This window comes from Aliagarivorans taiwanensis DSM 22990 (assembly GCF_000429505.1).
In the GTDB taxonomy this organism is placed as follows: domain Bacteria; phylum Pseudomonadota; class Gammaproteobacteria; order Enterobacterales; family Celerinatantimonadaceae; genus Aliagarivorans; species Aliagarivorans taiwanensis.
Window position 1 is genome coordinate 56,844 of record NZ_AUBZ01000010.1, and the last position, 56,463, is coordinate 113,306.

At 54.9% G+C, this 56,463-nt stretch carries 55 protein-coding genes (1 of these 55 cut by a window edge); 27 read left to right on the forward strand and 28 right to left on the reverse strand.

What is annotated here, in order from left to right:
• Window positions 1-2,034, forward strand: the 3' portion of a protein-coding gene (gene arcB / locus G462_RS0108355; protein ID WP_026958601.1) for an aerobic respiration two-component sensor histidine kinase ArcB. The gene continues 336 nt to the left of window position 1, outside the view; the window shows 2,034 of its 2,370 coding nt (coding positions 337-2,370); the start codon falls outside the window, past its left edge; it ends in the stop codon at window positions 2,032-2,034.
• Here the strand turns inward: arcB and G462_RS0108360 are convergent.
• Together G462_RS0108360 and G462_RS0108365 are read right to left on the reverse strand one after the other, a co-directional pair.
• Window positions 2,011-2,916 carry a LysO family transporter gene (locus G462_RS0108360; RefSeq protein ID WP_026958602.1) on the reverse strand — a complete coding sequence of 302 codons (906 nt, stop codon included), beginning with the start codon at window positions 2,914-2,916 and terminating at the stop codon, window positions 2,011-2,013. The two genes, arcB and G462_RS0108360, sit on opposite strands and share 24 nt — an antisense overlap.
• A gap of 123 nt (window positions 2,917-3,039) precedes the next feature.
• Window positions 3,040-3,831, reverse strand: a complete 792-nt coding sequence (locus G462_RS0108365) for a sterol desaturase family protein (protein WP_026958603.1) — start codon at window positions 3,829-3,831, stop codon at window positions 3,040-3,042.
• A 79-nt stretch (window positions 3,832-3,910) separates the two neighbouring features.
• Here G462_RS0108365 and G462_RS0108370 point away from each other — a divergent pair, with 79 nt between their 5' ends.
• Window positions 3,911-4,345 carry a GAF domain-containing protein gene (locus G462_RS0108370; RefSeq protein WP_026958604.1) on the forward strand — a complete coding sequence of 145 codons (435 nt, stop codon included), beginning with the start codon at window positions 3,911-3,913 and terminating at the stop codon, window positions 4,343-4,345.
• Between the two features lie 24 nt (window positions 4,346-4,369).
• A complete protein-coding gene (locus G462_RS0108375; protein WP_035477248.1) occupies window positions 4,370-5,557 on the forward strand; it encodes a cyclic di-GMP phosphodiesterase in 1,188 nt (395 codons plus the stop codon).
• Between the two features lie 71 nt (window positions 5,558-5,628).
• Here G462_RS0108375 and G462_RS0108380 read toward each other — a convergent pair whose 3' ends face one another.
• The 4 genes from G462_RS0108380 to G462_RS0108395 form a co-directional block, all read right to left on the reverse strand.
• A complete protein-coding gene (locus G462_RS0108380; protein ID WP_026958606.1) occupies window positions 5,629-6,090 on the reverse strand; it encodes a copper chaperone PCu(A)C in 462 nt (153 codons plus the stop codon).
• A gap of 22 nt (window positions 6,091-6,112) precedes the next feature.
• The gene (locus G462_RS0108385; RefSeq protein WP_169720153.1) at window positions 6,113-6,706 is read right to left on the reverse strand and encodes an SCO family protein; all 594 of its coding nucleotides are present in this window, start codon (window positions 6,704-6,706) and stop codon (window positions 6,113-6,115) included.
• A gap of 17 nt (window positions 6,707-6,723) precedes the next feature.
• A complete protein-coding gene (locus G462_RS0108390) occupies window positions 6,724-7,176 on the reverse strand; it encodes a hypothetical protein (RefSeq protein ID WP_157378582.1) in 453 nt (150 codons plus the stop codon).
• A 154-nt stretch (window positions 7,177-7,330) separates the two neighbouring features.
• On the reverse strand, window positions 7,331-7,924 hold the full coding sequence (locus G462_RS0108395) for an acetate uptake transporter (protein WP_026958609.1): 594 nt from the start codon (window positions 7,922-7,924) through the stop codon (window positions 7,331-7,333).
• Window positions 7,925-8,274: 350 nt separating this feature from the next.
• Between G462_RS0108395 and G462_RS22150 the strand changes: the two genes are divergently transcribed.
• A complete protein-coding gene (locus G462_RS22150) occupies window positions 8,275-8,574 on the forward strand; it encodes a 5-carboxymethyl-2-hydroxymuconate Delta-isomerase (RefSeq protein ID WP_051326620.1) in 300 nt (99 codons plus the stop codon).
• Here G462_RS22150 and G462_RS0108410 read toward each other — a convergent pair.
• From G462_RS0108410 to G462_RS0108435, 6 genes are all read right to left on the reverse strand, one after another.
• Complete coding sequence (locus G462_RS0108410) at window positions 8,571-9,542, reverse strand: carboxylesterase family protein (RefSeq protein WP_026958610.1); 972 nt, start codon at window positions 9,540-9,542, stop codon at window positions 8,571-8,573. The genes G462_RS22150 and G462_RS0108410 overlap by 4 nt on opposite strands.
• Window positions 9,543-9,595: 53 nt before the next feature.
• Complete coding sequence (locus tag G462_RS0108415; protein WP_026958611.1) at window positions 9,596-10,315, reverse strand: MaoC family dehydratase; 720 nt, start codon at window positions 10,313-10,315, stop codon at window positions 9,596-9,598.
• A gap of 171 nt (window positions 10,316-10,486) precedes the next feature.
• Entirely contained in the window at window positions 10,487-11,389 is a 903-nt protein-coding gene (locus G462_RS0108420; protein ID WP_157378583.1) for a DUF7281 domain-containing protein, read from the reverse strand.
• Between the two features lies 1 nt (window position 11,390).
• Window positions 11,391-12,602, reverse strand: coding sequence for a hypothetical protein (locus G462_RS0108425; protein WP_026958613.1), 1,212 nt, complete (start codon window positions 12,600-12,602; stop codon window positions 11,391-11,393).
• The gene (locus G462_RS0108430) at window positions 12,599-13,246 is read right to left on the reverse strand and encodes a hypothetical protein (RefSeq protein WP_026958614.1); all 648 of its coding nucleotides are present in this window, start codon (window positions 13,244-13,246) and stop codon (window positions 12,599-12,601) included. Before G462_RS0108430 ends, G462_RS0108425 begins: the two co-directional genes overlap by 4 nt.
• On the reverse strand, window positions 13,246-16,944 hold the full coding sequence (locus G462_RS0108435; RefSeq protein WP_026958615.1) for an ATP-binding protein: 3,699 nt from the start codon (window positions 16,942-16,944) through the stop codon (window positions 13,246-13,248). Before G462_RS0108435 ends, G462_RS0108430 begins: the two co-directional genes overlap by 1 nt.
• A 294-nt stretch (window positions 16,945-17,238) precedes the next feature.
• Between G462_RS0108435 and G462_RS0108440 the strand changes: the two genes are divergently transcribed.
• A complete protein-coding gene (locus tag G462_RS0108440) occupies window positions 17,239-17,901 on the forward strand; it encodes a 7-cyano-7-deazaguanine/7-aminomethyl-7-deazaguanine transporter (protein WP_026958616.1) in 663 nt (220 codons plus the stop codon).
• Window positions 17,902-18,003: 102 nt separating this feature from the next.
• The gene (locus G462_RS0108445; RefSeq protein WP_026958617.1) at window positions 18,004-18,591 is read left to right on the forward strand and encodes a hypothetical protein; all 588 of its coding nucleotides are present in this window, start codon (window positions 18,004-18,006) and stop codon (window positions 18,589-18,591) included.
• Window positions 18,592-18,649: 58 nt separating this feature from the next.
• Here the strand turns inward: G462_RS0108445 and G462_RS0108450 are convergent, their stop codons facing one another.
• Window positions 18,650-19,090: a DUF2059 domain-containing protein gene (locus G462_RS0108450; protein ID WP_026958618.1), complete on the reverse strand. Its 441-nt coding sequence runs from the start codon at window positions 19,088-19,090 to the stop codon at window positions 18,650-18,652.
• A 98-nt stretch (window positions 19,091-19,188) separates the two neighbouring features.
• Here G462_RS0108450 and G462_RS0108455 point away from each other — a divergent pair, with 98 nt between their 5' ends.
• Entirely contained in the window at window positions 19,189-19,620 is a 432-nt protein-coding gene (locus G462_RS0108455) for a DUF3859 domain-containing protein (protein ID WP_026958619.1), read from the forward strand.
• 15 nt (window positions 19,621-19,635) lie between these two features.
• Here the strand turns inward: G462_RS0108455 and G462_RS0108460 are convergent, their stop codons facing one another.
• The 5 genes from G462_RS0108460 to ygfZ form a co-directional block, all read right to left on the reverse strand.
• Window positions 19,636-20,049, reverse strand: coding sequence for a VOC family protein (locus G462_RS0108460; RefSeq protein WP_026958620.1), 414 nt, complete (start codon window positions 20,047-20,049; stop codon window positions 19,636-19,638).
• Between the two features lie 82 nt (window positions 20,050-20,131).
• Window positions 20,132-20,791 (reverse strand): hypothetical protein, encoded by a 660-nt coding sequence (locus G462_RS0108465; RefSeq protein ID WP_026958621.1) that lies wholly within the window; start codon window positions 20,789-20,791, stop codon window positions 20,132-20,134.
• Between the two features lie 91 nt (window positions 20,792-20,882).
• Window positions 20,883-21,287 (reverse strand): NUDIX hydrolase, encoded by a 405-nt coding sequence (locus G462_RS0108470; protein WP_026958622.1) that lies wholly within the window; start codon window positions 21,285-21,287, stop codon window positions 20,883-20,885.
• 41 nt (window positions 21,288-21,328) lie between these two features.
• Complete coding sequence (locus G462_RS22155; protein WP_035477252.1) at window positions 21,329-21,574, reverse strand: hypothetical protein; 246 nt, start codon at window positions 21,572-21,574, stop codon at window positions 21,329-21,331.
• A gap of 247 nt (window positions 21,575-21,821) precedes the next feature.
• The gene (ygfZ, locus tag G462_RS0108480) at window positions 21,822-22,769 is read right to left on the reverse strand and encodes a tRNA-modifying protein YgfZ (RefSeq protein WP_026958623.1); all 948 of its coding nucleotides are present in this window, start codon (window positions 22,767-22,769) and stop codon (window positions 21,822-21,824) included.
• Between the two features lie 315 nt (window positions 22,770-23,084).
• Between ygfZ and G462_RS0108485 the strand changes: the two genes are divergently transcribed.
• Both G462_RS0108485 and G462_RS0108490 read left to right on the forward strand, forming a co-directional pair.
• Window positions 23,085-23,330, forward strand: a complete 246-nt coding sequence (locus G462_RS0108485) for an FAD assembly factor SdhE (RefSeq protein WP_026958624.1) — start codon at window positions 23,085-23,087, stop codon at window positions 23,328-23,330.
• Entirely contained in the window at window positions 23,302-23,700 is a 399-nt protein-coding gene (locus G462_RS0108490) for a protein YgfX (RefSeq protein ID WP_157378584.1), read from the forward strand. Before G462_RS0108485 ends, G462_RS0108490 begins: the two co-directional genes overlap by 29 nt.
• On the opposite strand, the gene nadB is transcribed toward G462_RS0108490, so the two are convergent.
• Window positions 23,697-25,307: an L-aspartate oxidase gene (gene nadB / locus G462_RS0108495; RefSeq protein ID WP_035477255.1), complete on the reverse strand. Its 1,611-nt coding sequence runs from the start codon at window positions 25,305-25,307 to the stop codon at window positions 23,697-23,699. The two genes, G462_RS0108490 and nadB, sit on opposite strands and share 4 nt — an antisense overlap.
• A 196-nt stretch (window positions 25,308-25,503) precedes the next feature.
• Here nadB and rpoE point away from each other — a divergent pair, with 196 nt between their 5' ends.
• The 12 genes from rpoE to G462_RS0108555 all read left to right on the forward strand — a co-directional run bounded on the left by rpoE (window position 25,504) and on the right by G462_RS0108555 (window position 34,808).
• Entirely contained in the window at window positions 25,504-26,082 is a 579-nt protein-coding gene (rpoE, locus tag G462_RS0108500; protein WP_026958627.1) for an RNA polymerase sigma factor RpoE, read from the forward strand.
• Between the two features lie 22 nt (window positions 26,083-26,104).
• Window positions 26,105-26,638, forward strand: coding sequence for a sigma-E factor negative regulatory protein (locus G462_RS0108505; protein ID WP_026958628.1), 534 nt, complete (start codon window positions 26,105-26,107; stop codon window positions 26,636-26,638).
• A gap of 7 nt (window positions 26,639-26,645) precedes the next feature.
• Window positions 26,646-27,701 (forward strand): MucB/RseB C-terminal domain-containing protein, encoded by a 1,056-nt coding sequence (locus G462_RS0108510; RefSeq protein WP_026958629.1) that lies wholly within the window; start codon window positions 26,646-26,648, stop codon window positions 27,699-27,701.
• A 12-nt stretch (window positions 27,702-27,713) separates the two neighbouring features.
• The gene (locus G462_RS0108515) at window positions 27,714-28,190 is read left to right on the forward strand and encodes a SoxR reducing system RseC family protein (protein ID WP_026958630.1); all 477 of its coding nucleotides are present in this window, start codon (window positions 27,714-27,716) and stop codon (window positions 28,188-28,190) included.
• A 146-nt stretch (window positions 28,191-28,336) separates the two neighbouring features.
• Window positions 28,337-30,130, forward strand: coding sequence for a translation elongation factor 4 (lepA, locus tag G462_RS0108520; protein ID WP_026958631.1), 1,794 nt, complete (start codon window positions 28,337-28,339; stop codon window positions 30,128-30,130).
• A 9-nt stretch (window positions 30,131-30,139) separates the two neighbouring features.
• Window positions 30,140-31,054, forward strand: coding sequence for a signal peptidase I (gene lepB, locus G462_RS0108525; protein ID WP_026958632.1), 915 nt, complete (start codon window positions 30,140-30,142; stop codon window positions 31,052-31,054).
• 11 nt (window positions 31,055-31,065) lie between these two features.
• Window positions 31,066-31,737 carry a ribonuclease III gene (rnc, locus tag G462_RS0108530; protein ID WP_026958633.1) on the forward strand — a complete coding sequence of 224 codons (672 nt, stop codon included), beginning with the start codon at window positions 31,066-31,068 and terminating at the stop codon, window positions 31,735-31,737.
• On the forward strand, window positions 31,737-32,636 hold the full coding sequence (gene era, locus G462_RS0108535; RefSeq protein WP_026958634.1) for a GTPase Era: 900 nt from the start codon (window positions 31,737-31,739) through the stop codon (window positions 32,634-32,636). Before rnc ends, era begins: the two co-directional genes overlap by 1 nt.
• A gap of 3 nt (window positions 32,637-32,639) precedes the next feature.
• A complete protein-coding gene (recO, locus tag G462_RS0108540; RefSeq protein ID WP_026958635.1) occupies window positions 32,640-33,347 on the forward strand; it encodes a DNA repair protein RecO in 708 nt (235 codons plus the stop codon).
• A gap of 21 nt (window positions 33,348-33,368) precedes the next feature.
• Window positions 33,369-34,109, forward strand: a complete 741-nt coding sequence (gene pdxJ / locus G462_RS0108545; protein ID WP_026958636.1) for a pyridoxine 5'-phosphate synthase — start codon at window positions 33,369-33,371, stop codon at window positions 34,107-34,109.
• Between the two features lie 13 nt (window positions 34,110-34,122).
• A complete protein-coding gene (gene acpS, locus G462_RS0108550) occupies window positions 34,123-34,521 on the forward strand; it encodes a holo-ACP synthase (RefSeq protein ID WP_026958637.1) in 399 nt (132 codons plus the stop codon).
• Window positions 34,518-34,808 carry a hypothetical protein gene (locus G462_RS0108555; protein WP_026958638.1) on the forward strand — a complete coding sequence of 97 codons (291 nt, stop codon included), beginning with the start codon at window positions 34,518-34,520 and terminating at the stop codon, window positions 34,806-34,808. Before acpS ends, G462_RS0108555 begins: the two co-directional genes overlap by 4 nt.
• An 81-nt stretch (window positions 34,809-34,889) precedes the next feature.
• Here G462_RS0108555 and G462_RS0108560 read toward each other — a convergent pair whose 3' ends face one another.
• On the reverse strand, window positions 34,890-35,771 hold the full coding sequence (locus G462_RS0108560) for a DUF368 domain-containing protein (RefSeq protein ID WP_211234197.1): 882 nt from the start codon (window positions 35,769-35,771) through the stop codon (window positions 34,890-34,892).
• A 368-nt stretch (window positions 35,772-36,139) separates the two neighbouring features.
• A complete protein-coding gene (locus G462_RS0108565; protein ID WP_026958640.1) occupies window positions 36,140-38,023 on the reverse strand; it encodes a putative ATP-dependent zinc protease in 1,884 nt (627 codons plus the stop codon).
• Window positions 38,024-38,274: 251 nt separating this feature from the next.
• Here G462_RS0108565 and G462_RS0108570 point away from each other — a divergent pair, with 251 nt between their 5' ends.
• From G462_RS0108570 to G462_RS25040, 3 genes are read left to right on the forward strand one after another with little or no spacing between them, the layout of a single operon-like run.
• Window positions 38,275-39,621, forward strand: coding sequence for an efflux RND transporter periplasmic adaptor subunit (locus tag G462_RS0108570; protein ID WP_026958641.1), 1,347 nt, complete (start codon window positions 38,275-38,277; stop codon window positions 39,619-39,621).
• 2 nt (window positions 39,622-39,623) lie between these two features.
• Window positions 39,624-42,866 (forward strand): efflux RND transporter permease subunit, encoded by a 3,243-nt coding sequence (locus G462_RS22160; RefSeq protein WP_051326621.1) that lies wholly within the window; start codon window positions 39,624-39,626, stop codon window positions 42,864-42,866.
• A 3-nt stretch (window positions 42,867-42,869) separates the two neighbouring features.
• Window positions 42,870-43,475: a TetR family transcriptional regulator gene (locus G462_RS25040; RefSeq protein ID WP_051326622.1), complete on the forward strand. Its 606-nt coding sequence runs from the start codon at window positions 42,870-42,872 to the stop codon at window positions 43,473-43,475.
• Between the two features lie 84 nt (window positions 43,476-43,559).
• On the opposite strand, the gene G462_RS0108585 is transcribed toward G462_RS25040, so the two are convergent.
• Together G462_RS0108585 and G462_RS0108590 are read right to left on the reverse strand one after the other, a co-directional pair.
• Complete coding sequence (locus G462_RS0108585; protein ID WP_026958642.1) at window positions 43,560-44,393, reverse strand: PEP-CTERM sorting domain-containing protein; 834 nt, start codon at window positions 44,391-44,393, stop codon at window positions 43,560-43,562.
• Window positions 44,394-44,803: 410 nt separating this feature from the next.
• Window positions 44,804-45,691 (reverse strand): sulfite exporter TauE/SafE family protein, encoded by an 888-nt coding sequence (locus tag G462_RS0108590; RefSeq protein WP_026958643.1) that lies wholly within the window; start codon window positions 45,689-45,691, stop codon window positions 44,804-44,806.
• Between the two features lie 177 nt (window positions 45,692-45,868).
• Here G462_RS0108590 and G462_RS22170 point away from each other — a divergent pair, with 177 nt between their 5' ends.
• Window positions 45,869-47,353, forward strand: coding sequence for a sigma-54 interaction domain-containing protein (locus G462_RS22170; RefSeq protein ID WP_051326623.1), 1,485 nt, complete (start codon window positions 45,869-45,871; stop codon window positions 47,351-47,353).
• A 30-nt stretch (window positions 47,354-47,383) separates the two neighbouring features.
• Here G462_RS22170 and nfo read toward each other — a convergent pair whose 3' ends face one another.
• The 3 genes from nfo to G462_RS0108610 all read right to left on the reverse strand — a co-directional run bounded on the left by nfo (window position 47,384) and on the right by G462_RS0108610 (window position 51,988).
• Window positions 47,384-48,229, reverse strand: a complete 846-nt coding sequence (gene nfo / locus G462_RS0108600; RefSeq protein WP_026958644.1) for a deoxyribonuclease IV — start codon at window positions 48,227-48,229, stop codon at window positions 47,384-47,386.
• A 130-nt stretch (window positions 48,230-48,359) separates the two neighbouring features.
• Window positions 48,360-49,553, reverse strand: a complete 1,194-nt coding sequence (manA, locus tag G462_RS0108605; protein ID WP_026958645.1) for a mannose-6-phosphate isomerase, class I — start codon at window positions 49,551-49,553, stop codon at window positions 48,360-48,362.
• An 11-nt stretch (window positions 49,554-49,564) separates the two neighbouring features.
• A complete protein-coding gene (locus tag G462_RS0108610; protein WP_026958646.1) occupies window positions 49,565-51,988 on the reverse strand; it encodes a beta-mannosidase in 2,424 nt (807 codons plus the stop codon).
• A 385-nt stretch (window positions 51,989-52,373) separates the two neighbouring features.
• Here G462_RS0108610 and G462_RS0108615 point away from each other — a divergent pair, with 385 nt between their 5' ends.
• The gene (locus tag G462_RS0108615) at window positions 52,374-52,628 is read left to right on the forward strand and encodes a type II toxin-antitoxin system Phd/YefM family antitoxin (protein ID WP_026958647.1); all 255 of its coding nucleotides are present in this window, start codon (window positions 52,374-52,376) and stop codon (window positions 52,626-52,628) included.
• Complete coding sequence (locus G462_RS0108620) at window positions 52,621-52,887, forward strand: Txe/YoeB family addiction module toxin (protein WP_026958648.1); 267 nt, start codon at window positions 52,621-52,623, stop codon at window positions 52,885-52,887. Before G462_RS0108615 ends, G462_RS0108620 begins: the two co-directional genes overlap by 8 nt.
• Before the next feature lie 131 nt (window positions 52,888-53,018).
• Here the strand turns inward: G462_RS0108620 and G462_RS22175 are convergent, their stop codons facing one another.
• Both G462_RS22175 and uxaC read right to left on the reverse strand, forming a co-directional pair.
• Entirely contained in the window at window positions 53,019-54,926 is a 1,908-nt protein-coding gene (locus tag G462_RS22175) for a heparinase II/III domain-containing protein (RefSeq protein WP_211234196.1), read from the reverse strand.
• A gap of 99 nt (window positions 54,927-55,025) precedes the next feature.
• Window positions 55,026-56,456, reverse strand: coding sequence for a glucuronate isomerase (gene uxaC / locus G462_RS0108630; RefSeq protein ID WP_026958649.1), 1,431 nt, complete (start codon window positions 56,454-56,456; stop codon window positions 55,026-55,028).
• Window positions 56,457-56,463 lie beyond the last annotated feature (7 nt).

Below are 56,463 nucleotides of genomic sequence, written 5' to 3' on the forward strand. Positions count from 1 at the left end.
GACCAACTCAACCGCGAGATCGAAGAGCGTGAGCGCGCCGAGTCGGAACGGAGTCAGGCGATCTTTAAGCTCGAGCGCGAGGTGAAACAGCGTCAGATCGCCCAAGCCGAGTCCGATGAGCGCTACGCCCTGCTGCGCAGCTTTATCGACAGCTCCCCCGATCTGGTGTACTACCGCAACGAAGAGGGGCGTTTCTACGGCTGTAACCGCGCCCACGAAGAGCTAACCGGCCATAGCGAGAAAGAGCTGATTGGCCTCACCCCCTACGATGTTTATCCCGACGAAGTGGCACAGCGGATCATCGAAACCGACCGGCAGGTGTTTGAAAGCGATGACCTGGTGACCTATGAGCAGTGGCTGGAATACCCCGATGGTCGCAAGGCCTACTTCGAGCTGCGTAAGGTGCCGTTTTATGCGCACACCGGTAAGCGCTTGGGGCTGCTTGGTTTTGGCCGGGACATCACCGAACGCATGCAGCACCAAGCCAGCGTGGAGAAGGCCAACCGCGATAAGACCCAGTTTATCTCTACCCTCAGCCACGAGCTGCGTACCCCGCTTAATGGTGTTGTGGGGCTGAGCCAAATGCTGCTGGATACCCCGCTGGATAAAGAGCAGCGCAAGCAGGTGAACACCATCTTGCTCAGCGCGACCTCGCTGGGGAACATCTTTAACGACATCATCGACTTGGATAAGCTGGATCGCCGCCGCTTTGCAGTGGCCTTAGCGCCGATGGACTTCCAAGCATTGCTGACCGATATCGAAACCCTGACCCGCCTGCAGGTAGCCTCCAAGTCGTTGGCATTTAGCATGGAGCAACACGGCCCGGTGCCCACGGTGATCAATGGCGATGCAACTCGCTTGCGGCAGGTGCTATGGAACCTGTGCCACAACGCGGTGAAGTTCACCGAGTCTGGCAAGATTGAGGTGGTGGTGCGCGCCTTTGAAAGCGAGCACGATAACTGCGTAGACCTGCGCATCGAGGTGCATGACACCGGCCCCGGGATCCCCGAAGAGGAGCAAGAGCAGATCTTCGCCATGTACTATCAGGCCAAAGGCAGCAAGCAGGCCACCGGTACCGGCATCGGTCTGGCCATCTCGCGTCAGTTGGTGCAAGCCATGGGCGGCGATTTAGAGGTGGAGAGTGAACCGGGCAAGGGCAGCTGCTTTACCATCAGTTTGGAGGTGGAACTAGACAGCCTGCCTGAACAGGCTGAGCAGATTGAGCATCCGCCGTTGGAGATCCTGCTGGTGGAAGACGTGGAGCTAAACGTTACCATCGCCAAAGCGCTGCTGGAGAAGCTTGGGCACACGGTGGCGGTGGCGATGACCGGCACCGAGGCCTTGGATAACTTCAACCCCGATGACTTCGACCTGTACCTGCTGGATATACAGCTGCCAGATATGACTGGCTTTGATGTGGCGAAGCGACTTCGCGAGCGCTTCCCCGCTTCACACCTGCCGCCATTGGTGGCCCTGACTGCTAACGTGATCCGCGAGCGGGCCGATTTTGATGAGGCGGGCATCATCGATATCGTCAACAAGCCGATTAACTACAACGCGATGGTTGGCTGTTTGAACAAGATTTTCTATATCGGTGAGCAGGAGCAGCAGCCCGAGCGCCAGGCGGCGGCCAAGAAACTACCGTCCCATGTGGTGCTAAGCCGCAGCTCGAAACCGGTGCTCGACTATGACTTAATCGCGCAGTTTGTTGAGAACCTTGGTCCCGAGATCTTTATCGACAGCGTGGAGCTGTTCGCGGAGGTGATGCCGGACTACCTGAAGATCCTCGAATCGAACCTGACCGCTCAGGATCAGGAAGGCATTGCCAGTGAGGCGCATAAGATCAAGGGTGCTGCCGGTTCGGTGGGCTTGGCGCGTTTACAGCGCTTGGCCAACAAGATCCAAAGCCCCGAGCTGCCCGCCTGGGAAGACAACGTGGAGGATTGGATCCATCAGCTGGTGCACGACTTCCCGGGCGACCTTGAGCTGCTCAGAGAAGAGGTAGCTCGGCTAGACCAAGCCGAGCCAGAATAGTACCAGCAGTGGGCAGAGCAGGCTGAGGATGAAGCCGCTGGCGATGGCAACCGGCACGATCTGGTTGCCGCCGGCGCGTTGCAGCATCGGCAGTGAGAAGTCCATGGCGGTGGCCCCGGCATAGCCGATAATGGCTGCTGGGCTGCGTGTCATCAGTACGGGGATCAGCAGCAAGGTAAGTAGCTCCCGGCCCATATCCACCATAAAGGCGGTACTGCCCAGAACCGGGTTCAAGCCGTCGCCAATCAGCGCCCCCGACAGCGAGTACCAGCCATAGCCGCTGGTCATCGCCAGGCCTGCCGCCCACGGCAGCTCAAAATACCAGGCCGCCGCTAGACCCACCGGCATTGAGCTCACCACCACGGTAAGGGCGATCAGCAAGCCTCGACGATTTAGCAGTAGCTGGCGCAGGCTGATTCCGGCAGCGCGCAGGTCGATACCAATGGCAAACACCAACGCTACCAGCGCCCATTCGGCAATAGCAGACTGGGCGGGGAGCGCTTGGCCATGCAGTAAACCCAGTAGCAGGCCGACGCCCACAGTGGCAATCAGTCGCAGCGGCTCTGCCAGTGAGGCGCCTTTCGATTGACCGGCGATTTCGCTGTGAGGACTTGGCATCGCCAGATAGCGGCCAATCAGATACAAGCAGCCTAAGTTCGCGATAAGCAATGCGCCGACCAAGAACAGGGTTTGTTGCAGCATCGCCAGTAGGTTACTGCCTAAGTCTTCGACCAAGGCCAGGCCAAAGCCCATCAGGAACAGAATCAGGTAGAGCATGGCGCTGCTAAAGCGGCGCAGTACCAACTGTAGGGAACGAGAGTGAATGCGAATACAGTAGCCGGCGAACAAGGCGCCTAAGATCAATAACAGTCCGGTGTACATGGTTTCCCGTTGGTTTGCAGCCAGTTAGGTTATACAGAGAAGGGTTAATTACGAGCGCGGCTATTATACCCGAGCTTGCTCAAAAGCAGGGCTTTGAGTTCCGCTCCGAGGCGCAGTATGCGCTTAGCGCTTGCGAAACGGTAGCAGCAACAGGCCGAGTAAGCGCTGATTATCGCGGCTATCCGGCCAGTTCTTCAGACCAAATTGAATGCCTTGCTGGCCCTCTAGCGGCGCATGACAGTAGCTGGCAAACAAGCGATCCCAACATGACAGGCTAAAGCCGAAGTTGCGGTGGTGCTCATCCGGGCGCTGTGAATGGTGGATGCGGTGCATATCTGGGGTCACCACCAGATAACGCAGCCAGCGCTCCAAGCGCTCGGGCAAGGCCAGATTGGCGTGGTTAAACATCGCCATACCATTGAGCAGCATTTCAAACACCACCACTGCCAAAGCCGGAGCACCTAATAACGCAATAGCCGCCAGTTTCAGCAGCTGCGACAGCACGATCTCGATGGGGTGGAAGCGCAGTGCCAAGCTCACATCGAAGTCTTGGTCAACATGATGGACTCGGTGCAAACGCCACAGCCAAGGGATGCGATGGAACAGCCGATGCTGCCAGTAGATCAGGGCATCCAACAGCAGTATACAGACCACGCCCCAAACCAGCGGATGGAGCGACAGCCAGTTGCCCAGCCCCCATCCCTGTGCGTGCAGATACCAAGCCAGACCAACGCCAGATAAGGGAAGCAGTAAGCGGGTCAGGACCTGCCCCAAGGCCAGGATCGCAAAATTGGCCGGCCAGCGCTGGCTACGCGGAATAGCCCGATTGTGCTTTGGCCAGCATGCTTCCAGCAGCAGCAAGCTCACGCACAGACCGAGGAAAATAGTAATCCGAACAATAGTGATAGCATCCATACTGTGAGTATACGAGGATCGCGAAATCCCTGAAAATAGTTTACCTTTTTGATTGAACTAACAATTACTTGACCTTGCCATGGATTGGGACAACTGGTTAAAACAGCATACGCAGCAACTGGGTATGGAGATGGGCATTATCAGCCAAGTGGATGGCGACCATTACTTGGTGTTGCACGTCTACTCAGAGCTAGGCTTTGTTGAAGTAGGCGACCGCTATGAGCTCACCAACACCTATTGTCAGGCGGTGGTTGAGCAACAGCAGATGATTGCCATCGACCACGTGGCCAAGCTCAGCGACTGGAGCCTGCACCCTTGCTACCAAGCCTTGCAATTAGAGAGCTATATCGCCACCCCGATATGGTATCAACAGCGGGTTTTCGGTACGCTGAACTTTTCCTCCCTCAGCCCTAAAAAGGGAGGCTTCAGTGCCTTAGAGAAACTGAAAGTACATGAGCTGGCCCAAGAGATTGAAGCCAGTGGACTCACGGCGCAGGGAATGCGAACCATCTAAAACGCACGGAGTGCACAAATACGAATGACGAATAGTGGTGTAAAGCTAACCGTGGTTCCCGTTAACCAGCTACAGGTGGGCATGCTTGTGGTCGGCATTGCGGAGCAATCCGGTAAAGCCTCGTTGTCCCAGTCTGGTCGCATCTCCAGCACCCAGCAGATTGCCTTACTGCAAAAAAAAGGTATTCGGAAAGTCAAAGTTCAACTCGATGCTCCCCACCAGTTTTCTAGCGAGCATGAAGAGCTGGAAGAGAAGAAGCTACCTGAATCCCCCCCGCAGCCAGAACCGGCTACCGAAGGCACTAAAGTTAAGGCCATCTTCAACGAAGCAAAATCGCTGCAAGGGAAGTACTTTGAGCAGCTACGCCAAGGGGAGCCCATCGATATCCGGCCGATGGAGAAGGCCGCTGGCGCGTTAATCGATTCATTGGATAACAACAGCGATGCCCTGTTGTGCCTGGCCAAGATCCGCGCCAAAGACCGTTATCTGATGGAGCACTCGCTGAATGTTGGGATGCTATTAGCGTATTTTGGCCGCTCGTTGGGGATGGATAAGCAGGTACAGCGCCAGTTGTTGATTGGCGGCATGCTTCACGACATCGGCAAGATCATGACCCCCGACGAGGTACTGCATAAAGCTGGTCGCCTAGATGATGCTGAGCTGACGATCATGCGTGAGCACGTGGTCCACTCCAGAGAGATCTTAAGTAAACAGCGCGGCTTCAGTGAGATTATGATTGAGGTGGCCAGCAACCACCATGAACGCTTGGATGGCAGCGGTTACCCCTTGGGCCTCAAAGGCAATCAACTGAGCGTTTACTCGCGTATGGCGCTTATTGTGGACTGCTACGATGCCTTAACCGCTGACCGTGTCTATAAAAGTGGTATGACGCCAACCGAGGCATTTCGGACCTTACTCGGTGGCGCTGGTGCCCAATGTGACAAGGTGTTGCTGGAGAAGTTTATCCGCTGCATTGGTGTGTATCCGGTAGGGACCATGGTGAAGCTTAAATCGGATCATTTGGCGGTGGTGGTACAGCGTAACGAGATGAAGCCGCTGCGACCCAAGGTTAAGCAGGTGTTCGACTTGGCCACGGATGCGCAGTGCCCCTTCAAGCTGATCGATCTAAATGGCTTTGAGGAAGAGGAGATTATCCAGGCTGTGTCAGCGCGGGACTATGGCTTGGTGATTGATGATTTTATGGAGCGTTAGTTATCGATTACCAAGGCGAGAGGCAAGCTCTCGCCTTGGTAATGCTTATTGCTTGTCGTATTGCTTAGCGTTTAGTGCTGATGCTTATGATGTTGCATGCCCGCTGCCACTTTCTTGATTGGCGCACTAATCTGTTGGCTTGAGCCATCGCTAAACTGCAGTTCCAACTCCAGGCTGTCTCCTTCCACTAGAGGCTTTTTCAAACCGAACAACATCACATGTAAGCCACCGGGTTTGAGCATCACGGCGCTATTGGCTGGAAGCTCAATCGTATCGACTTGGCGCATCATCATAATATCGCCCTCTTGCACCATGGTGTGCAGCTCTACCTTGCTGGCTTGTTGGTTGGTTGCACCGACCAAGCTGAGCGAAGACGCCGCATCATTTTTAATATGCATAAAGGCGGCGGAGGTCGTCACGCCCGGAGGGGTAGCGCGCACATAGGGATGAGCAATAATGATTTCGGCGAAGGCGGGAATGCTGAGCAGGCCAAGCTGGCTAAGCAACAGCGAGATGAATAACGTCCGTGTCATAGGTATCTCCGGTGAAAAATGTTTAGTTGTCTATGTGAGCGATGATCGCATCAACCAAGGGCTGAGGATCCAAGGTATGGGGAATGCGCTCCAGCAGGTGACCCTGTCCGTCAAGCAGGTAGAAAAACGAGTTGTGGTCCACGCTGTATTCCATCGCTGAGTCAGGCGTGTCGACATACTTGTAATACACCCCCAGCTGCTGGCTCAAGCCCAGTAGCTGGCCCTCATGTGGGGTGAGACCGACGATGTTGGGATGAAAATAGCCTGCGTACACAGTACTTTTCTCTGGGGTGTCCCGTTTGGGATCTAAAGTGATAAACAGGCCTTGTACGGCAGCGAGCTGCTGAGGGCTCAAGGCGTTAAAGGCCCCTGATAGCATCGCCAGAGACGTGGGGCAGACATCCGGGCAATGGGTAAAGCCAAAGTAGGCGATATACAGGGCTTGCGCGGGTTGAAGGCCACTAAAGCGGCCGTCGCTGCTGGTGATGTTGAGTAGCTCAGCGGGCACCTGAATGGGCGCTGTTGAAGCGGGCGCAGCAGCTATTGGTGCTGGCTCATCGGGGGCAAAAAAGCGAAAGCTGGCGAAGCCCAGCGCGAAACTTATCAGGATCGTCACGATCCACTGCCACGTCTTCATTGACTGTTTACCTCAAAGCCTAATTGAATGGGATGTTGTGGATCGTTGGATTCAATGCGTACCAACCAGCGCATCTCTCCCGATGTGCAGTAAGGCAGTAACACTTCACTGTGATAGCGGCCATGTTCATCGGCCTGCAGGGTTTGATTGATCTCGCCCATAAACATATCGATGCCGGCGATGGTCATGGTGATCTCTGGCGCAAACTCGCTGCTGGTTTGGATATCTATCGGATGCAGTTGCATAGAGGCCAACTCGCGCCCTGGCAGCGATACCTGCCATTGCTGCTGCTCGACCAGCCAGCTGCAACTGCCCTGAGCATCCAGCTCACAAGCGTGATAAACCTGCGCCAGCGATGAGCGAACAAACTGCTGAGCGAGGAAACCGCTCGCCAGACCCAATACGGCCACTGCAGCTGCACAAAGCAGTAATTTGGGGGATAAAGTCACAGCAAGTACTTAAGTATTTAACGACTTGGCAACTAATTTACAGCGCTTTGATTACCCGGGCAAGGAGTGCGAACTGGAAAGGTGAAGCGCAACAGAATCATACTGTTGCAGTGGCAGGCAAGGGCAAGCTGATGCGCTTGCCCAAGGTGAGCAATTAAGCTGCTGCAGCCAGTTTTAGTTCTGGCTTTTTACGGTCGATAGGCAGGATCACGCGGCCGTATTCGTTGTTCAGTACCTGTGCCATACCGAAGTAGATGGCAGACAGGCCACAGAAGATACCTTCCCAACCAGCAATGGTGCCGATCAGCTCGCTGCCGGTGAAATCACGGATCGCCAACAGGAAGAACAGGATGGTCAGGCTGCCGAATACTACTTGCTTGGCAACGGGGTAGCGCAGTGAGCCAACAAACATAAAGGCGGTGAACAGTCCCCACATTGCCAGGTACCAGCCCATGTAAGCATGCGGGCTAGCTTCCGCCAGACCCATCTTCGGCATGACCAACAGGCCAACAAAGGTCAGCCAGAACAGGCCGTACGAGGTAAACGCAGTAGTGCCGAAGGTATCGCCACGCTTAAAGCACATGATGCCGACAATTACCTGTGCCAAGCCACCGTAGAACAGACCCATCGATAAGATCATGGCATCGATTGGGAAGAATCCCGCGTTGTGGATGTTGAGCAGTACGGTGGTCATACCGAAGCCCATCAGGCCCAGCGGTGCTGGGTTGGCAGTGGTTTGGCTTGTCATGTAACAGTGATCCTAAATATGCTAAGTAAGGACTCCGTAGGCAGGGCGCAGTTATCCTTATCGCAGGCGCCAAAACTGTGATCCATGTCTACTTTGGAGCGAAATCGCGCGGATATTACCCGAAAGCATTGTCCACCACAATGCCTAAAATTTGACTAGTTGAAATTATTCCAACCTGGATAAGTTAATGATCAGATATTGCGCAGGGAAAATCATTGAGGACAAGGAGGCGCTTGCCGTAACTAGTGGACTAATTACAAAAGCGTTGACGCTGTCATCAATGATTTTAACCAGCAAGAATGATCAGTTACTTATGTAGATTGGTATTAGTTCGAAAAGGAGAGCAAGCCATGCCCCATTGCCTGATTGAATATGCCGGTGAATTGGAAGAAACGCTGGATGTTCAAGCGCTGGTTCAAGCGGTCTATCGCTGTGCCAAAGACAGCCAGCTGTTTGCTGAAGGAACAGTAAAAATCAGGGTTAGCTGCTTTGCCTACTACCAAGCCGATTTTGCTGACCCAAGCTTTGTGCATCTGCGCATCCACTTGTTCCCAGGGCGCAGTGCAGAGCAAGCGTCTAAGGTCCAGCAACTCTCGGTAGAGCTACTGGATATCGATACCAGCTGTTACAGTAAGCGGATCCTCGATTAATCGAGCTTATCGAGCAAGGCCAGGCGGGCGAGCACTAACTGTTTCAGCTCGCCCTGTTCGCGGATAAAGCGCAGTACACCAATACTGCAGCTGAACATATCTTCCCCCATCGCCGCCAGTGGCAGCTCCATCATCTGACCTTCTTGGTCCTGACAGTGCAGCTCCAAGCGTCCACCTTGATGGATGGTGACAAAATCGCCTTCACTGCCATAGCGCCCTTGATACTCGTGCATCTCAGCGACTACCGGCTCGCTATCTGCAACCGAGGATTGCTGCTGCTCCAGCAGCCATGCCCAAAAGGCGGGAGAGTCATAGACTGGCTCCCAGGAAGGGTGGGCAATCTGCGGGTATTGGATGTAGTTGAGGGGGGCCTCTCTTGGCAACTGTCCCAGGGTGTCAAACAGCTCCTGAGAGAATTTGGCGGGCACCACATCGTCGAGCAGGCCATGAGCTAGGTAAATGGGCAGATCATTGAGGCGTTTGTAAAGGGTGCTGCAGATCGGCCGGGCGTCCAACTGCATCGACCAAGGAGCCAGCAAGTTGGGATCGCCACCGGCAATGGGAGCGAGGGCAGCGAAGCGCTGTGGGGAACGCAATGCCCAGTTAAGTGCGCCAAAGCCGCCCATACTCAGGCCCGTGAGGTAGACCCGTTTAGGATTGATTGGGTGACGCGCCATTAGCTTGTCTAACAAACTCTCTAGCTCATCCAGCTCCCAACCCATGCGTCCTTCCGGTACGTGTGGGGTAAGGGTGAACGCGGCCAGCTGATGGCGCTGCTGATAGCGCAGTGGCCCAAAGTCTTCAAGGTGGCTGATATCGCCGCCAATCTCGCCACGGCCATGCAGAAATACCACCATGGGCCAACCGTCGGCCGGTTGATAGCCTAAGGGCTCAGACAATAGGTAGCGATAGGATTGGGCACCAAGGTGCAGGTGCTGAGAAGAGTGAAGCTGAAATTCTGCAGGCATGGGCATTTCTCCAACACGCCTGCATCATTCACTGTTTGGGCTTGAGGCAGGCCTTAGAAATAGAGTCTGATTACAGATTCAGTCACACATGCCGGGCGACGGCAACCCTCGATCTCCACTTTCATCTCTTTTACTAGCTCCAGACCACGTTTTATGGGGGTCACGCTAAGTAATTTTGTGCGCGCTCGCACGTTGTTCCCGACTTTAAGTGGATAAGGGAAACGCACCTGATTCAGCCCATAGTTCACCACCATTTTAGCGTTGGGGTGCTGTGGCTGCTCAGGATTGACGCTGTCGCTCAGGTAAGGGATGAGCGATAGGGTTAGGAAGCCATGGGCAATGGTGGTCTTAAAGGGGGATTCGCTGGCGGCACGCTCAGGATCGGTGTGTACCCACTGATGATCCATGGTGACGTTGGCAAATTCGTTGATGCGCGCCTGGTCCAGGTGCAGCCATTCGCCCACGTGGATCTCTTCGCCCACCTGTGGCAACAGCGTGTCGTACTCCGCTTGCGCGTCTGCGCTCAATTCAATAGCGGGCTTCGCAGGCTCTACTGCGATTGCTGTTTCGGCATCGCTGCCGTTCACTGCGCTGGTGGCTTGGCCATTGCTCACCAAGCTCTCGCGAACCTGACTCGCCAGTTGAGTCTGATTCGCCTTATTCAGGAATTCCATCCAGTAGTCACGCAGTGATGGTGAAAGCCAGTCCTTTAGCTCCAGAGGATTGTTCGCCAAGATTTCGCGCTTGGTCTTGATAAAATCGACTACTTTCATCGTTTAACCCATATGGATACAGTGGCGGCGCATTCTAAAGGAAAGATCCGACCAGTTAAATAGCCTAGCACTATTTAATCGTGCAAAAAAACGTCAGCGATAAGTGGGATTTATCTCACACTATTGCAATTAGCTCCAGCGTAAACAACCGATTAGCGCTTTGTATGCGGGTTATTCTGCTTGATCTTGTTGCCGCTTTTCGAGGAAAAGCGGAATTTGCAGCTTGATCATAAGCTGTTGAATTACGCTGGTTTTATTATGCAGGCATCGTGCCCATTGCTCTGGCCATCCAACTAAACGTTGGCTGGCGTGCTCTTTTCCACCTAAGCGTTTGATTTGCTTTTGGTAGTCTTCGCGGCGCTTGATTGTTTGGGCTTGCTTGATGTGGTCGGCCTCAAGCTTTGGCCATAGGGCATGGGTGATGGTGGGTGAGGAGTGAGCAATAGCAAATCCAGCAGGGTCGAAATCACAACAACTGATAACCTTTAGTGTTGCGTGTGCTGAGGCTAGCAGTTGCTTCAGCGCATGGCCGGGATAATCAGCGTCGCCGCGGTACACCAGCAGCGTGGTATGTTGGGTGATTGAATCAGGCAGTTCAAACTGCGCAAACTGGTCAAATACATCCAGGTTTTCTACCAGAATCAGATTTTGATAGTCGCTTAGCTGAACTAGCCAGTAGGGTAGGCGCAGACTGATGCCTTCGGGTAGGGTAGCAGGCTTGCCCAATAGCCTAAGTAGCTGATGAAGGTCTCGGCATAGCAGGTAATTCCTGTCAGGTGCGTTATCGGCGTGTTTTTCGTTATCGTGCTCAGACAGCGTGATTCGACTGGCATGGCTGCTTACCGGGTTTGCCAGATCCCAGCCTTTGCGCTTCTTACACAGCTCGGCCAGCTCTTGATAGGTGGTCGCGCTGAGCAGTAGCTCACGACCTTGAATGTGGTCGGCCAAATCAAACTCTTCGATAATGGCCGAGACTGCGGCAATCGGCGTTTGCCCGCGGTAGAGGGCTATTCGGGGCTTGTGCTGCTGATACCAGCCTTCCAGCATCTTACGGTGCTTCGCCCCGAGTGCCATATCAGCGGACCGCCACGGTAATGTCGGTCACAATCCGGTTGCCGGTAAACTGTCCATAGTCTTCTTCGTGATGCTCCAAACTAAAGTACTGGCGCTGTTCGTCGGGCAGGGCGTGGTAGCTACCCCATACCTGATACAGCCACACTTCGGCTGGCCATGTCAGCTCATTCTGCTCCAGATAATCCAAGGCGCTCAGCTGTTGCAGGCTATCGAAGCTGGAGACTAAGTAGTCTTCCACATCACGCTTGATCTGCTGCTCACTCAGGGCGAACTCTTCGCTGGCTTCCAAGCTTAGCTCGCTGGAGGCTTCCGGCTCATGTTGATTATGGCGGCGCGGCTTAAGCTTGCTGGCCAAACTCAGCAGCTGCTGCTCATGGTCCTGATGACGGATGTCCACCGCTGCCGGGCGAATACAGGCTGGCGATTGATTCAGCAGATCAGGTAGCTGGCTTTGTAGCGTCCAGTCCTTCGGCTGGTAATCGGGCTGGCGCTCGCAGTGCAGGGCAAAGCCCTTGAGCAAGCGCGCCTTGCCGCGCAGTTCGCGGAAGCGTCCAAGCAGCGCCAACAGGCGCGACTGCACCACGGCCAGCTCTTGGGTACACTCTTCCACCGCTACCGCTAAGTGCAGCACCAGCAAGCGGCGCAACTCGCGAATATCACCAGCGGTTTGGCTGAGCGATTCAAAGCTAAGCAGCGACAGGCTGTCGAGCAGCTCTTTCACCTGTTGCTGAGCCAGTTGGTTTTCACGGATCTTGGCGCTGAGGCTGGCCACATAGCCAAACTCGTTGTTGATCCGGCTCCACAGCGCTCGGGTGCTGTGGCGCAGGCTCTCGGTTAGCTGGTAGGTGTGCTGGGTCAGATCCTGCAAGTAGGCATCGGCGGCGGCCAGATCGCCTTGGTGGCGCGCCTCTTTATAGTGGCTGGCCAGGGTTTTCAGGCTGTTTAAGCGGGTGCCAACGTTGGCATCAATCTCGCGGTTGCGGATATCGCTGAGCGCTTCTTCCAGCAGGCTGCGCAGGTTGGAGCTAAGCATCAGCGGGCTATCCGCGTCAGGTCGAAACACCAAACCTGCCTGCAGCAGCGCTTGGGCTTGCTTAGCGTCCAGCTCGGCTTCGTCTAGCTGACCATTGGCATAGCCTTCCATTAGCGCCTCGCTGTTGCGATCCAACAGCTTAAACAGGCGCTTACCGGCTTTTAGCAGGTTGGGGTTCACAGCAAGGTCTCCTGCTGATTGAGTGCATCCATGGCGTGCTGTTCGAGCGCCAGGTCTTCCGCCTCATCGATAAAGCGCAGCAGCTCGTAGAGGTAGTCCAGCTTGGCGGTGGCGGTGTAGATCAGCCGCTCGGGGTTGGGGCGGATAAAGTAGCCGTGTTCCACTAAGCGCTTGAATACCTGCTTAAGCTGGCCATCCACCGAGTTACTGGTAGAGCCAAACAGGCGGTATTGGGCCACTTTGGCCAGCTGCTCGCGCAGCGCTGGGGTGTCTTCAATCACGCTCTGTAGCTCGTTGAGGCGCAGTGGATCGCCGGCCGATAGCGGCGCATCGCTGCCTTGGGCTTCTTGCGCCAGCAGCAGCCACTCCACCAAAGGATGTAGGTGGGTGGCAATCTCTTGGAACTGCGAGCTCAGCACCCGGTGCTCATCATCGCCCAGCACCTCATAGGCGCAGAAGTAGACCTCGCCGTCGCAGGCGCTGGCTAGGCGGCGGTTCAGCGGCGCGAGCTGGTGGTTGATGGTGGCGCGGTTAGCCTCCAAGCCTAAGTAGCTGAAGGCGTCTTCATCGCTAACGGCACAGATAAACTGGCCTTGTAGCAGGGCTTCTAATACGCGGCCATTCTCGGTCATTGCGGCACTCATTAGCTGGCCTCCTTCGCTTTACGGGCTTGTTCGAGTTTTTGCTGCAGCGCGCTTACCCGTGGCTGCACGATTTGTAGCTGGCGCTTCTCGCGGTTGATGATGTAGCGGTGGGTGAACAAGTCCAGCACCTCCGACTCGGGGTTAGGAAAGGCGCCGAGAATGCGAATATTGTTGTGATCGCAGGCTTGGAAGATCTTCTTCACGTTGCTTTGGTGCAGGGTGCCCAGCTCATCGATTGGCCAGTGAATGGCGCTGTCGGCATTACCACGCAGCAGGCGGGTAAAGGCCAGTAGGAACTTACACAAGATCAGGTAGGCCATACCGTGGCTACTACTCTCGTTGAGCTGGCGATCGGTGCGGATGATCAGGTCGCTGTTGCCTTCGCGTAGGTGCAGCTCCACCATCAGCAGGCGGCCAATCCCTTCTTTAAGGGCGCTGCGGCCGATGATCTCCAGCGCTTGCTTCATCGACAGGGCATAGTCGCTCTCAGGCAGCTGGCTAAAGCCCTGTTTTTCCCACTGTTGGTAGTGGCTGACAAAGCTCTCCAGCTCACCCCAGAACTCCAGTTCGGCGATCTTGGAGCGGATCTTCACTGCCGAGCCGCTGACGCCATCAAGACTCAGATCTTCGCCGATCTCCTTGGTGATGCGGCGGCTCTGGCTCTCGATGCGTTGATCAATATCGCGCAGGTTCTGGTAGAAGTTACAGATACTCATACCGAAGTTGCGACCCAACTCAATAAGACCCTGGATCTTCTGCGGTAGCAGGCCGTTAAGCAGATCGCTCAAGGTCGGCACCAGTGCTACGTAATCGGTGATGCTATCGCCGTCGGCATCCAAGCGTAGGTGTTCTTGGCGTGCTCGCTCCCAGATATCGCTGAACTCACTGCCGGCTTGCTGGGCTAGCAGGCTATCAAACTTGCGCACCCCATCTTCAACTTGCTGCAGCTGCTGCTTGCGCTGGTGCAAGGCTTGCTCGGCTTCGCGCAGATGCTCGGCTATCGCTGCTTGGTCTGGATCGCTTAGCTGCTCGCTGCTGAGCGGCGGCAGTTGTAGCTGCTTAAGCTGTTTGAGTTGGCCTGCCAGCTGCTCTTGTAGGGCGGTGAGCCCGTCGAGCTTCTGCTGTAACTGCTTGAGCTCGCTTTGCTGCTGTTGCTGGCTGGCCTTGAAGGCTGCCTGAGCCTGAGCGAAGTCTTGCTTGGCTTGGCTGTGGTCTTGCTTGGCCTGTTGCAGCTTATCTAGCAGCGACGGTTTTTGCTGCAGCCACACCTGTTTGTGCCAGATTCGGTATTCGTTCACCAGATCCTGGCTCTCTTCAGCGCTTAGGATCTGCTGTTTCAGTTGTTTCTGCTGGTTGGCCAGGTCGATGATCATGGCATCGTCCAGCCCTTGGTTTTGCAGCTCGGCGCGATACCACTGCTCGGCCTCATCAAGCGCTTGCTTGGCTTGTTGTTGGCGCTCGCTGATGCGCTGCTTGGCGCGGCGCTCTTTATCTTCCAGCTCATCGACTCGCTCTTGCCACCAGGCCATCTTCTCAAGGCGGGTTTCTTGGGCCTGCTCTTCCTGCTCACTTAAGTGCTCTTGGTGCTGCACATCGGCGGCGTCGAGCGCCTTTTGCAGCTGGGTCAGCTGCTGTTGCAGGCTGAGGCGGCGGGTTTCCAGCTGCTGGTTAAACTGCTCTTTGAGTAGCTGCTTTTCTTGTTGCAGGTGGCTGAGTTTTTCCTCGGCATTGGCCTCGGCAGAGCTGGCTTGGTTAAGGCTGAACTTGGCCTTTTGCAGCTCGCTGTTGGCCTCGGCGAGCGCTTGCTCGGCTTGTTGCTGCTGAAGCTGATACTGCTCCAGCTCGGCCTCTGCCAGTTGCAGCTCTTGTTTAAGCTGAGCCTCGTTCTTGGCATGCGCAGGCAGTTCGATGGCTTTGAGGTCGACCTTGAGGCCGAAGAAGCTATCGGACTCGCCGTGGAACTCCGGCTTCAGGTCGCGGCGGCTGAGTAGCTCGGGGGCAATCAGCTTGCCGATGTGCTCTTCCCAGCCCGGCGCTTCGCTGCGCAGGTTGGCCAGCAGGCTGTTATCTTGCGGGTGCAGCTGCTCGCGCAAATCAGCAATCTGGCGCGACGCGCTTTGCGCCTCATGTCGCGCTTGAGTCAGGCGCTTGTCGCAGTCGTGCTGGCTGTCCAGCGCCTGGCGTTGCAGCTGCTCTTGCTTGCGGCGCTGCTGGCTAAAGTGCTGTAACTTTGCTTGGGCATCTTCTAAGCGGGTATCCAGCTGGTTGAGCTGGTTGTTTTGCTCGGCATCGAAGCCCAAGTTAGCGGCCTTGGCTTTTAGCTCCACCTGCTCGAGCTGGCGCTGATGCTGCTGTTCGGAGAAACGCTGCTTAAGCTCGCTCTGTTGCTGCTGATGCTGGCGCTCTAGCTGGCTGATCTCTTGTTGCTGCTGTTGACGCTCGCGGGAGAGCTGCTCGCTGATGGTGGTCAGCTCTGGGTGCAGTTTGGCAAGGGCGTTATTCAACTGCTCGTTGGTTTCGCTCTTGCGCTGGTTAAATGCCGCCTCGATGTTGCTGTGCTGCTCGGTTAACAGCTGGTGGCGCTGGGTCACCTCGGCTAGCTGCTCACGGCGGCCTGGCAGCAGCTCTAGCTCATCCACCAAGCTGTCGATCTCTTTGTCTTGCCAGTGGTTGTACTGGTCTTCAATCTGGTTGAGCTGCTCGTCGAAGGTGCTCTCATCGGCTTGCGCCTGACTCAGCCGTTTTTGCAGCTCGAAGCTTTGTTCTTTCCACTGGGTTTCCAGTTGCTGCAACGCAAGCTTGGCGCCTTGCTGCTGGTTTTGCTGGGACTCGCTGTCAGCGGCCAGTAGCGCCTGATCATTCTTCAGGTAGCGGTTAAGCTGACTGAGGCGCTCGAGGTTACTTTGCAGCTGATGGAAGGACTGCTCCAACTTCACAAACTTCGGGCGATTCGATTCGAAGTGCTCAATCAACTGGCTTTCCTGGATCCAGCTTTGGGCGTTGGCGGCATTCACTTTGGTGGGGGTGAGTGATACCCCGTCCTCTTCCAAGATGGCGGCAATCATCGATTTGATGGTTTCCATCTTGCCTTCTTTGGAGTGCACTGCCTTGGCCAGTTTCTCGATATGGCGCAGGCTATGGCGCGGGTCACACATCGAGAAGCGTTGTGCCAACTGCTTGATATCGCCATCGCTGGCTAGCTGCAGGCCGCGGTCATTCTGGATAATCGCCCGGTACTGGCGGGTGTTGAGCATGCGGCTCACCGCCACCGGTTGCTCTTGGTATTCGCGTTTTTTGAAGGCGCGGCCTAACTCGTCGGGGCTAAAACACAGAATGCCGGTGTCGCTGCGCTGTTTAACGAAGTCTTCCAGATCAAAAGGTTTGCCCACCAAGCGATACTTGACGCCTTGCTCTTCGCGGGCGCTGGAGAGGATCACCTGAGCAATTTGGCCGTCATGCTGTTGATACTCATAGCTGATGTAGCTGGCTTCGCGCGGCAGGTACCAGCGCTCAAAGCTGTCGCGGGTGCTGGGGACAACTCGGCTGGGGTATTCGCCATAGAATACCGGAATCAAACGTTGCAGGGTGGTTTTACCCGAGGCGTTGGTCCCGCAGATATTACTATGCTGGTCCAGTTTCAGTTCGACCACGCCATTGAGGTGGGTGTCGATAAGTATGATTCGTAATAGGCCTGACACGGCGGATCCTTTAATAAGACTTCTCTTTTAGCGCCCACATTGTTACCAGAAATTGCCGATCAAGCATAGCGCGCGGCCCTTGCTTGGTTCTCGTTTAAGCAAACTGACCACAAATGCATCACCTCTAAGCAAAATAAATACAAAATTTTGCCAATAAATGGGTGAAAATACCGACAAAGTGTGCGAATATCGCGCCCCCTTGTGACTCGCTGGTTAACAACTGTACGGGTTCAGGGCATAGAAAACTGGTGTTTGGGTTCTCTCACCCCAATTAACAAAAAGAAGGTACTACCCATGTGGTTAACATCCCTTTCTGCGCTTGAGCGGCGCAATGTGCTGATCTTGGCACTGTTTCATGTTGTGACGATTGCAGCCAGCAACTATCTGGTGCAGCTTCCGTTTACTATCTTTGGTTTCCACACCACGTGGGGAGCCTTTACCTTTCCTTTCATTTTCCTGGCAACCGATTTAACTGTGCGCCTGTACGGTGCCGAGCGGGCCCGCAAGATTATCTTTGCGGCGATGCTGCCGGCACTGGTGTCGAGTTATGTGGTATCGGTGCTGTTTTTTGAAGGGGCCTTCCAAGGTTTTGGCCAGTTGTTGGTGATTAACACCTTCGTGGCGCGTATCGCATTGGCGAGCTTCCTGGCTTACGCGCTAGGCCAACTGTTAGATGTGAAGGTGTTTAACCGTCTACGCGGCAACAAGCGTTGGTGGATTGCGCCGACCGCCTCGAGCTTTTTCGGCAACTTGGCCGATACCATGCTGTTCTTTTCGGTGGCCTTCTATGCCAGCTCCGATGCCTTTATGGCTGAGCACTGGGTAGAGATAGCTTGGGTCGATTATGTATTTAAGGTGGCGGTGAATCTGTCGCTGTTTGTGCCGCTCTACGGCATGTTGCTGGCGTTTATCCAGCGCCGCTTGGGTCTGCAACCGGCTAAGGTTGCTTCCGAGTAACGCCCTTGTTCAATACCGTGGAATGTCTCACGGTATTGATCTTGATAAGTTTTTACTCAAATCGTTGTGCTAGGATGTTGTTACGGTAATTAGGTGTCTAGCATGATGTTGATTAAAAAGAAGAATATTAAATATCTACCGCTTCTTGTTTTCCCCTTGTGGGCAGTCATAGCTGCGTGTGAACCCGTTGATCGTGACTTTCGTGATTCGGTTGAGGCCTATAAAGAGCAGCAGCTGAGCGAGGGTGATGAGTTTCGCCGTTACGTATATCTGGCTGAGTTGGAGCGAAGCTGGCTTGGTCACGATACTAATGAAAGTGGCGTGCGTGATGACGTAGAAGCGCTGCTGCGTGGTATGGAACTCAACGCTGAAGAGTTTAGCGCTAGCATGGGCTATGCCGCTTTGCTGCAGGAGCTGATGCGCTCGACAACCGATGGCCAGACCATTCGTGTGGCTCACTATCTGGGCTTATCCCTCAACTGCATGAACGAGGTGTTGCACCAAGGTTATCAAGAGGTGCAGCTGGAGATCGAACGTCTGCAGTTCAACAACGAACTGCGCCTTCATCGCTATCAAGAGCAAGTGGAAGTGATGATGAACGACCCCCACGCCCATGGCGACAGTCGTTCAATGGAGCGTTTCTGCAATACCATGAAGACCCGTTATCAGCAGTATCACAAATTCGGCTAGCCCGAGTGATAACCAGAGTGCTAGCCGTTTGAGAATGCTCGGGTATAGATAGAGCGCGTTAGTTAGTCGCTGTACCTTCGCGTCGGCTGCGCTCTTCAACTAGCATCGTTTTGAGCTGCTCTTCATATTGTTTGGCTAGTTTCAGGCTGGCTGCGGCACCCTCTCGGCTGATCTGCTCTGATACCGCCAAGCTTTTTTGTCCCACTGGGCTTTTGTAGAATGCCAGCAACTCTTTGATCTCGGCATCGCTGAAGTACTTGGCATACAACTCTTTAAACTCGGGCGCTAAGTTGCTCCAGGTGATGTGCTGTTGTGACCAGCTGTCGAGAACATCCTGATAATCAGCCAGTGCCGAGTTTTGGCTAATTAGATAGCGATTGAGTTGGCGGTGGATCCGCTCAATAGACTTGGGGCCGGCGAGAGTATCGACCAACTCATCGACCGGGGCTGCCTGTAGGCTGAAGCTTAGGCAGAGCAGCAACAAACTGAACTTTTTCATTTTTCTTCCTTGAAATCAGTTGATAAGCAGCGCTTAATGCGTCTCGATTAAGCTTAACAGTAGCTGAGAAGCAACACGAATTAATTTTAGGAGTCGTTATGGCCAAGGCGAAACCGCTGGTCAAACTACATAGCTACGGGATCTACTCGACCTGGGACAGCGAGGACAAATCGCTACCGCAAATTAAACAGTTCACGCTGGACGTTGAAGCCAAACTAGAGGTGGAGTTCGGCATGATCATCAACATCAAAAAAGCCCGCGGCGAAAAGCTGGTGTACTGCATCTATCACCCCGATATTCCCGATGAAGACGGCGAGGTGATGGCCCCGTTTCGTGGCGAAGAGTACATTCGCAGCAACGATTGGAACTTCTATCTGGGCGACACCATCTGGGCGCCGGTCAGCAACAAGCTGGGCGACTGGCGGATGACCATCGAGATCGACAACAAGATCGTTGCCGACAAAACCTTCAATCTCTACGTGCCCGATACTGGCAACGAGGCTGACTTCTTTAAACGCCGGGGAATGTAAACTGCGCGTCAATGACTACAACTGACAGTTCAGCATCCAGCTAATCCCGTATTGGTCGCTAATCCGGCCAAAGCGGGCGCCCCAAAAGGTGTCTTGTAAGGGATGTATCACCTGGCCGTTCTCCGCCAGAGCATCAAACACTTTTTGCTGCTCTGCCAAGTCGTTAAAGTTTAGATTCAGCTCGATGCTTCCTGCATGGGGCTGTAGCTCTTCGCCGGGCATACCATCAGAGGCCATAAACTCCAACTGCCCGGCTTTAAAGTGGGCGTGCATCACTTTCTGTTTTAGCTCATCGGGGATGGGGGCGTCGCTGGGGTTGTCGCCAAAGCGCATCATGGTGGTGATGTCTCCGTTAAAGCAACGTTGATAAAACGCCAGCGCCAGCTCGGCCTGACCGGCCAAGTTCAAGTAGGGAATAATGGCTTGCATCACTGCTCCTTAAAAAGGTAAGGACCTAAAGCAAAAACTAGCCTAAATCTGGGCCGGATTGTGTGAAAATTTCTGTTGCCAGCTAATGGCTGCTCGCTGGAACAATCCATTCATTGAAAGCACGCTGCTGTTGGCGATAGAGCGGCGTGCAGTAGTGGGCCTGATAGTGCGGCCGAAACTGCATCAGCGAAGACGTTCCGGGGTGAGCGCCATAGGCCAGACAATAGCTAAAGGCGAGCAACTGTTGCTGGCGCTGAAAGTTGAGCTGACTACTTAGCCGAGGTTGAAGCTCAAGTTGCGCAGCCAGCCAGTCGCGCTGGGCATCGAGAATGGCTTCGCTTTGGGCGGCATCGAGGGTGTTGAGTAACAGCAAGGTCGCCAACGCTTGGCGGTGATAGCTGGGGTCGCCAAGCCACACTTGATGGCTCTGCCACTGCTGGGCCAGCCCCTGATAGCGACGATACTGCAGCAGGTTGGCCAGGCCAAGGCTGTGTTGTATTGGCGAGGTGTAGCGCTTGGCTTGCTGCAGTTGCTCGCTGGCATTAGCCAGCCATTGCAGCAATGCATCTGCTTGCTCAGGGTTATCGAGTGGGTCTTCGAGGGGAAAGGGCAACTCAAGCTGCCGGTTGATGGCTTTGGCGAATCGCCCAAAGGGGGCTTGTTCAGTCAGCCAGCTACGTAACTCGGTTTGCGCGTTGGCCTGCGCTGCGGAGAAACCGAACAGCGCTATTACAATCAGCATAGCTCGCCAACACCTCACGATAACCTCCGCTACCAGCTAACTCATGCCAGCTTAATCAATAACTGGATAGCTGCGCAAATACTCCACAGGCTTAAGCGGCGTACTTGCGCACTAATTTAGTTAATTGCTTGGAGCTTAGATGTTGGTGTAGCTGGTCGATGGGTACCCATTGGCGCTGGCGTTGATGCTGTTCGGGCCAGCGCTCCAGCTCCTGTTGTACATCCATCAGGTAGAGTTTGCAGTGGCGCTTCTTGCCATTTTTTACTGCCTTTAGTTTGGCGGACTTATTCATCGGAATCACCTTACCAAGCAGCCCAGCCTCTTCAAAGGCTTCGCGCTCGGCTTGAGTTCGGTCTACCGTGCGCTGCTCGCGCCAGCCTTTAGGCACCAACCACTCGCCCGAGGCTCGGCTGGTTATCAGACAGATTTGCACAACACGTTGGCTGCCTTGTGCCACTTCCCTGACCGGGATGATCATCACATGGGTTGGCTTCATGGGTGAATTCTCCCTGCAATTATTCTCGTTACCGTTCGCACCTAGAGTGAGATTTTGCCTTTTAAGTAGGCCTTAATCAGTGACTCGATAATCTTCTGCACCGAGCGCTCTTCTTCGATGGCCCGGATCTTTAACGCTTTCAGCGTTGCCGGATCGAGGCGCAACGAAGTGTTCTTCTTTGATTTTTCCGACTTAGGTTTATCCGATTTAGGTTTATCGGATTTAGGCTTATCAGAATTAGGTTTATCCGACTTCGCCGTTTTATCGGTTTTACTGCTCTTTGCCATCTAGTTAACCATAGACTGAAATTATGACGTCATTATGTCACTTTGGTGATTTGGCTGAGTTAGTCAACCGATTTGTGACAGCTTTGGGATTTCACAATAATTTTCAAGTAATTACTTGCGAAAACAGTGGCTCAGAGCTTGTTCGGATATGAGGTTAGCGCAGGATATTGAAGTGGGGCGGAATCAAACAACGGAGAGACAAGGCGTCTCTCCGTTCGGTTAACGGGCTTTACTCTCTAATCGACTTTTACTCGCCAATAGAGTAGGGCAGTTGTGCCAAGGTAAACTGGCTGCTGTCATCACCACTGAGGCGGAAACGCGCATCGGCTTCCAGCTCTTTATCACTGACGGCTAGCAGTTCAATATGCTCGGGCTCGATGGCCACGGCTTGCAGCACGGTGGCCTTGGCGCGCCAATTCTCGCCTAGTTGCAGCTCCAGCTTGTCGCCAGCTTCTGGCAGGCGTTGGCTGTGGCCCACCAAGCGGTGAGTGGCTCGCTTGTTAATGCCGCGATAGCGGGCGCGGGCGATGGTTTCCTGTCCGGTGTAACAGCCCTTGCTAAAGCTGATTGCCTCGAGGCTGTCCAGGTTAAGCGCCTGCGGGATAAACTCGCCACTGGTGGCGGCTTCAAGCATCGGTAGACCAGAGGCGACTTGCCCAGCCAGCCACACTTGGTTGGCATCCAAGGTGTTATCAGCGGGCTGCGCTGTTAGCCCTTGCTGGTTGATCACCAGGTAGCGTACTCGTGGGCCATCGAGGCGAATGCATACGCCGCCATCGTTCAGTAGGCCGCCGTGGTTGGCCAGGTTCTCGTCAAACTGCTCGCTAATAAAGCTGGCAGCTTGGTTACCCATGACTGCGGTAAGGCTCAGGTTCTCTGGCTCACTGATCTCGACCTTGGCGAACACCGCGTACTTTTTCAGCTCGGCTAGCTGGGTAGCTGCAACTGACTGCGGCTGCAGATAGAGGAAGCGCTGCTCATCAAGGCGTACCACTCGGATCACCGACCAGGTCTTGCCTTTTGGGTCGCAGTGGGCGCTTAGGCTGTGTTGGCCAACTTGTAAGGCGCTCACATCGCAGGTGAGCTGTCCTTGTAGGTAGCTGGCCGCCTCTTCACCGCTTACCTCGGTGATATGCCATTGGCTGAGGCCTTGAACAAAAATCGGGGGAATGGGACACAATGCATTGGTTGTCATGGTTTAACTCCGTTGCCGCTGGCAAGCCAGGGAACCTAGTGATTAGCCGTGTGAGCCTGCTTTGTCTGCGTTTCTTCTTGGCTAAGGTTAAAGCGTTGTTGCAAGCATACTACAAAAAAAGCGTTGGCAACGCAGCACCTTGAGGCCTGAAAGCGCCGTTTCTCCATTTGGATAAACGAAGTGATGAACAGCCAGCAATTGGTGGTTTTAGTGAGCTGAATTTCTGACAAGTAACCACGAATTTGGTATGGTTTGCAGCGAAAAATCCCGGCTAGTCTATTTGCCGGTGATGCGGTTTTAGCCTCGAGGAAAAACATGCAACAAAGTAAATCACGCTTAAAGTGGGCCTGTCGGCGCGGAATGTTGGAGCTGGACGTGCTACTGATGCCATTCGTTGATGAAGCCTATGACCAACTTAGCGAAGCCGATCAAGCAGCCTTCCGTCGCTTGCTAACCTGTGATGATCCGGATCTGTTTAGCTGGTTTATGGGTCACCGTGAATGCGACGATCCTGAGTTGGCGAAGATGGTGAATGTCATCCTCAAGCGCATTAAAGCATAAGCTTCAGGCCAGGCGCTCTCTTAGTTACCTGGCCTTAGTCTTTCTCTCTACGCTAGTGATGCTGGCGGTCATTCGCCAACACTGGCAACTTCTCAGCGTCAGCACCTTACCCCTGATTAATCTGGTCTTCGGCCTGCTGCACTGGTGGCGCTACCGCCCCCGGTTTAGTTTTTCAGCCGAGCAGCTTTGGCTAGCCGATTCAGGCGATCAAGCGCCGTGGCAGTGGAGTCAACGAAGTCGGGTGGGCTTGGGCTTTTGTTTGGTGGTTGCACAACGCCAAGGTGAGCGCCGCTATTGGTTGGTGTTCGCCGATAGTGCTGAAGATAGCGACTACCGGCGATTGTGTGCGGTGATCAACTTGCTCGCTTAGTCGAGCTGACCGCCGTGGTAGAAGCTGTTGGGATCGAGAATGGTCGGTTTCGCTTCCGGTAGCTTGTCGGGGTAGTCCTGGTTGTAGTGCAGCCCGCGACTCTCGTGCCGCTGCATCGCGCAGGCGACGATAAGCTCCGCCACTTGTACCAAGTTACGCAACTCTAGCAGGTTGTTGCCTACGCGGAAGTTGGAGTAGTACTCGAAGATTTCTTGCTGCAGCAAATGGATGCGGCGCATCGCTCGCTCCAAACGCTTGTTGGTGCGCACAATACCCACGTAATCCCACATAAACAGGCGTAACTCGTGCCAGTTGTGGGTAATGATCACTTCTTCATCGGAATTGCTTACCTGGCTTTCATCCCAGTCTGCCAGTTTCGATACCAGCTCAACCTTATCGAGGCGCTGGTGGATATGCTTGGCCGCGCTGTGGGCAAACACCACGCACTCTAGCAGCGAGTTACTGGCCATACGGTTAGCGCCATGCAAGCCGGTGTAAGCAACTTCACCGATGGCATACAAGTTGGCGATATCGGTCGCGCCGTTGAGGTCGCTGACTACTCCGCCACAGGTGTAGTGGGCTGCGGGCACCACCGGGATCGGCTGTTTACGGATATCGATCCCCAGCTCTAAGCAGCGCTTGAGGATGGTGGGGAAGTGGAGCTCGATAAACTCATCGTCGCGATGGCTGATATCTAAGTACACACAATCGCTGCCAAAGCGCTTCATCTCGTAGTCGATGGCGCGTGCTACCACATCTCGCGGGGCCAGCTCTTCGCGCTTGTCATGATCGGGCATAAAACGGGTGCCATCGGCCCGTTTTAGCAGAGCGCCTTCGCCGCGTAGCGCTTCGGTAAGCAGGAAGTTACGCGCATCGGGGTGATACAAGCAGGTTGGATGGAATTGGTTGAACTCCATGTTGGCCACCCGGCAGCCTGCGCGCCACGCCATAGCGATGCCATCGCCGCTGCTGACATCTGGGTTAGAGGTGTACTGATAGACCTTACTGGCACCGCCGGTCGCTAAGGCGACAAACTTGGCGCGAACCACTTCAACCCGCTCGCGGTTACGGTTCCAGATATAGGCGCCCACCGCGACTTTGTTCTCGCCCTGCTGCTCGGTGATAAGGTCAACTGCATTGAAGCGTTCTAGCAGGGTGATGTTGGGGTGAGCCAGCACCTTGCTTACCAAGGTACGTTGCACCGCTTTACCGGTGGCGTCGGCGGCGTGCAGAATACGTCGACGGCTATGGCCACCTTCGCGGGTCAGGTGGTAGTTGGTCTCGCCGCTGGCGTCTTGTTCTTGGTCGAACGGAACGCCTAAGTTAATCAGCCAATCGATGGAGGCCTTGCTGTTCTCGGCGGTGTAGGTCACCGCCTCTTCATCACATAGGCCATCGCCGGCAATCAAGGTATCGTTGACGTGTTGTGGGACACTGTCGTTCTTGTCGAACACGGCGGCTATCCCGCCCTGAGCATAATAAGTCGAGCCTTCCTTCAACGGCCCCTTGCTCAAAACGTGGACTTTGGCATAATCAGCTAGATTAAGGGCAAGAGTCAGGCCGGCAGCGCCACTTCCTATAACCAGTACGTCGCTTGTGTATTCCATTGCAGTGTTCTTGATGCTTGTTGTCAGACTGGATGAGGCGCTAGTGTAACCGAAATACAAGATGCTGTGCAGTGTCGCGCTTGCCAAATGAAATAAAAACGAATTGATGAGAACTTTTTTGAAAAGCAGTAGTCCTAAAAAGTGCGCCACCGAAAAAGCTACCGAATTTCAAGCATTAGGGGGTCGGTAGCATACAATGAGTGAACAGTGGACTGACCAAGCGTTGGTCGAGCGGACTCAGCGCGGTGACAAAGCCGCCTTTGGTCTGTTAGTAAAGAAGTATCAGAACAAAGTGGCAAGTCTGGTTGCCCGATATGTAGCAAACCCTGGCGACGTCGCAGACGTCACTCAGGAAGCATTTATCAAAGCGTACCGGGCGTTGCCGAATTTTCGTGGTGAAAGTGCGTTTTACACTTGGCTATATCGGATTGCGGTGAATACCGCAAAGAACTACATCGTGGCCCAAGGGCGTCGCCCGCCAGCTAACGATGTGGATGCCGAAGAGGCTGAGTTTTATGATGGCGGTGAAGCCCTGCGAGAAGGCGATTCTCCGGAGACGTTACTGCTGTCAGACGAGATTAAGAAAGTGGTTTTTGCTACGATAGAGGCATTACCCGACGATTTACGTACTGCGATTACGCTTCGAGAGCTGGATGGACTAAGCTATGAGGAGATCGCAAGCGTGATGGAGTGCCCTGTAGGGACAGTACGTTCGCGTATTTTCCGTGCCCGGGACGCTATCGACAAGCGAATCAAGCCGCTATTGAGCCGGTGATTTTTGGGAAAAGAAAGAGATTATGGCAAATAACGAGCAGCTATCAGCGCTAATTGACAACGAGTTGCAGGATGCAAAGTTGTTGGAACAGTTAGCTAATGACGCCGAACTGGCCGACAGTTGGCGTGACTATCACCTGATTGGCGATGTTATCCGGGGCGAAGTGGCTCCGCGCATTGAAATCGACATCGCTGACCAAGTTGCCTTGGCCCTTGAAGAGGAACCAGCCATTGTGGCGCCACGCCCACAAGCTGAGCAAGACAAGCCTTCTTCAGCCAAAGTCGTCAAATTCTTCCGTTACGCGGGTCAATATGCGATAGCGGCTTCAGTTGCAGTTGCCGCGATTATTGGCGTGCAGCAGTATTCTGTAGAGCAGGGCGGCGAAGAGCCACTGCCTGTATTTAATACCATTCCGGTTGGTGGAGCAGTAAGCCCGGTCAGCCTGCAGTCAGGTCCACAGCATCGTGAAATGACTGAAGCTGAGATCCTCGAGCAGCGTCAACGTATCAGCGCCTACTTGCAAGACCATCGGTTCCAACAGCGTGTTGTAGAGTAGTTCGCCTATGCGCAAGACTGTATTGATGATGCCAGCGCTGATTGCGCTGGCTTCTTTTTCTGTAGCTTCTGAAACCGTCCTTCCGGAATCTCCTAGTAACGACACCTCCGTTCAGGCGGTCACCCCAATGCTGGCCTCGCAAGAAGAAATCCGTGAGGAAACCGCGCTTGATCTGCTAATGCGCTTCCAGCATGCCTTCCATCATCTTAACTACGAACTGGCTTACATCGAGGTGCGCCAAGGCCATATCGAGCCGGTGCGCTTTATCCACGGTTTAGTCGATGACGTGCAGATCAGCCACCGGGTCTACCTAAATGGACCTGCCCATGAGGCGGTTTATCGCGCCAACAAGGTCGCCTACTTCGAGGCCGGACAGCCGCCTTATAGCCTGACCTCTAAGCGTTTGCCGGGCATCTTTGGCAACTTAGCCGCCTTGGAAGCTGAGCGCCTCAGCGCCAACTACGAGCTGGTCATTGCCGGTAAGAGTCGGGTAGCAGGCCGACCCGCGCAGGTGATGCGTATCGTGCCGAAATCCGCTGACATGTATGGCCTGTATCTATGGCTGGACTTTAACTCAGCCTTGCCACTGCGCATCGATATCGTCGATCGCCAAGGGGATTTGGTTGAGCAGCATATGGCAGTGAGTCTGATTGAGTTCAGCAAGCCCAACGAGTGGATGCAAGAGCTGGCCAGTATCGATCTGCCGAGTGTGGTAACCGGTGCCAACCTTGATGCCAGCGAAGAGCTGCAAGTTGATTGGCAGCTGGGCTGGAAACCGGTTGGCATGGAGGTACGCGCCCGTGAGCAGCACTCCTTGGTGCTGTTGTCCGAATCGGTGGATTACATGCAATTGGGCGATGGTCTGTTTGATGTTTCGGTGTATATCAATCCCATCGGCACCACCAGTCCATTGCGCGAGCACCTGGTTCGCCAAGGCGCGACCAGCCTGCACACCGTGGTGCGCAACGGTATCGAGATCACCGTGGTCGGTGAGATCCCACCGGAGACCGCCTCGCGCATCGCCGACAGCGTGAAATTTTCGCCACGCCTTGAGCAGCCATAACGCGGCCGACCGATGAAGCAGGACCAGAGCGAGCTACTGATCGAAACCGCCAAGGTGGTAGAAGTCACCGAACACGGCGCGGTAGTAGAGTGTATCTCGCGCAGCGCCTGTAGCGCTTGCTCTAAGGCCGAAGACTGCGGCAACAGCTCGCTGGCCAAGGCCTTTCCCTCGCGGGTGCATCGTTTTGAGGTGGCCACGCCACTTAAGGTTGCGCCCGGTGAGCAGGTCGAACTTGGCCTGCCTGCCAAGCAGTTGGTGCGCCACGCCTTACTGGTCTATCTGTTACCGCTGGTATGTCTGGTACTGGGTAGCGCTGGTGGAGCGCTGCTAGGCGCCGCAAATGGTAGCAGTGAGGGCCTGAGTATCGCAGGTGCTGGCATCGGTTTAGCACTGGGTTTTGTGCTCAGCCGCCGCCTCTCTCGACAGCAATCCGGCAACCATGCCAAGCCCAGTATTGTCGGTGTTCATCAAGGGCGCGACAAAGCGTAGCTACTGTGGGCGAAATCGAGTAGAATTCCGCCCCTTAGAGCTCAACCAATGATCACGGTCTCCCTTCCAGCCTTTGGCCCCCAGCAAGCTAACGTCTATGCTGCTTTAGGAAGGCAGTATCGAATTAACTAGCGTACAGATTTTCTATGAAGCACATTCGCAATTTCAGTATTATTGCTCACATCGACCACGGTAAGTCGACCCTATCCGATCGACTCATCCAACACTGTGGTGGCCTGAGTGAGCGCGAGATGGAAGCCCAGGTTCTAGATTCAATGGATCTAGAACGAGAACGCGGCATTACCATCAAAGCCCAAAGCGTGACGCTGGACTATAACGCCAAAGACGGCGAGACCTACCAGCTGAACTTTATTGATACCCCCGGACACGTTGACTTCACCTATGAAGTAAGCCGCTCGCTGGCGGCCTGCGAAGGCGCGTTGCTGGTGGTAGATGCCGCTCAGGGTGTAGAAGCGCAAACACTGGCGAACTGCTACACCGCCATCGAGATGGATCTAGAAGTGATCCCGGTTTTGAACAAGATCGACCTGCCTCAGGCCGACCCAGACCGCGTTGCCGAAGAGATTGAAGACATCGTCGGTATCGATGCCACCGACGCCACCGTATGCTCGGCCAAAACCGGCCTGGGTATTGAAGACGTACTGGAAGCCATCGTTAAAAACGTCCCGGCGCCAGAAGGTGACTCCAATGGCCCGCTAAAAGCGCTGATCATCGACTCGTGGTTTGATAACTACCAAGGTGTAGTGTCGTTGGTGCGAGTGACCCAAGGCGAGCTGAAAGCGGGCGACCGCATGCTGGTGATGTCGACCGGCCAAGTGCACGTGGTCAACGAGGTGGGTATCTTCACCCCGAAACAAACCAGCACCGGCACCCTGCGCACTGGCGAAGTGGGCTATGTGATCGCCGGTATTAAAGACATTCTGGGCGCGCCTGTGGGCGACACCCTAACCACCCAAAAGAACGGCGCAGAAGAAGCCCTGCCGGGTTTCCAAAAAGTGAAGCCGCAGGTGTATGCGGGCCTATTCCCAACCAGCTCGGACGAGTATGAGAACTTCCGTGATGCGCTGGGCAAACTGAGCCTGAACGACTCATCGCTGTTCTACGAGCCAGAGAACTCAACCGCATTGGGCTTTGGTTTCCGCTGTGGCTTCCTTGGCATGCTGCACATGGAGATCATTCAAGAGCGTCTGGAGCGTGAATACGATCTCGACCTTATCACCACCGCGCCAACGGTAGTTTACGAGGTGGAGCTAAGCTCAGGCGAAGTCAGCTATGTAGATAGCCCTGCCAAGCTGCCACCGGTAAACAACATTGGTGAGATCCGCGAGCCGATCGCCGAGGTGAACATCCTGGTACCACAAGACTACTTGGGTAACGTGATTACCCTGTGTGTCGAGAAGCGTGGTGTGCAGAAGAAGATGGATTACCACGGCAAGCAAGTGGCGCTGACCTACGAGATCCCAATGGCCGAAGTGGTATTGGATTTCTTCGACAAGCTGAAATCGACCAGCCGCGGTTACGCCTCACTGGATTACAACTTCAAGTACTTCCAGGCCGCCGATATGGTGCGTGTAGACATCATGATCAACGGCGACCGGGTTGATGCGCTGGCGCTGATCTGCCACAAAGACAACGCCGAAAGCCGTGGTCGTCAGGTGGTTGAGAAGATGAAAGAGCTGGTGCCAAGACAGATGTTCGACATCGCGATCCAGGCGGCCATCGGCAACCACATTATCGCCCGCTCAACCGTTAAACAGTTGCGTAAGAACGTAATCGCCAAGTGTTACGGCGGTGACGTGAGTCGTAAGAAGAAGCTGCTAGCCAAGCAGAAAGAAGGTAAGAAACGCATGAAGCAAGTAGGCAACGTGGAAGTGCCTCAAGAAGCCTTCCTTGCGGTACTGCACATCGGTAAGGACTAATAAACAGATATGGCAAGCCTATTTCCGCTCATTCTTGTTATCGCCACCCTGGTTACCGGGGTGATCTGGGGCCTGGATAAGTTTATCTGGGAGAAGCAACGTGAAGCCCGTTTGAGCGACGCTCAAACCGCCGCCGGTGGCGAGCTGCCTGAAGAGGCCTCTGACAAGCTCAGCAAAGCGCCGAGCTGGGTTGAAAACAGCCGCTCGGTGTTCCCGGTGATTGCGGTGGTGATGGTGCTGCGCTCGTTTATCTACGAGCCGTTCCAGATCCCATCTGGCTCGATGATGCCCACCCTGTTGGTTGGCGATTTCATCTTGGTGGAAAAGTTTGCCTATGGCCTGAAAGATCCTGTGACCCGCACCAAGCTTATCGAAACCGGTGAGCCGGAGCGCGGTGATATCGCGGTATTCAAATACCCGCAAGATACCCGCATCGATTACATCAAGCGGATCGTTGGCCTGCCGGGCGACAAAGTGATCTACCGCGGCAAGCAGTTGTTTATCCAGCCCCGTTGCGAAAGCGAGCCTTGCGAGAGCCTCAAGCCGGTTGAGCTTGACTTTGAGGTGTCTGGCCGCTTTATGCAGGGGCCGTACCCGCTGGAAACCTACAATGAACAGCTGGGCGATGTGGCACACCAGATCCTGATCAACCCGCATGCACCGGATCGCGCCGAGTACTTCTATGCGCAGCCAGGCCTGCAGCGTGGCGAGTGGGTAGTGCCTGAGGGCCATTATCTGGCCTTTGGTGACAACCGCGATAACAGTACCGACAGCCGCTATTGGGGCTTTGTCTCCGACGACCACCTAGTGGGTAAAGCGGTCGCGATCTGGATCAGTTTTGAATTTGAGCGCGGCGCCGACTCTGTGCTGCCGGGCTGGATCCCAACCGGGGTTCGATTTAACCGTGTAGGTGGCATTTCTTGATGGATGCGCAGATGCATGCCAATAAGTTAGCTCGCTTGCAGCGAGTGATTGGATATCAGTTCGCTGATATCGCACTACTGGAACAGGCCCTGACTCATCGCAGCGCCGCCAGCAAGCATAATGAGCGCCTGGAGTTTCTGGGCGACTCAGTGCTGGGCTGGGTAATTGCCGATGCCCTGTATCGCCAGTTCCCGGAAGTTAAAGAAGGCGACCTGAGCCGAATGCGTGCCAGCCTGGTACAAGAGGTCACTCTGGCCGATATCGCCCGTGAGTTTGAGCTGGGCGATTGCCTCAAACTGGGCTCTGGCGAGCTGAAATCCGGTGGCTACCGCCGCGACTCGATCCTCTCCGATGCGCTTGAAGCGATCATTGGCGCTATCTTCCTCGATGCCGATATCACCACTGCCCAGCAGTTGCTGCACCAGTGGTATCAGTCGCGACTGGCGGCTATCGAGCCGGGCATCAATCAAAAAGATCCGAAAACCCGCCTGCAAGAGAAGCTGCAGGCGATGAAAAAACCGCTACCGATTTACACGGTGATCGCCGTCAGTGGCGAAGCGCATAATCAGCGCTTTACCGTGCAGTGTGAGGTAGAGGACTTGCAACAACCGGTTGTCGCTGAAGGAACCAGCCGTCGCAAGGCGGAGCAACAAGCGGCTCTAAATGTACTGGAGCGCCTGTGATGAATTACGATACTCGCTGTGGCTTTGTCGCCATTGTTGGTCGCCCGAATGTGGGCAAATCGACCCTGCTCAACCGCTTGTTGGGCCAAAAGGTCAGCATTACTTCTAAGAAGCCACAAACTACCCGCCACCGTATTCTGGGCATCGATACCGATGATATCTACCAGACCATCTACGTGGACACCCCGGGGCTGCACAGCGACGAGCAAAAAGCGATTAACCGCTTGATGAACCGCGCTGCCTCATCGTCGCTAGGTGACGTTGAGATGGTGATCTTTGTGGTAGAAGGCACCCGCTGGACCAGCGACGACGAGATGGTGCTGGCCAAGCTCAAGACCATGAAGGTGCCGTTGGTGTTGGCGGTTAACAAGATCGACAACGTCAAAGAGAAAGAAGAGCTGCTGCCGCACTTGCAAGAGCTGGGCAAGAAGCACAACTTCACCCATATCCTGCCAATTTCAGCCAAGCACGGTAAGAACGTAGAGCAGTTGCGCGAGTGGGCTCAGCAATGCCTGCCCGAGAACGTCCACTTCTTCCCTGAAGACTATGTGACTGACCGTAGTTCGCGCTTTATGGCCTCTGAGATTGTGCGTGAAAAGCTGATGCGTTTCACCGGTCAGGAGCTGCCGTACTCAACCACGGTTGAGATCGAGCAGTTTAAAATGCAGGAGAACGGCGTCTATCAGATCAACGCCTTGATCTTGGTGGAACGAGACAGCCAGAAGCGAATGATTATCGGTAACAAAGGCGAGAAGCTCAAAACCATCGGCCGTGAGGCGCGCATGGATATGGAGCGCTTGTTCGATAACAAGGTCTTCCTTGAGATGTGGGTGAAAGTGAAATCCGGCTGGGCCGACGATGAACGCGCCCTGCGTAGTCTGGGTTACGGAGACGACTAAGGATTGGCGAGCCACGACTTAAGTCCGGCCTTTGTGCTGCATAGTCGGGCTTATCGCGAAACCAGCCTATTGGTGACCTTCTTCAGCGAATCACGCGGGAAGCTCACCGCCGTTGCCAGAGGCGCACGCAACAAGCGCTCGCCCTTGCGCAGCTTACTACAGCCCGGCGCGCCACTGTTGGTGGGGCTGAGCGCCGGTAACGGCGGCTTGGTTAACCTGCTCAACGCCGAATCGCAGACCCTCGCCTTGCCGCTATTTGGCAAGCATCTATTTAGTGCCCTCTACGTCAACGAATTACTGTATCATCTACTGGATGAGCACAGCCCCTATCCCGAGCTGTATCAATGCTATCGACAGTGCCTGCTGGAGCTAGCCGCGGCTAAACCCATCGAGCGGAGCCTGCGTCAGTTTGAGTTTCAGCTGTTTCGGGAGCTAGGCTTCGCCTTGAGTCTGCCAGAGGATTGGCTACCCCAGCAAAACTATAGCTACTCCTTATCTCGTGGGTTTTATCCCGCCCAAGGCCACAGCTCGTATAGTGGTGAGCAGATCGCCCAGCTGTGCAATTTTACCGGCAGCGACGAGCAACTACCGCTGGCCAGGCAGTTTTGTCGGCAGCTTATCGCCCAGTTGCTGAACGGACGCGAGCTACGCTCGCGCGCCCTATTTAAACAGATATCTCCGGCCCAAGACGCCGGGGAACAACAGTCTTAACACTATTAAGAGGAACAGGAAGTGAGTGAGATTCTACTCGGTGTCAACGTTGATCACGTGGCAACCCTAAGACAGGCACGTGGGACCAGCTATCCCGATCCTGCGTTTGCTGCGAGTATTGCCGAAATTGCCGGAGCCGATGGCATCACCATTCATTTGCGTGAAGACCGCCGTCATATCATCGACCGCGATGTCGCTGTGATGGTGCAAACCGTGCAAACCCGGGTGAACCTCGAGATGGCGGTGACCGACGAGATGGTCGATATCGCCGTGGCCCACAAACCTCACTTCGTGTGTCTGGTGCCTGAGAAGCGTGAAGAGCTCACCACTGAAGGTGGCCTGAACGTGGCGGGTAATGTGGAGCACATTCGCCAGGCGGTGGCCAAGCTATCAGAGGCCGGTATTCAGGTATCGCTGTTTATCGATGCCGATGATGATCAAATCGATGCTGCCGTAGAGGTGGGGGCTCCTTATATCGAACTGCACACCGGCCACTACGCTGATGCCACCGACGAAACCGAGCAGCAGGCCGAGCTGAAGAAGCTGGCTGCGGCTGCCAGCTACGCTGCCGACAAGGGCTTGAAGGTGAATGCTGGCCATGGTCTGCACTACCACAATGTGAAGCCAATTGCGGCGCTGCCTGAGATCTTCGAGCTGAATATCGGCCATGCAATTATCACCCGTGCGGTATTGGTGGGCATGGACGCGGCAGTGCGCGAGATGAAGCAGCTGATGCTGCAAGCGCGCGGCGTAAGCTGCTAGCTAGGCGGTAGCTATGCCAATCGTAGGTCTGGGAACCGACATCGTCGAGATCGAGCGGATCAGCGGTTCCCGCCAACAAGCGGCGCTAGCCAAGCGGGTGTTAACCCCCGCCGAGCTGGAGCAGATGCAGCAAAGTGCTCAGCCCGGGCGCTTTTTGGCTAAACGCTGGGCGGCCAAAGAGGCGGCAGCGAAAGCGCTGGGCACCGGTATCGCCCAAGGTATTAGCTTTCAGCATTTTGAGATTAGCCATGCCGCCAGCGGTCAGCCGCTGCTGCACTTTAGCCAGCAGGCCAAGCTGCGGGCCGAAGCGTTGGGCGTGGTATCGGCCCATATTAGTATTAGTGATGAGCGCCACTACGCGCTCGCAACGGTGGTGCTGGAAAGCGGCCATCCAACAGGAGAGAACAATTGATCGAACGTTATCGCATGCAGCTTGATCTGATGAGTCTGATGAAGCTGTTGTTTCTGGTGGGCTTTGGGGTAGGTTTTCTGCTGGGCCTGCTGATGGCCTTGTACACTCTGTCTCAAGGCGCAGACTTCTTTGGTGTGCTTATCACGGTGATTATCTCGCCGTTTAGTAACGGGGCGATCACCGCCGTGTTTGGCTTGATTGGCTACCCTTTCTACAACTGGTATTGCATGCGCAATCGCGGCCAGTTGCTCAGCGGCCGCTTCCAAAAAGAGCAGGATCAAGCCTAGCCTGCCGCCACCTAAAAAACAAAAGCCCTTGCCGTGTTATGCGCCAAGGGCTTTTTGCTGTTGGTGGCTAGCCTTTGAATATTAGTAACGCGCTTTGCGCTCCAGCGCCCACACAATGCCGCAGCCCAGTACCAAACAAACTACCGCCACAGGGATCTGCGCCGGCAGCTCGGTGAGTTGCTCATAGCTCCATGGCGAGATTGCCCGTTCAAACAGCGGCACCTGCTCACCCGAGGAGTTGGTACGCCAGCTCATCACTTCGCGCCACGGCCAGATCTTGCCTAAGGTGCCAAGCATCAAACAGCTTAGTAAGGCCAGCGTTTGGTCGTGGAAGCGTTTCAGCAGGTAAGACAGCAGATGGGCGATAGTTGCCAGACCGGTGGCGCAGCCGATGGCGAAGCAGGCCAGCAGCGGCAAATTAGCGGATTTGACCGCCAGTAACACCGGCTGATACAAGCCCAGCAGTAGCAGGATCATCGAGCCGGAAATACCGGGTAAGATCATCGCACAAATTGCAATCATGCCGCCGAGGAACACCCCAAGGTAGCCATCGGAGAGGGCGATGGGGTGGGCGAAGGTGATCAAGTAGGCGATGTAGAATCCGGCCAAGGCAGCCAGCCATACCGACGGGCTGCGGCTTTTTATCTGCCGCACGATCATCACAAAGGAGATCAGGATCAGCCCGCAAAAGAAGCTCCAGATGGCAATCGGTTGATTCTCCAGCAGGTAGCTGATCACCCGCGCCAGCGAGGCAATCGCAAAAAAAATGCCAGCCAGCAAGGTGGCCAAAAAGCCCGCATCCACTTGCTTGAGTACCGCCTTAAACCCTTGCTGGCGAAACACCTGCCACAGGCTCGGCTTAAACTGGCCAATCGCATCGAGTAAGCGATAGTAAATACCGCTGATAAAGGCGATGGTGCCGCCAGAGACTCCCGGCACCAAGTCGGCACAGCCCATGGCCATGCCTTTGAAAAAAACTGAAATATCGATCTTCAAGCTGAAATACCGTCGCGTGAGTAAGCTTGCCAACCAGCATACCGAAAGGGTACTGGCTGGCAAAGTATTATACCCGAACCACCTCAAGATACGCGCTCAGCGAGGTGTTACAAGCCCTTAGGCAAGGCACGATTGGAAGGCTCAGTGATTTAATTCAAAGAACAGTCTCGCGGCATGAGGGCTTGGAAAACTCGCCCTACGGGAAGAACTCAATGTCTATAGTTCGTCGTTGAAAGCACTTGAAAGGGGGATACCATTCCTGCGTACTTTCGCCTCGCCCTAAAGACATTGAGTTCCTCTGAGTCCCGCATCTTGAGGTGATTCGGGTATCGTCGTTACTTTTCAGTTAGCAGGAACTGCTCGTTGCTGCCTACTACCAAGCCGTGGCGTAGGAAGTTCTTGCCGAGGATCATCGGGTACTCAAAGCGCGAGCGATCTTGTAAGTTGACCTCGACACTGTGCTCAAGTGGCCCGAGCTTGACGTCTAGCTCTACCACGGGACGCTCGGCGGCGGTCTCACCGGCGCGGGCACGGATGCGCATGATCCGCTTGACCGGTTTGGTGAACTCGCGGCTGTTGCCGAAGTGGTCGCGATAGCTAAAGCGTACCCACTCCTCACCATTGCGTTGGAAACGCTCGATATGGTCGGCATGCACCGAGCTGACATCGGCGCCGGTATCCAACTTGGCTGGGAAGCTCATCCCTTCCAGCTCCACTTGTTCGATGTACCCGGCGCGGTATTGCTCCGTCAGCGCCAGGCGCTGCTCACGACGCACGTTTACCACCACCGAGTGCTCATCGCTCAGGCCGCGGCCAATCCGCAGCATCGAGGGGCTGCTGGCAGCCTCGCTCTGTTGCAGCGCGACTTCCGTTTCCAGCAGCTGCTCGCCCAGCTGCAGCTCAGCATCGATGACCGGGCGGCTCTCTTTACCTACTGCAATGCGTTTAAGCTGCGGTGACACCCGCTCATGGCGCTGTCCTTGGTTGTCGGTGAGTAGGTAGCTGACCTTGCGGCCCTTGCCACTGCCGCTGCTGACGATATTGCTGACATCTAACAGTGGCGTATTGACGCCGGTCGCAGGCTCTGCGGTGACCGGCTGGCCATCGACCAGCAGGGTCTCGAGGTTGCTGATCTCAATGGCTTGCGGATTGTCGATGGCAAAGCTCGACCAGCGCATATCTTTCTTGGCGATAAACTTCTGATCGAGGGCAATCTGGTAGTGCTGGGCTTGCGCTTCCAGACCGAGACGAAGCTGGGAGGACAGCTTGCTGCGGTCCTTCAGATAAACCAGCAGATGGTCAGGCTCGGCGCCGGCCTTATCGGGCGCTTGCCAATAAACTGGGATATACACCATCGGGTAGCTGGCATTGCTAAAGTTGAGCATCTTGTAGAGCGGCAGCTCTAAGGTTTGCGGCTTGCCTTTGGTGCCTTCGCTGCTGAAGCTGACTGTGCCCGCCTGCTCATCAACCACCACATTCATGGCATGTAGCATGCTGTGGCGACTGGAGAAGGTGTAGCTGACGTTCATCGGCATGCCCTCAAACCACGCCTTCTCCTGACGACCTAACATGCGCGCCTGTGCTTGCTCTCCCAAGTAGTCGGCACCGGCATCCACCCAGGCGGCATCTGCTAGGTAGCTCTTGCCAATCAGTACCGGGTAGCTGAAGCGGCTGCGGTCGGTTAGGTTAATGTCGGTAAGCGCTCGCTTACCGCCGATGTCTAGCTCTAAGCGAACCACTGGGCGGTATTGGCTCTCGTCGTCACCGCGGCCTTTGATCAGGCTTAAGCGGGCCAATGGTTTGGTCAGGCTTACTCGCTCACCGCCGTGAGGGTTGACCAGCGTGAAGCTGACGGTGGCGTTAATCTTGCGCTGGTCATTGTCGAACTCTTCCAGCCACCAAGAATCTTCTACCTTGCCGTAGTGCTCGCCAATTGCCCTCATCAGGGCTTGATCGCTGAGCTCGCTGAACAGGGGATTGCTGCTGTTCACATGGATATCTTCGGCGTGCATCGAGGTGGTTTCGGCGCCGGTGTCGATTTTGCCGGTGAGCGGCGCGCCGTTCAGCTCGGGGAGTGTGGGGAAGTGAATAAACTCGGTACGCCCCAGCACGATGCGCTGGTCACTTGGCTGTGGTTGAACTGAGCGGCTGGCGGCCTCGCTCGTAACAGTTGCCACGCTTACCAATAGGGTAAGCACCAGCATCCACCATGGCTTCATTGAGTCTCTCCAAGGATAACTAGTTGATAATTTGATGGTATAGCAGCTTTGACCAAGATAACACGGCAAATTGTCCGGTTTTGAGTAGCTGCTGCTTAGTTGCGCTGTTTCGTCCTGAGTAAGAGTGCAAAGCCTGCTAATAGTTGCATGATGGCGCTGGAAACTCGTCTGTATCTTGATGTGGCTTATTTATACATACAGGAATGTATGTATAATTCCTGGCGTTTCTGATTAAGTAGTGAGAGAGCGTTATGGCGAGCTTATTTACGCGTCTGCCCGACTGGGCTAAACGCATGCCGTTGTTGTTGATTGTATTGGGCTTGCTGGCTCTGGTGATGGTGCGCTATGTGCAGCTGCTGAACCAACCGGCGATGGCGCAGCGCCAGCTGCCGATTGCCAAGGTGGAAGTAGTAACCGTGCAGCCCGAGTCGATCAGCCGTTGGGTATTCTCCGAGGGCACCATCAAGGCCAAGCGTAAGGCCTTCCTCGACTTTGAGTACCCCGGCAAGGTGGTGGCGATTGGCACCCAACAAGATGGCACCGAACTGCGCGCTGGCTCGCGGGTGTTTGGCCCGCAGGGCGAGCTTAATCATGGTCAGCTACTGGCGCAGATCGACAGCCGCGATAACAGCGCGGTGGTCACCTCGCTGCAATCGCAACTGCAAGCCGTGGCGGCGCAGCGGCGCGAGCTAGAGGCGCGATTGCTGCAAGCGCAGAACGAGCGCACGCTTAATCAGCAAAACTACCAGCGAATGAAAGAGGTGCATCAGCGCGGGCTGATCTCCCAAGACGAGTTCGACCGGGTCAACACCGCCTGGCTGAACGCCCAAGCCTCGGTCACTGCCGCCGAAAGCGCACTCGCCGCAATTGATTCCGAGGCCAAGAGCCTGAGCGCCGAGCTAAACCGCGCCACCATCAGCTTGGAAAAAACCAGCCTGTTTGCTCCCTTCGATGGGGTGATCTCGGCAATGAACATCGTCGAAGACAACCACTACTACCTACCGATGAGCGCTGCCAGCGACCGTGAACGTGAGCTGAGCTCGGCGATTGTGGTGGTCGATGACAGCGAGCTGGAGGTGCGTCTCGAGATTGCCGGCCGCGATGCCGACCTTATCGAAGAGGGCCAAACCGTCTGGCTGGCCAGCGACGATCAGCAGCTTTATCAGGCGGCGCTACAGGACGGCGGAGAGCAGGACAGTGAAGAGCAGGGCAGCGAAGCGGCCAATGTCCATCAAGGCCGGGTGTGGTCGGTAAGCCCAGCCTTTAACCTGCAGCAGCGCTCGCTCACTGTCAAAGTGCGCCTGTCCCAGCAAGATGGCCGGCTGCGTGATGGCCAGTTTGTGCGGGTGTGGATCGCCGCACAGAACAAGCCGGAGGTGCTGGCGCTGCCGCTACATGCGCTGAGCTTTAGCGGCTCCGAGGCCTTTGTGTTTGTGGTGGATGAGCAGATGCGCGTCACCATCCGCGATGTCGAGCTAGGTATACAGGGCTTGAATAAGGTTGAGGTTACCAACGGGCTACAAGTTGGCGATACCGTGGTGACCCGTGGTCAGCACCTGCTGGTCGAGGGCGCTCAGGTTAATCTGGTGGAGCGCTAGAGATGCAGCGACTCACCAAAAAACTGTTTGTTGAAACCCAGCTGGCCAAGCTGCTGCTGGGGATGGTGCTGTTGGTCGGCATACTCGCCTACAACGGCATGGTGCGCGAGAACTATCCCGACCTGGAGATCCCCTCGGCGATTGTGCTGACCTACTGGCCGGGCGCCGCGCCGGAGCAGGTGGAGAAAGAGGTTACTAAGCACTTAGAAGATGAGATCCTGGCGCTAAAAGGGCTGAAGACTTTCTCCAGCGGCTCCTACAACTCCTTCTCAGTGGTTGCGGTGGAGTTCGATGCCGATATGCCGATGCTCGAGGCGATGCAGCTACTGCGCGATGCCATCGACAAGGCCGAGGCGGAGTTCCCCAGCGGCGCCGGTATTGAGAAGCCGGAGATCGAAGAGATGTCGGTCTCCAATATGCCGGTGATCTCTTGGTCGCTCAGTGGCAAGGTGAATAGCAGTAAGGCGGGGAGTGGTGAGGTTGACGACCTGCTGCTTACCGATACCGCCAAGCGGGTTGAGCGCGCCTTCGAGCAGCTGCCGCTGGTGAAAAAAGTCGATATCGTCGGGATGCGCGAGAAGAGCCTGCATGTGCGGCTCGACCCGTCGCGTTTGCGCGAGTTAGGAATATCCCCACTGTTGGTACGCGAGCGTATCCAGGCGGCCAACTTGGATATGGCCTGGGGCGAGTTTGAGGCCCAAGAGAACACCTTCACCATGTACTTGGCAGGGCGCTTTGAGCAGGTGCAGCAGGTGGAACAGCTACCAATATTGCGCTTGGGCGAGCGTACCGTGCGCTTGTATGAGCTGGCCGAGGTGGACTTGCGCCTCGACCGGGAGCGCAGCCGCACCTACTTCAGCATCGATGGCGAGCCCTTCCAACGCGGGGTTACGCTGGACGTGTTGAAACGTCCGGGCGCCGATACCTTTGCCGTTATCGACTCCACCATTGCCTTGGTGGAGGAGTTGCAAGGTCAGGCCGACTGGCCGCAGGGCCTGAGCATGACCCACATCAACGATGACGGCGAGCTGATCGAACAGGCCTTTAACGATATATCCAGCTCGATGCTGCAAGCGGTGGTGATCGTGTTTGCGGTACTGATGCTACTGCTCACCTGGCGTGAGGCATTAATCGCCGGTTTGGCGCTGCCGGTAACCATGCTGGCAGTGCTCGCCACCATGGGTGCGCTGGGCTACAGCTTTAACTCGATGATTATGATCGGCATGGTGCTGGCGCTCGGCCTGATGGTGGACGTGTACATCCTGGTGATGGAAGGGATGCATGAGAACCTGTTTGTCCGCCAGCTCAGCTTCGCCGAGGCTTCTATGGCCACGGTCAAACAGTTTGCTTTGCCGGCTACCGCCGGTCAGCTCACCACGATTTTGGCGATGGTGCCGATGATGATGGTGGGCGGGATCGATGGCAAGTTTATCCGCATCCTGCCAATCACCATTACTGTGACCTTGCTGCTAAGCCTGTTTGTCGCCTTCCTGGTCTGCTTGCCACTGTCGCGCTACATGCTGGAGAAGAATGCCGCCAACAGCCAGCCGCTGCTGATGGACAAATTCGCCGAACGGGTGCGCGAGGGCTTGAGCAACTGGCTAAGCCGCTGGGTACTGGCCAGCCGTGTACATGCTCTTGTCTGGAGCGTCGCCGCGTTTTGCCTGTTTGCCTTTAGCCTGCATATCGCGGGCCTGTTGCCCTCGGAGATGTACCCAGAGGCGGATGATCGTAAGATTGGTGTGTCTATTGAACTCGCTCCCGACGCCACCTTGGCCCAGTCGCAACGTGTCGCCGATAAGGCGGGCGAGTTTTTACTCGAGCAAGACTATATCGAGAAGATCATCGCCTACGTGGGCGCCAAGAGCCCGATGACCACCGCCAACCTCAACGATGCGCTGCTGCCGAGCGAGGCTTGGAATCAGGTGGGATTCAGCCTGACGCTGCTGCCCAAAGATCAGCGCGATAGCCTGTCGTTTGAATACCTAGAGCCGCTGCGCCAAGGGCTGGACAAGGCCTTGTTTGATGAACCGGGTCTGACGGTGAAGCTGGTGCACATCGGCGGAAACCCCGATACCGCGGCACCGATCCAGATCGATTTAATTGGTGCCGATTACAATCAACTGATTCACTTGGCGGCTGAGGTTAAGCGTCAGCTGCAAAGCATTCCCGGTAGCAGCGATGTGGCAGACAACCTAGGGCCAGCCCTAAACGAGATCCGCTTCTTCCCGCGCCATGAGATGCTCAGCTTCCACGGTATCGGTGAGGGCGAGCTGGCCCAGCAGATCCGGGTCGCCATGGAAGAGGATGAGATTGGCCACTTTAAGGTGGAAGGGGTGGAAGACGACCCGAAAATCCGCCTCAGTATGTTGTGGCCCAGCCGCTTGGGCAGCCAAGGCGGGCCAAGGCATATCGCCGAGCTAAACCAGCTGCCGATCCTCAACCAGCAGGGGCGGGTGGTACCGCTGCGCGAGTTGGTGGAGTTTCAGGTACAGCCGACTCCGCGGGTGTTTGTCCACCGTGAAGGGCAACGCACCGTAACTGTTACGGCACGGGCTGAAGGGCGCACCGCGGCGGAAGTGGTGGCTGACATGCAAGAGGTGATGAGCGAGCTAAGCGAGAATTGGCCGGCGGGCTATCGCTACGCCTTTGGTGGCGAGGTGACCAAGGCCGATGAGAGCTATGGGCAGATGGGGATCGCCTTCTTGGTGGCGATGGGCTCGATCTTTGTGTTGCTTAGCCTGATGTTTAACTCCTTCGCCCAGCCGCTGATTATTATTCTGGTGGTGCCACTGGCGATGATCGGTACCTTCTTTGGGTACTTCCTCACCGGCACGGTGATGTCCTTCTCCGGGCTTATCGGCATCGTCTCCTTGGCCGGTATTGCAGTGAACAACGGCATTGTGTTGGTGGATACCATGAACCAGCATCTGCGCCGTGGTGAAAGTGTGGCTCAGGCCGCCAGTTTGGGTGCGGCGGATCGCCTGCGGCCGATCCTCAGCACCAGCCTAACCACCATCTTGAGTCTGTTGCCGCTGGCCTATAGCGACCCGCAGTGGTATCCGCTGTGTATGGCGATTGTTTATGGGCTGGTGGCGTCAACCCTGATTTCCTTGGTGGTGATCCCGGCGTTTTATCTGCTGTTGACCAAGTCTGAGGTAACTAAACCTGTGGTAACCGGGCCTGTGGTCAAGCAGGAGCCTCTGCAAGTGAGCGAAACTAACATCGACGTAGAAGGAGTTTAATCGATGGCGCGACGTACCAAACAAGAGGCCGCCCAGACCCGGGTGGCCTTGTTAGCCGCCGCAACCGCCGTGTTTGCCGAGAAGGGCTTGGCCAAGACCACGCTGGCACAGATCGCCAGTCATGCCGGGCTGACCCGTGGTGCCATCTATTGGCACTTTGAGAACAAAGCTGCACTGGTCTGTGCCCTGTGGGATCAGCTACTCGAGCCCTATGGCGAGCTGTTCGATGAGATCGGCATGCGCACCCCTGGGGAGCTGCCCCAAGGGATGATGTTGATAGCCGAACGCCTGCTCCGTCAGCTGCTCGACGACCCGCAGATGCAAGCCTTGGTCAAGGTAAGCTTGCAAGCCCATGGTGACGATGAGTTTTTGGCGCATACTCAAGCCCAGCGCGACGAAGAGAAGCGCAAGATGCTGCTGGCCTTTCAGGCCATCGAAGCGGGCGGCTATTTGCAGGACTTTCACACGCCCTCATCGGCGGTGTTCTTGTATGTGGCTTTTATCAGTGGCTGCTTCGAGCGCTGGCATAGCGACCCGCAGAGCTACGATGCGGCCTGTGTGGAGAGTTTGTTAGCGGGGATAAAAGCCAGTTTGTTCAAAGGTGGCTAAGGTTTAAGGCGCAAAAAAGCCAGCTTGGGGGCTGGCTTGATCTTAGGCTTGGTTTGGTTTTGGAACGCGTTGTTGCTCGGGTTACTAGCGACGCTGACGACGGCGTACGCCTAACAGGCATAAGCCAAGGCCAAACATCGCAAGTACACCGGGTTCGCTGACAACATAGAACTGACCACTAGAGCCATTGAGTGTTCGACTAAACGTGCCATCGCCATTGTCTTTATAAGGCATATTCTCAATGTCGGTAACGTTGAAGGAGTAAAACCATCTTGGGTCGACATGTGAATAATCGTCACTAGTCACCAAGTCAAATATGCTAATGATGTCCCCTCCCCAACCAAGGGCAAAGAAGTTTTTAGAAAATTCAGCGTCATCAGCATCCATTTCATCCAGAAAATCGAAGTTAAATATCCCGTTAACGGGAATATCCCCGTATGCCACTTGACCTTCTTTGAGTATCAAATCCAAAACTTGAATACCTTGCTCTGGGTCGACAAAGTCTCCAGCTTGATCATCGAATGCTCGATAAGTCACGTTTATAGAGCCATGGGTGTATATTGCTACACCGTCTTCAAAGAGCCCTCCGACATTGTCGAAGGTGAAATCCAACAAATAGTCCACGCCGATTCCAGTTTCTCTGGCTATACCGCCTTCTTTCAACATAGCTACTTGGCCAAATCCTATATCCCAAAATGTGTCAGATGTAGGTGTACAATTCTTGCTGTCAACACACACAGCGCTATCAACGCTAGATATAAACGAGCTTTCAATAACCATATGGTTGTATGGTCCGATACGTCCGTAATCACCAGTGACATTCAAGTAGAGATCGCTGGCATTTATCAGTAGAGCATTGGGTGCAGAGCTTATACATAATGCAGCAAGACCCAATACTGCCTTCATAGATCCTTTCATAATCAGTTCCCTTAGATTAAGCGTTCAAACAAACAGAGCGCATTACTCTTGGCAAATAGCAGGAACCGTACCATTCGTAAAAATTTATAATTTACATGTGGTTACGCTCATCCATTAACGCGGTTAATAGGGTGGTGTAAAAGTTAATGGCAGCAAAAGCTGTAAATATAAAATGTATGTCACGCAAGGCGATGTACTGTTTAGCTTTATGATGTATTTGCCTTGGTTGGACCAGAAACAGCAGAATCAACTAAGAATAAATGGCTTGGGGTGGCGGGAAAGCCATGTTTTCTACCCCTTTAGTGTAAATATTTCTGACAATCGTTAGGGGTAAGACAGAATGAAAGTACATCAAAGAAAGCAAGCTCATCAAGCAAGGGCGACTCAGCACAAGACTTGCCCCTTATCGTCTACACAAACAGTTTGATGATCATCAAGCAGGCGAGGGCCAGTGAGCAACTCCCTACCAGCCGACGCAGCAGTTGCTCTTTTAGCGCGCGTACGGTGAAGGTGGCCAGTGGTACTGAGCACAGGGCGCCAGCGCTCAACGGCAGGGCCAGGCTCCAGTTGATCTGCTCCAGCAGTAGCATATAGGCCAGCAAACCAACCAGACAGGTGAGGGCCTCGCTAAATGAGGTGATCGCTACCGTTTTACGCGCCGAGATCCCCGACACCACTTGGCCTGAGGTCACCAATGGCCCATAGCCGCCACCGCTCACTCCCTTGTTAAAGGCTGCCAGAGTGCCGATGGCAAGGATATGTCCTAAGCGAAAGCGCAGTCGCTTGTTGGCGTTGAGCAGAGTAATCACGCCAGTTAGCAGGATGACGCCGGCGATAAACAGCGTTAGGTGCTGCTTCGAGATGCTAACGGCGAAGCTCACCGCTACCACCGCACCCAGTACGCTAAGCAGCCCCAATAAGCCCGCCACCCCGCGCGCTTGGCGATCGCCAAGGATATCTACATTGCCATCACGATGGTGCATCAGTGTGGCGGCAATGCCGGTGAGCAGTTCACTCAGCAAGATACATGGCACCACTTGTAGAGGTTCGAAGCCGGCCAGCAGCAGCAGCGGGATTAAGCTGGTGCCGTAGCCCATACCCAGACTCGAATCGATATATTCACAGCAAAAAGCGGCAGAGAACACCAGCAGCAAGGGAGTTAGCTGGTGGGGTTCGGTCAGCGTTAGCCAACCATGCGCAGTGAGTGCCAGCAGGCAGGCTGTAATCAGTAGCAGGCTGAGCTGTACTCGTCTTAGGCGCAGCAGATGGCTGGGGAGGGTAAGCAGTGCAGTCGTCATAGGAGTTCCTATTCTTCAGTGATTTACCCCATGACGAATCAAGCAACGTGCCTATTTTTAACTATTTGAATATAAAGACTATTTTTTATGATGGTGATCGCTGTCACCAAATATCGTGGAACTGCCTGCTATATTTGGTAGCATTGTTAATGATTAACTACTAAATATGAGGGCGGTATGAAGCAATTCTCTGGCTTAGTCTTGGCCTGCTGGCAAAGCCTTGGCAAGCCGCACAATATCACTCACTGTCTGCAGCAAGCCAGTTTGGGTCTGGCCAAGTTGCAAGGCCCGCTGCTGCTAAAGGTGTTGTATTTGGATCGCCAGCAAGCAAGGCTGGAGTCGCTGTCTATAGATGGTCAGACAGAAAACCCATTCCAGCTCGCTATCAGCAAGCCGGAGTCACTTGATGCACTGACGCGCTGCGCCGAGCAGCTACAGCTATTGCGAAGTGAGCTGCTCCCTGAAGAGTTAAGCCTCGGCTTGGCGCAATCTACCTTGCTGCTGGGGCTCGGCGTGTATCGACAACAGCCCTACCTGCTTCGCCTGTCGTTGGCCAGTGCCGCCAAGCCGGAGCCTGCTTTGGAGCAGGCGCTACAAGAGGTGGCAGAGCCCTTAGCGGCCTGCCTAAAGTTGCACTTGGATAGCGGCAGCTTTGAGAGCGCTGTGCCGGTAGAAGGCTTACTTAGTGGTCGTATTGTTGGCGCAGAAGGCGGTTTAGCAGGGGTGGTGCAACAGGTTAAGCAACTGGCCAGTGTGCCTGCGCCGGTGATGCTGATGGGCGAGTCGGGCAGCGGTAAAGAGGTGATTGCCCGGGCCTTACACAGCCTGTCCACCCGTGCTGAGCAGCCGTTTATACGCTGTAACTGCGGCGCTATTCCGCCCGAGCTTATCGACTCGCAGCTGTTTGGCCATGAAAAGGGCGCGTTTACCGGTGCAACCAGCCAGCATCGTGGTTGGTTCGAACGGGCCAATGGTGGCACCTTGCTGCTCGATGAAGTGGCCGAGCTGCCACTGGTCGCTCAGGTCCGCCTGTTAAGAGTGCTGCAAGATGGCTGGGTTGAGCGAGTGGGTGGGCAAGCCCCCTTCAAAGTGGATGTGCGGATCGTGGCGGCCACGCACCGCAACGTGCCACAGATGATAGCCGACGGCCGGTTTCGTGAAGACCTGTGGTATCGCTTGGTGGTATTCCCGCTAAGTATCCCGCCGCTTAGGGAGCGGCTACAAGACCTGCCTGAGCTGATTAGCCATTTCGCCGCCAAATCCTGTAAGCGCTTTGGCCTGCCGCCGCTGCGGTTGGCCGCCGAAGACTTACTGGCACTACAGGGCTATCACTGGCCGGGCAATGTGCGTGAGTTGGCCTCGGTCATCGACCGCGCTGCGCTGTTAGCCCAGAACGGTGTGCTCAACATCACGGCAGCCTTGGGGGTGGCAACGCTTCCAGCTCACATCTCTGCGCATGCTACTGGTAGCCCTTCCCAGACAAACGCCGAGCAGGTCTGGGATCTCAACGAAGTGAACCGGCGACACATCCAAGCGGCGTTGCTTCACTGCCATGGGGTGGTGGAAGGTACTAATGGGGCGGCTCAGCTACTGGGGCTCAACCCCAACACCTTGCGCGCCCGGATGAAAAAGCTTGGCGTCGATTGGCGGGCTTACAAGTAGTGCCCGCTCTCCTCCTCACTTTCGCCGCTGTTAGCTGTGCTGAAGCTGATACAGCGCGGCAATCTCCTCAGCCCAAATGGTATCGTCGATGGTTTCCAGCACCATCGGGATCCCATCAAAGCGTGGGTCTTGCATAATAAAGCGGAAGGCGTCCCAGCCGATATTGCCCTGACCAAGGCTGTGGTGGCGGTCGACCCGGCTGCCTAGGGTGCTTTTGGCATCGTTGAGGTGCATACCGCGTAGGTACTCAAAGCCCACAACCTTCGCAAACTCGCTCCAGCTCTCGGCGCTCGCCTCCATGCTCGATAGGTCGTAGCCTGCGGCAAAGGCGTGGCAGGTATCGATACATACGCCCACGCGGTTTTTATCTTCTACCTGCTCGATGATCTCGGCCAGGTGCTCAAAGCGCCAACCGAGGTTGCTGCCCTGACCGGCGGTGTTCTCAATCACGGCGACCACATCGGGTACCTGCTGGTGGGCCAGGTTGATCGACTCGGCGATGGTCGCCAAGCAATCTTGCTCGCTGACCTTACGCAGATGACTACCCGGGTGGAAGTTCAGCAGCGGCAGGCCCAGCTGGTGGCAACGCTCCAGCTCGTCGACAAAGGCATTGCGGGATTTGCTCAGTGCCTCGGCCTCCGGGTGGCCGAGGTTAATCAGGTAGCTGTCGTGGGGAAGCACTTGCTCGGGGGCGATACCTGCCTCACTGAGGTTTTTCTTAAAGGCTTGAATGCTCTTCTCGGTAAGCGGCTTGGCTTGCCATTGGCGTTGGTTCTTGGTGAACAGGGCAAAGGCTTTGGCATTGAGTTTGGCGGCATTGAGCGGCGCGTTCTCAACGCCACCGGCGGCGCTGACGTGGGCTCCCACATACTTCATGGTCGATCCTTATAGAGCGAAGTTAAATTGAGAAAACAAGCGCGCTATTTGAACTGGAATCGGCCTGACAAGCAAACCCTAACGGGATTCTTTACAACAAGGCCGCTTAATACGGCCTGTATGTTGTTGCTCAGTTAAACGCCCGCGCCAGCGTACCTCGGCCCTGATAGCGGTAGACCTTAGCACTTTCACAGACAAAGGCTGACTCGCCCGCACTGAGGGTGAGCAGCTGCTGCCCGGCGCAGATACTCACTTCGCCTTCGATGCAGAACAAGATCTCGGCGCCGCGCAGGTATTGCTGGTGGCCCTGCGGATCGACAGTGAGCACCTCAAAGCCAAAGTCATCCACCGGCACTGGGTAGCAGCGCTTGTTGTCCTGCTGATAGCTGGCTAGCTTCAGAGTGTCCGGTGGGATCGGCACAAAGCGGGTATTGGCGATTAGCTCATCCACGTCGATGTACTTAGGAGTGAGCCCGGCGCGCAGCACGTTGTCGGAGTTGGCCATAATCTCCAGTGCCACGCCCTGCACGTAGGCGTGGGGCGTTTCGGCATGCAGGAACATCGCCTCGCCGGGGGCCAGCTCAACCACGTTCAGCAACAGTGGTGAGAGCAGGCCGATATCATCCGGGTACTCGTCGCGAAAGCGCTCAATCAAGCGGTGGGCAGCGTGGGCCAGTGAGCCTTGAGCGGCTTGTAAGTGACCTTGTTTTAGCTGGTTCAGTACTTGCTGTTTTTGTGCGCCCTTCAGGTTCATCACCGCCGCAAAGAAGGCCTTTAGCCCGGTGGCTGTGGGGTTGGCCAGCAGGGCATCGCGCTCCGCTTGCAAAGCGTTAATGGCAGCTTGCTTAAACAGCAGCAGGATCTGCTCAATCGGCCGGAAGCCGTTCATCGCGGTGTAGGGGGTGAGCGCATACACCAGTTCGGGCTTGTGGTTGGCATCCTTGTAGTTGCGGTTGGCGGCATCCAGCGCAATTCCGCGTTGGTTCTCGAAGCGATAGCCCGCTTGCGCCTTATGGCGATTAGGATGCACCTGAATCGACAGCGGCTTGGCCGCCGCCAATACCTTAAACAGGTAGGGCAGCTCGCCAAAGCGCTGGTAGGTGTAATCGCCCAGTACACTCTTGGGTGACTGGTCGATAAGCTCCGAGAGCTTGAGCTGACTGCCCGAGAGCTGTGAGCTGCCCTTCGGGTGCGCACCCATCCAGATCTCTGCCTGTGGCTGCTGCGCCTCGTTGCTCAGGCCAAACATCTCACGGAAGGCCGTTGGGCTGCCCCATTGGTAGTGTTGGATGCAGTTATCAAGCTTGTACAGCGTGGTAGTCATGCTCGGCATCCTTAGTAGCTGTGGCTCAGGTCGTAGACCCGCAAGCTTTGCTGCAGGCTACCCAGATCATCACCCAAGTAGCGCACGGTGTTTGGCTGGCCCGGTAGCAAGGTGAAGCTGGAGTCGCTAAAGCGGCCATCGCCGTCGTGCTCCAAGTGAACGAAGAAGGCCGGTTTATCGCTGCTAAGCACGATGCTATCGCCCTTGATGCCCACAGAAATATTCGCCTTCTCGATGGCTACCCCTTTTAGCTCAGGGATCGGGAACCAAGTGTTTTGCAACGCGGCCACGCCGCTATCAGCGTCGAACAGCTCGGCGAAGAAGAAGCCGGTATCGGCGTGCGACTGCCATTGGCCTTTGTCCAGCGACCACACCACTTGGTTGGCATCGGCCTCGGTTTGGGCTTGCCAGTCCCATTGTCCTAGTACTTCGCCCTGCCAGCTCATCCAATACACCCGGCCTTTTAGCGCATGAGTACTGCGGCTGTTGTTGCTAAGGCGCAGGGTGATAGCGTCTTCGGTCTCCTGGAAGGGAATGTACTGCGGCGCAAAGAAGCGTTTGGCGTGGTAGTGCAGTTGCTTCCAGCGGCCGCTGTATTCGATGCTCGACCAGGAGCTTACCGGCCAGTTGTCGTTGAGCTGCCAGTAGAGCATGCCGCGGCAGGTCGGGCTCTGTGAGCGCCAGTACTCACAGGCGGTCTTAATCGCGATGGCCTGCTGCACTTGGCTAAGGTAGAGCATCTGCTCAAAGCTTGCCGGGAAGCGGAAGTAGCGGGTAAACATCTCGGTGATGATGCTGTTGCCGCTGGCGTTCTTTTGGTGGCTCTCAAAGGTGGGAGAGGTCACGTTCCAGTCCGACTCGGGCACGAAGCGTTTTACCTCGGCCAGCGATGGCCATGACTGATAGCCAAACTCAGAACAGAAGCGCGGTTGGATCTTCAGGTAGTCCTTGAACGATGCACCCGAGTGCCACACATCCCAAAAGTGCATATCGCCGCGGTTGTCTTCGTGCCAGGCATCGCCATAGTCGAGGTCGCCATTGCACGGCGAGCTGGCCCAGAAGCGGCGGCTTGGGTCTTCCTCGCGAACGGTTTGGCCAATTACTCGATTCAGACGGTCGTAGTTTACCGTGTACTTGACCTTGTCGGCCTTGGACTCGGGGTACCAGTTGAGTGCGCCAATCACCTCGTTGTCGCCACACCACAGGGCGATACAGCTGTAGTCGCGCAGGCGGCGGATCTGATCGCGCAGCTCCGGCACTACATCGGCAATAAACTCATCGGTTGAGGGGTAGAGCGAGCAGGCGAACATCATGTCCTGCCATACCATCAGGCCTAGCTCATCGCACAGCTGATAGAACAGATCCGACTCATACTGGCCACCGCCCCATACCCGGATCATGTTCATATTGGCATCTACAGCACTTTGCAACAGCTGACGATAGTGCGCTTCCGACTCGTTACTCGGGCGCGCATCAATCGGGATCCAGTTGGCGCCTTTGGCGGTGATGGGGAAGCCGTTCAGCTGGAACTCCATGGCCGAACCGATGCTATCTTCGGCATCGTTGAGCACCAGCTTGCGCAGGCCGATGCGCTTGCTGATCTGCTGACCATCCAAGCTCACGGTGAGTGGATAAAGCGGCTGCTCGCCATAGCCTGCAGGCCACCACAGCTCGGGCTGCTCAATGTGGAAGCTGGCACAGCTGCAGCCATTGGCATCGCTGCTGATCTGCTGTTTAAGTTCGCCGAAGCTCAGCTCAATGAGCTGCTCGGCAATTGGGTCGTGCTGCACACTGACCTTGACCACTACACTGCCATCGCGCTGCCAAAACTGTTCGGTGCTCACGCGCTCTAAGCGGCATTCGCGCACCGGCACCAGCTCAATGGCATCGTAGATCCCGGACACCATCAAGCAGATCCCCCAGTCCCAACCCGCATGGCATTGGGTTTTGCGCAGCAGGTTCATATGCGGGATCTGGTTGTTGCTGCCCATCGATGACGGGATAGGGAAGGGCAAACGCTCCGCGCGCGCCTTGGCCTCCACATCGGCGCGGGCAAAGCGCACTTCAATCTGGTTATCGCCAAGCTTTGCGAAGGGCTTAATATCAACCCGATACAGGCGGAACATGTTGCTGCACTCAAGCACCTCTTGACCGTTGATTAGCACCTTGGCCAGGGTATCCACCCGCCCCAGTTTTAGGTCCAGTGCACTGGCGCTGAGCGTCTGCTCATCGACCATGAAACTTCGGCTGATCTGCCACTCCGATTCGCCGACCCACTGTACGTTCTTCTCGTTGGTGCCGTAGTAGGGGTCTTCAATCAGTCCGGCCGCCAATAGGGCGCTATGGTTGTCGCCCGGCAGGGTCATGGGAACACTGATATGAGGGTGTTGCGGTGAGCTCAGTTGCCACTCGCCATTTAAGTCAATCAACGACATTGAGGTATCTCCAACAGGGCGCTTGCGGGCGCCGTCGTTCGCGCTGGCAGAAGATAATTGCCTACACCATGCGCATGAATATTAGGGAGATAGTAGGCAGAGCATGGCCTTTACCACTGTGCGTGGACACGCGTTTTGGGGGCGATGAAACATTGGGATGTTGAAAAGGGGAAGTGGTGCACGGTGCGGTAGGAAGCTATGAAACTTTTGGGAAATAAAACGTTGTTGGTGGGTTGGGTTTACTTTTATTGGTGGTATATCAGTTTATTGTCGGCGGTTAACGGGTAGCACTACAGAAGCGTTGCTTATACATGACTTACGGGTTGTACAAGTAGAATGCTTGAACATATACTTGTTCAATAAATTGTACATATGAGTGGGCCTTATGAAAATCGTATCTTTTACCGAAGCAAGAAACAGTTTGAAGGCAGTGTTGGATGGTGTGGTGAATGACGCCGATACCACGGTTATCACTCGTCGAGACTCTGAAGATGCAGTAGTGATGTCCTTGGACTACTACAACAGCCTTATGGAGACGGTTCATTTGCTGCGCTCGCCCCAAAATGCTGAACATCTGAGTCGTTCCATTGCTCAGTACCGGGCTGGTAAGACAACGGAGCGGGAGCTGCTAGATGAGTAGTCAGCGTTTGTTGTCGTGGACTGACGACGCTTGGGCTGACTACCTGTATTGGCAAACCCAAGATAAGAAGACGCTAAAACGTATCAACAAGCTTATCCAAGATGTTAAGCGTTCCCCCTTCGAAGGAATCGGCAAACCAGAACCGCTAAAAGAAAACCTTTCTGGCTTCTGGTCTCGCCGCATCGATGATACTAACAGACTGGTTTATGCGGTGGATGACTACGCAGTTACGGTCATTTCGTGTCGTTATCACTACTGAGAAAAGCGAGTCATTTTGGAATTAGCTCCTTGACACCGCGATTCCCGTGGCACCAAATCGAGCCCGAAGCCCGAAGCCCGAAGCCCGAAGCCCGAAGCCCGAAGCCCGAAGCCCGAAGCCCGAAGCCCCAATTACACCAGTATCTTGTGAGTTACTGCCTTGGTCTCCAAGCAATAGTTGACTTGTTGTCTTTGGGGACCTTCAGTGACAGTTATGCATACTCGGTTCTCTGCCCATTCTAGAGATGCTAGCTGTAAGTTCCCGCGTGGGGACAGGTCATGTAGCACTGCTGTTTTTAATTGGGTTTGTGTCGACTTCGCGATTGAGTAGGCCAAGTCGTGTGTTGCGGGGTTGTCGGGAGCATAACCCAACAGTAGTTGACACTCGCTATCAAACCAAAAGTGTTGGTTAAACGGCGTTTGGCTATCGATGGAATAGCTGAGAGTAGCGGTCCGACATGGGGAACTGATATGCGTAGTGTGCATCCTTGATAATGGGCCGCCTTGAGGATTATCACATGGGTCCATCGACTCGAGCGACAAGTGCTGGCCTCGAATATGGTAGGTCAGGTCCAGTTGTTGCCTGAAAGGGTTAGCTATTTGGTTTAGTTCAATGTATGCACTTCCCAGGCAAATCATTATCCTGCGAAAGATAATGCCTTGGTATGCCAGGTCGTCCCACTGAACAATGGTATGACTATCAACCTTGGGCGCTTGCTCATTCCAATCTACCACGGCATCGATCAGCGTTACTTGACGACCGTTATGATAATGATGCAGTCGTGGGTTGGTAGGAGGTTGGTTTTGCTGGTTAACTGCTAGGGTGTTGTGGGTTGCACTGTTCTTGTAGTAACCGTAGTGTAGCTCAGCGCCATAGCCGGTTGTGCCTAAGTCAGGCAGAATTTCCTTACCGTTGCGAACCAATATCACGCCTAAACGGTCATAGTGGTCATGCTCACCGCCATAGGGGCTATGTTTGAATAACATAGCGTTATTATGTTTTTTGTCATAATGAATAGTAATGCCGGCGTGGGTGGTGTGAATTGACTGGCAGCTCAGGGGGGCCGCGATAGGCAGAGACTCTACGCCGTAGAGTAGAGCATCGATATTATCTCGGGCTGTGTTTTGGTAGATACTCGCCAGCGCGCTGGCGAACAGCTCACAGGGGTACTGTGAATAGGCGAACTCAAACAACTGGGAGTGGGTGAGCCTTTCCTGACCAGCAATGCAGTCATTGAGGCGAGGGAAGTCACCGGTATTAAGCACCAAGTTAAGTGGAAACTTAAGCATCTTTACGAAGTTAGGGTTTGAGCTGACAGAGTATGCGGTATTGCGGGCGAGCTTCTCAAAGCTTAGGAGCGCTTGCAGAGCATAGTAGTGATAGTGGATTGATCCTTCAAACCACATCCCTTCTTCTGAGCTGCCATGATTAAGTTGATAGTGAATGCCGTAATCGGTGTTAAGCGCGAAATCTAAGTACGAGGCCTCACCGAGGATCAAACCGATCACCCCTATGGTGGCGTTGATCTTCATCTCATGGTTGTGTAGCTGTGGACTGCGATGTTCTATCAAAAAGTCTGCGCCTTCACGTAGTAGGCGGCTTTCAATGGTTGCTCTTTCTTCATGGGATAGAGAAGCTTTTATCAGGTCGTAGCCGAGAGCAAGATCTAAGTGACAGTTTGCCTCACAGAGTGTTTGGGCGTTAGCCTTGCCTGGGCCGTTATAGGGAATACCCCCATGCACTTGGTAATCAGGATAATACCGAGCGTATTGGCTGAGAATATCTTTAACTTTGTCTAAGTATTCTACTTTGCCAGTGATATTCCACAACAATCCAAGGTTGTAACAGGCTTTGGCATTCAGCCCGTTTAGCCAGCGCCACCACGCGCCATCGTAAGGCTCTCCAGTCAGTACTTTGCCATCGACCGGACAGCGGTGCTCGTGTGGGCTATGTCGGTTCCACTGAAGTCTAACGCCATGCTCGGGGCAAAAGTAGTAGAGGTTGCCAAGTTGCTCGCCCATCAGGAGGAACCAATACATCGTTCTCTAAAACCACGGCATTATCCGCTATTAGAGATGCGATCTGTTGGGGCGATACACGTTGTTTTATTTGCGCCATCTGCTGAGGGGTAAACTGGATCATACGGATGCTCCTACGTTGTGGTGGGCGGGGAAGTTAAAGTAACGTTGTGCATTGTGATAGCAGATGTTTTCTATCGTCTGTTGCAGAAGCTCGAGGTCGTTGGGAAGCTCTCCTTGTTCGACCCAATTAGCTAATAGGTTACACATTACCCTGCGAAAGTACTCATGACGACTCATTGAAAAAAGGTTCCGCGAGTCGGTCAGCATGCCAATGAAACAACCCAACGCGCCAGTGTTTTTCAGCGTAGTCAGTTGGGCTTCCATGCCATCTTTGTGGTCATTGAACCACCAGGCTGCGCCAAACTGGATTTTTCCCATGCCGGCATCGTTCGCTTGAAATGCCCCGCATAGCGATGCTAGAACCGCGTTGTGTGCCGGATTCAAGTTGTACAAAATGGTCTTGGGGAGTGCGTTTTGTTGCTCAAGGGCATTGAGCAAATACGCCAGATTATCGGTACGGAGTTGGTCGTTGATAATGCTGAATCCACTGCCACTGCCTACGCTTTCCACGCAACGTTTATTCACATCGGCTAACACGCCAATGTGCAGTTGCATTGTCCAACGGTATTTGTGGTAGAGGCGTCCCAACGAGACAAATAAGTAGGTGTCTAAGGCGGCACGTTGTGAGTTGGATAGAGCGTTGCCGCTCAACAGTTGGCCAAACAACTTATTCGCTTGCCGTTGGCTACAGGGATGAAACGCAACCTGTTTCAGACCAAGATCGGCAAGTCGGCATCCCTGATGGTTGAATGTGTTTATGCGCGTTTCTATAGCCTCGAGATAATCGTCGATGCTGCTAATGTCGGTTTGGGTAAGGGTGGCGAATTTATCTAGATAGTTGCCCGCATCACCTATTGTGCGCCAAATAAATAGCTCATCGGCTCTGAAGGTCGGTAGTACTTGGGTGGCACAATCTGAACTGGCTAGCTTGGCATGATAGTGCAAATCAGAGCTGGGTGAGTCGGTTGTACATAGGGTGGTTACCGAGCAATTTTGCAGCAGTTTGCGTGCGCTATGAGTGCCTTTTTTAAGTTGAGTTTGGGTGATTTGCCAAATCGCTTGCCAGTTATCTTCGTTGAGCAACAGGTCACAATTGAAATATCGTTTTAACTCCAAATGAGACCACTGATAGAGAGGATTACCAATTAGCTTGGGGGCGATTTTGCACCAATGATAGAACTTATCTTCATCGTTGGCCTCGCCCGTTATGTAGTGCTCATCTATGCCATTCCAGCGCATTGCTCGCCATACGTAGTGATCGCGATTAATCCACGCTTGGGTAAGATTATGGGGACTGCTGTCTAGCCAAATCTCTTTGGCATCGAGGTGATTGTGATAATCAATGATAGGTAGAGCTGAAGCATGCTCGTGATACAGTGTTCTGGCTAGCTGTGAGCTGAGCAGAAAGTGACGACTAACATATTCCATTTTTCCA

Bases quoted from the DNA above. Each gene is read 5' to 3' on its own strand.
- G462_RS0108360 (WP_026958602.1), bottom strand. From the start codon at position 2,916: ATGTACACCGGACTGTTATTGATCTTAGGCGCCTTGTTCGCCGGCTAC.
- G462_RS0108365 (WP_026958603.1), bottom strand. From the start codon at position 3,831: ATGGATGCTATCACTATTGTTCGGATTACTATTTTCCTCGGTCTGTGC.
- G462_RS0108370 (WP_026958604.1), top strand. From the start codon at position 3,911: ATGGATTGGGACAACTGGTTAAAACAGCATACGCAGCAACTGGGTATG.
- G462_RS0108375 (WP_035477248.1), top strand. From the start codon at position 4,370: ATGACGAATAGTGGTGTAAAGCTAACCGTGGTTCCCGTTAACCAGCTA.
- G462_RS0108380 (WP_026958606.1), bottom strand. From the start codon at position 6,090: ATGACACGGACGTTATTCATCTCGCTGTTGCTTAGCCAGCTTGGCCTG.
- G462_RS0108395 (WP_026958609.1), bottom strand. From the start codon at position 7,924: ATGACAAGCCAAACCACTGCCAACCCAGCACCGCTGGGCCTGATGGGC.
- G462_RS22150 (WP_051326620.1), top strand. From the start codon at position 8,275: ATGCCCCATTGCCTGATTGAATATGCCGGTGAATTGGAAGAAACGCTG.
- G462_RS0108410 (WP_026958610.1), bottom strand. From the start codon at position 9,542: ATGCCTGCAGAATTTCAGCTTCACTCTTCTCAGCACCTGCACCTTGGT.
- G462_RS0108415 (WP_026958611.1), bottom strand. From the start codon at position 10,315: ATGAAAGTAGTCGATTTTATCAAGACCAAGCGCGAAATCTTGGCGAAC.
- G462_RS0108420 (WP_157378583.1), bottom strand. From the start codon at position 11,389: ATGGCACTCGGGGCGAAGCACCGTAAGATGCTGGAAGGCTGGTATCAG.
- G462_RS0108430 (WP_026958614.1), bottom strand. From the start codon at position 13,246: ATGAGTGCCGCAATGACCGAGAATGGCCGCGTATTAGAAGCCCTGCTA.
- G462_RS0108440 (WP_026958616.1), top strand. From the start codon at position 17,239: ATGTGGTTAACATCCCTTTCTGCGCTTGAGCGGCGCAATGTGCTGATC.
- G462_RS0108445 (WP_026958617.1), top strand. From the start codon at position 18,004: ATGATGTTGATTAAAAAGAAGAATATTAAATATCTACCGCTTCTTGTT.
- G462_RS0108450 (WP_026958618.1), bottom strand. From the start codon at position 19,090: ATGAAAAAGTTCAGTTTGTTGCTGCTCTGCCTAAGCTTCAGCCTACAG.
- G462_RS0108455 (WP_026958619.1), top strand. From the start codon at position 19,189: ATGGCCAAGGCGAAACCGCTGGTCAAACTACATAGCTACGGGATCTAC.
- G462_RS0108460 (WP_026958620.1), bottom strand. From the start codon at position 20,049: ATGCAAGCCATTATTCCCTACTTGAACTTGGCCGGTCAGGCCGAGCTG.
- G462_RS0108465 (WP_026958621.1), bottom strand. From the start codon at position 20,791: ATGCTGATTGTAATAGCGCTGTTCGGTTTCTCCGCAGCGCAGGCCAAC.
- G462_RS0108470 (WP_026958622.1), bottom strand. From the start codon at position 21,287: ATGAAGCCAACCCATGTGATGATCATCCCGGTCAGGGAAGTGGCACAA.
- G462_RS22155 (WP_035477252.1), bottom strand. From the start codon at position 21,574: ATGGCAAAGAGCAGTAAAACCGATAAAACGGCGAAGTCGGATAAACCT.
- ygfZ (WP_026958623.1), bottom strand. From the start codon at position 22,769: ATGACAACCAATGCATTGTGTCCCATTCCCCCGATTTTTGTTCAAGGC.
- G462_RS0108485 (WP_026958624.1), top strand. From the start codon at position 23,085: ATGCAACAAAGTAAATCACGCTTAAAGTGGGCCTGTCGGCGCGGAATG.
- G462_RS0108490 (WP_157378584.1), top strand. From the start codon at position 23,302: ATGTCATCCTCAAGCGCATTAAAGCATAAGCTTCAGGCCAGGCGCTCT.
- nadB (WP_035477255.1), bottom strand. From the start codon at position 25,307: ATGGAATACACAAGCGACGTACTGGTTATAGGAAGTGGCGCTGCCGGC.
- rpoE (WP_026958627.1), top strand. From the start codon at position 25,504: ATGAGTGAACAGTGGACTGACCAAGCGTTGGTCGAGCGGACTCAGCGC.
- G462_RS0108505 (WP_026958628.1), top strand. From the start codon at position 26,105: ATGGCAAATAACGAGCAGCTATCAGCGCTAATTGACAACGAGTTGCAG.
- G462_RS0108510 (WP_026958629.1), top strand. From the start codon at position 26,646: ATGCGCAAGACTGTATTGATGATGCCAGCGCTGATTGCGCTGGCTTCT.
- G462_RS0108515 (WP_026958630.1), top strand. From the start codon at position 27,714: ATGAAGCAGGACCAGAGCGAGCTACTGATCGAAACCGCCAAGGTGGTA.
- lepA (WP_026958631.1), top strand. From the start codon at position 28,337: ATGAAGCACATTCGCAATTTCAGTATTATTGCTCACATCGACCACGGT.
- lepB (WP_026958632.1), top strand. From the start codon at position 30,140: ATGGCAAGCCTATTTCCGCTCATTCTTGTTATCGCCACCCTGGTTACC.
- rnc (WP_026958633.1), top strand. From the start codon at position 31,066: ATGCATGCCAATAAGTTAGCTCGCTTGCAGCGAGTGATTGGATATCAG.
- era (WP_026958634.1), top strand. From the start codon at position 31,737: ATGAATTACGATACTCGCTGTGGCTTTGTCGCCATTGTTGGTCGCCCG.
- acpS (WP_026958637.1), top strand. From the start codon at position 34,123: ATGCCAATCGTAGGTCTGGGAACCGACATCGTCGAGATCGAGCGGATC.
- G462_RS0108560 (WP_211234197.1), bottom strand. From the start codon at position 35,771: ATGGCCATGGGCTGTGCCGACTTGGTGCCGGGAGTCTCTGGCGGCACC.
- G462_RS0108565 (WP_026958640.1), bottom strand. From the start codon at position 38,023: ATGAAGCCATGGTGGATGCTGGTGCTTACCCTATTGGTAAGCGTGGCA.
- G462_RS0108570 (WP_026958641.1), top strand. From the start codon at position 38,275: ATGGCGAGCTTATTTACGCGTCTGCCCGACTGGGCTAAACGCATGCCG.
- G462_RS22160 (WP_051326621.1), top strand. From the start codon at position 39,624: ATGCAGCGACTCACCAAAAAACTGTTTGTTGAAACCCAGCTGGCCAAG.
- G462_RS25040 (WP_051326622.1), top strand. From the start codon at position 42,870: ATGGCGCGACGTACCAAACAAGAGGCCGCCCAGACCCGGGTGGCCTTG.
- G462_RS0108585 (WP_026958642.1), bottom strand. From the start codon at position 44,393: ATGAAAGGATCTATGAAGGCAGTATTGGGTCTTGCTGCATTATGTATA.
- G462_RS0108590 (WP_026958643.1), bottom strand. From the start codon at position 45,691: ATGACGACTGCACTGCTTACCCTCCCCAGCCATCTGCTGCGCCTAAGA.
- G462_RS22170 (WP_051326623.1), top strand. From the start codon at position 45,869: ATGAAGCAATTCTCTGGCTTAGTCTTGGCCTGCTGGCAAAGCCTTGGC.
- nfo (WP_026958644.1), bottom strand. From the start codon at position 48,229: ATGAAGTATGTGGGAGCCCACGTCAGCGCCGCCGGTGGCGTTGAGAAC.
- manA (WP_026958645.1), bottom strand. From the start codon at position 49,553: ATGACTACCACGCTGTACAAGCTTGATAACTGCATCCAACACTACCAA.
- G462_RS0108610 (WP_026958646.1), bottom strand. From the start codon at position 51,988: ATGTCGTTGATTGACTTAAATGGCGAGTGGCAACTGAGCTCACCGCAA.
- G462_RS0108615 (WP_026958647.1), top strand. From the start codon at position 52,374: ATGAAAATCGTATCTTTTACCGAAGCAAGAAACAGTTTGAAGGCAGTG.
- G462_RS0108620 (WP_026958648.1), top strand. From the start codon at position 52,621: ATGAGTAGTCAGCGTTTGTTGTCGTGGACTGACGACGCTTGGGCTGAC.
- G462_RS22175 (WP_211234196.1), bottom strand. From the start codon at position 54,926: ATGTATTGGTTCCTCCTGATGGGCGAGCAACTTGGCAACCTCTACTAC.
- uxaC (WP_026958649.1), bottom strand. From the start codon at position 56,456: ATGGAATATGTTAGTCGTCACTTTCTGCTCAGCTCACAGCTAGCCAGA.